The following is a 57,671-nucleotide window of genomic DNA, read 5'->3' as shown; positions in this document are numbered from 1 at the left end:
CCGCGTCAATTGAGCCGCGAACAAATACTGTAGGGTCGTACACAATGTCGTATTCAACACCGGTAGGGAAATCTTTAGATAAGCGCGCCATTGTTTCGCGTACTTGATCGGAAAGCTCAATAGCGTTTGAACCAGGGCGCTGAAATATTGGCATTGCAAGAGCTGGTTGGTTATCAAGCTCTGCACGTAGTGAGTAAGTATCTTGACCTAAATCAACACGGGCTATATCAGATAAACGCGTTAACTGACCTTCGTCGCCTACTTTAATAATAACTTGTTCAAATTCTTCAATACTGTTTAAACGACCTTTAACGTTTAACAATATTTGAAATTGACTGTCGTTTGAAATTGGTTGCGCACCTAAGCTACCGGCAGCAACTTGCTGGTTTTGCGAGCGAAGTGCTGTTACTACATCTGTTGCTGTTAATTCGCGTGCAGCAAGTGCATCTGGGTTTAGCCATACTCGCATTGAGTATTTGCCAGCACCAAACATGCGAATATCACCTACACCCGGTAAACGCGCAATTTCATCTTTAATGTTTAAATCGGCATAGTTAGATAAGTACGCTGTGTCGTGCGTTTTTTCAGGTGAATATAAATGCACTACCATGGTTAAATCTGGCGATGATTTTTCGGCTACAACACCTAAACGTTGTACTTCTTCTGGCAAACGCGGAAGTGCACTGTTTACACGGTTTTGTACTTGTACTTGAGCACGATCTAAATCGGTACCTAACGCAAAGGTCACCGTTAATGTCATACGGCCATCGCTTGTACCTTGCGAAAACATATACAACATGTTTTCAGTACCGTTAATTTCTTGCTCCAGCGGTGTTGCCACTGTTTGCGCAATAACGGTTGGGTTAGCACCCGGGTAGTTAGCGGTAACAACAACAGTTGGAGGAACTACTTCTGGATATTCACTTACTGGTAATTGGAATAGTGATATACCACCAGCAATTAAAATAACCAATGACAGCATGGCCGCAAATATTGGGCGCTGTATAAAGAAATGCGAAAATTTCATCAATAAACCTTATTGCTTAGCCACAAATTGTGCGTTGTCGTTTGACAATGTAAATGCTACACCGCTGGTATCAATTGTTACGGTTTGCGGAGAGATTGGCATACCAGGGCCTACGCGAGCAGGGCCATTTACGGCAATAACATCACCTTCATTAAGGCCTGATGTAACCGCACGTAATGCACCGTAACGCTCACCTGTAGTGATAAGCTTGTATTCAAGTACGTTGTTTTCGCCAACCGTTAATACAAAACGATTTTTTAAGTCGGTACCAATTGCACGTTCTGGGATAATAATCGCGTCGCTAATAGAATTTGCAGCCAGCTTTATACGTGCAAACGAGCCTGCGCGTAATTGGTTGCTGCTTTCATTAAATACCGCACGTACACGTAATGTACCTGTCGATGAATTAATTTGGTTATCAATAAAGTTAATGTAGCCTTTGTATGCAAAATCGCTTTGACCGACCTTTTGCATTACAACAGTTTGATGGCTCGCAGCAGTAACATCACTGAAAGAGCTATTCCAGGTGCGTTCATCAACATCAAAATAAGCGTACATAGCTTGGTTTGAAACAATTGACGTTAATACGCTTTGACCCGCAAGTATGTTGTTACCTTTAGTGATATTTGCGCGAGAAATAATGCCATCAATTGGTGATACAACTGACGTAAATTCTAAATCAAGCTCTGCTGAGGTAAGTTGTGCTTGAAGTGCAGAAAGCTGTGCTTCGCGTTGACGTAGTGTTGAAGTACGCGCTTGTGCTTGCTCAGTAGAGATTGCCTTACGGTCTAATAAGCGTACCGCACGTTTGTCTTCACTTTTAGCTTGCTCTAAGGCAGCTTCTGCGCTGTTGATTTGCGCTTTTAAACTAGCAACCACAGCAGCAAATGGACGAGCATCTAATTGAAATAAAACATCGCCTTCTTTAACCACATCGCCTTCTTTAAATTCAATGCTATCGATGATTCCTGATACACGCGGCATTAAGGCAACTTCTTGTGGAGACTCTAAACGCGTTGTATATGTGTGCCAGCTTTGTACCGGCTTAACAAGCACCTGTGCTACATCAATTGGTTGAAGTTGCTGTGCAGGTGCTGATTGAGCTGTGCTCTCATCAGCACAACCTGCTAGTGTTAAAGATGCCGCAGTAAGTGCAGCAGCAATTAGATGTTTGTTCATGAAGACGCTCCATTGTTGATTAGCCTCGCATAATACGGATTAAACCCGTGTGTAAAAACCATAGATTTTTAAATTCATTAATGCCAAAATGGCATCAATAGGTTAATTAAGGTGTAATAATGGATACAACAAGTCGACTTTTAATGTTACTTGAAGTGGTTGAGCAAGGCTCTTTTGCAAAAGCTGCAGAAATACGCAACATAGATCGCTCTGTTATATCCAAGCAAATTAGCCGTTTAGAGGATGAGCTAGGCGTTAGGTTACTTAACCGCACAACGCGTTCGTTTTCGCTCACAGCGGCAGGCGCCGAAATGATCAAAAAAGCCGCAGAGCTTAGAGAGCTGCTTGGCGAAACCGTACGCATGGCCGAAAACTACCATTTAGAACCGCGCGGCGTGTTAAAAATCACGTCATCAACATTGATTGGCAGGCGTTATTTACAACCTGTACTTAATGATTTTCAAAAACGCTTTCCTCAAGTAGAAGTTGAACTGCGTTTAGACGATAGATTAGTAGATATAGTCTCTGAAGGATTTGATTTGGCTTTTCGTGTAGGTGAGCCTAAAGATTCGTCACTTATTGCACGTAAAATAGCGCGTAACCGGTTATTAATTTTAGCTGCGCCACAGTTTATTGAAACTTATGGTATGCCAAAAACAATGGAAGAGTTAGCGCAATTACCAGCAGCAAGCTATGCCAGTAACTCTATTCGAGTAGAAACCATAGATTACTACGATAGTAAGGGTGAACGCTGCGAACAAAAAATAAAAAGTGTGTTTCGTGCAAACGATGCAGAGTCATTGTTAATGAAAACATTATCGGGCACAACTTACTTTGTTGCTCCTGCATTTATTATTGGTGATGAAATAATACAAGGTAAGCTAGTGCCTTTATTAACAGATGTGAAACTCATGGAGTTTAGTGCGATGTATGCCGTATATCCGCATCGAGATTTACCAGTAAGGACCCGGTTGTTTTTTGATGCTGTGCGCGAGCATTTAGGAAAAGACAAACCGATTTGGGAAAATGGGATCCCCAACTTTGAGCAAATGTACTAAGTGACCCGACTTAAGCAACTACCGCCTCACGGTCGTGTTCTTGTTTAAACTTACAATACACTTTATTGCGGCCAAACTGTTTTGCTTTGTATAACTGCTTATCCGCTTGGTTTACAAAGCTTTCCAATGAATTAGTACTTTTAAATTTTGCGACACCAATACTTGTTGTCACATTAATAGCAAGGCCGTCAATGTCAAATGTTGTATTTTCAAAACGTGCCCTTATTTGTTCAGCGGTATTAAGTGCGGCCTCTTCATTTGCAAAAGCGCTAAATAAAGCAAACTCCTCACCGCCTACTCTAAATACATACCCTCTAGGAAGCTCAACTCTTAGTAAAGTGGCCACTTCGATAAGTACTTGGTCACCGACACCATGACCATGCTCATCATTTATCTGCTTAAAAAAGTCTAAATCGAGTAAAAACAAATATAGCTGTGATTTATCTTGTAGTTCAACTTCAAAGTAGTGGTTCATTGAAAGGCGATTACCTGCACCCGTTAGCGGATCAAGTAATGCTAAATTTTTAAGGCGCTTTGAAAAATGTGAGCGGCTCCCTTCAAAAACATGAGAAATCGCCCAAATACTAAAATAAGCACAGATTAAATTAAGAGATAGGTTAAAATTTTCAAAAGGGGCAAGAGTAGACTTACTCCCTAAAATAAACACTTGGATAACTAATAAATTTGCAGAGAAAATTACACCGTATTGTTTACCTAATAACAGGTAGTACAAAATAGGTAATGCAAACGACCATACAAACACAGCATTACGAGGCGATGCTAAAGATGTACCCAAAATAACAATTAGCGTTATGAGCACACACATTATCAAGGATTGCCAAAACTGTAGTGGACGGCGTATAAGTGAAATGTAAGTAAATATACAATAAATAGAAAAACAGATTTCGATATAGCCAAGCAATGGAAAGTTATTTACGGTTAAATTAAAACCCGCAAATCCTACCGATAAAGAACCAAAACAAAGACACATTCCTCGCAGAACGTCTTTTCTTAATGATTTAGTGCTATTAAGGGCGGCGATATCCATTCTAATCACTTAATAAAAATAAAAGTAAGTTTAACGTGAAAATACAATTTAACAAGCTTTGTTGATATAAAACCATTTAGATACAACCAGTTATTTACCTTTTAGGGATAATGTAGTGTATTTTAGGAACACGTTTAGTGCTTTTACTTTTCTAGGTAGCTTTAAAAGCTAGCCACCTAGCATTGATAAATTAGTCGTAATACCTGTATTGCCTTGGTGTAAAAGGTGAGTTGGCTTTTTGGTTTTAATATAACGAGATAGCAATGCCATTAATTTACTGTTTGAACTGTCGTTCATATATTCTCTTAGCGAAATACCCTCTTCAGAAAACAAACACAAGTGCAGGTTCCCTTTTGCTGTAACCCTTAATCGGTTACAGGTACTACAAAAGTCGTTGCTGTAAGGCATGATCAAACCAATTCTGCCTTGATAATCAGGATGAGCAAACTCTTGAGCAGGACCTGCTGATGCACTACGCGCAACTTGCTGCCAACCCGTTTGCAATAGCTGAGTTTTTAAAACTTGCCCAGATACATGGTTAGCATCAAAAAAGGCTTTGTTGTCGTTTGTTTGCATCAACTCAATAAAACGAATAGTAACGGGACGGTGTTTAACCCAATTTAAAAATGTATCAAACTCTTTCGCGTTATATTGCTTCATCAGCACACTGTTTATTTTTACCGAATCAATACCCGTTTCAAGCGCAGTATCAATACCTTTCATTACTGAGGTAAATTTGTCATGCCCAGTAATGGTGTTAAACATGCGCGGATCTAAGCTATCAATACTTACATTAATGGCGTTTAAGCCCGCATCTACCCAGTCGTGGATATTCTTATGAAGAGAAAAACCATTGGTAGTCATTGCAATTTTTTTTATGCCCGCGACATCTTTTGCCGCGCGAACAACATCTATAAAGTCTTTTCTAAGAGTTGGCTCTCCGCCAGTGATCCTTACTTTTTCAATACCATGGTGCGCAAACGCTTTAAGCGTATTGCTAATTTCATCAATTGTGAGAAAACCACGGTCTGGCCCCCCCTGATAACCATCTGGTAAACAATAAACACACTTAAAATTACATACATCAGTAATAGACAAACGTAAGTAACTAAACTCTCGCCCTGTTGGGTCGATTAGCATAAATAAACCTTAACTAATATCAACAAGTAATAATAACCTAATACCAATTTGCAATAATACTTAATCATTTAATTAAGCGAATTGGTATAAACAACGCTACTTATTGATACATAAATAATAATTACATAAATATATTTAATAACTAAAAAGGGCTGCATAAAGCACACCCCTTTAGTTATTTTTGTTTTACGCTTCTAAGCCTTTTTTAAGTTCGCTTGGCTTCATTGGTAGGTCACGTAAACGCACGCCTACTGCATTAAATACAGCATTACCAATCGCAGGAGCCACCCCTATAACGCCAGGTTCGCCTAAACCAACTGGAAATTCATCGCTTTGTAAAAATTCAATGTCAATATCTGGTACGTCTTGCATTCTTAGCGGTAAATAAGTATTAAAGTTAGTCGCTGATACCTGTCCATCTTTATACGTATTTGATTCATGCAATGCAAGGCTGCTGCCCCATAGTAACGACCCTTCAATTTGCGCTAGTGCGCCATCTGGATGAACTATTAAGCCCGCATCTACAACAACATAAAGCTTTTTAAGCGTTATTTTACCACTATCACGGTTAACATGAACATGCGCTGCGGTTGCAAGCCATGCTGGCATGGTACGCTCTTGCCCTGAGCTTACAGAAAAGCCAATGCCTTCATCTTTAGCTAATTTAACAGAAGCTACTTTGTCTGACACTGTTTTAAGCACATTACGTAAGCGCAGTGCTCCACCTACACTCTCAGGTGCTTTTCCTGCTTGCTTGCCTTTACCGTCTAACATTTCAATTCTAAATTGAACTGGATCTTTGCCTTGCTTATGGGCAATCTCATCAATAAACGACTCAAGACTCCATGCAATCCAACCTGGTCCTACTGAACGTAACCAACCTGGAGTAAAGGTGCTTTGTGCAACTTCGTTATTAATAGCGCGTGCACGATGACTGCTCATGCTGTACCAATGATCAGCGCCCGATGCCGAAAATGCATCAAATTTACCTTTGCCATCAACACCCGGTGATAAAAACCCTGGTGCCATAGCTTTAGTAGGCCAACCTGCAGCAAATGCATGCTCTAAACCAGTAAAAGTACCGTTTTTATCAAACGACGCCGTCATTTTTGCAGCAGATGCAGAACGAGACTGATCGAATAAACTATCGTCTGCTCGTGTAAATACCAGTTTTACTGGTTTACCTACTGCTTTTGCGGTTAGAGCTGCAGGTACAGTCCAGTCACCAAATAATCGACGGCCAAAACCACCACCTAAATAATAAGGACGAATAATTACTTTGTTTTTTTCTATTTCAAGTGCTTTGGCAAGCGCAGGTAACGTAAGTGACTGCCATTGGTTACCAGTATGAATAATCCAATTACCGTCTTTAAACTCTGCAACCGCATTGAGTGGCTCTAGCTGATAATGACTCGCTGTCGCTGTGGTATACATTGATTCTAACGACTCACTGGCGTCTGCTTGTGTTTTCTTTATATCACCTTCATCAACAAATAAAGTACCCGAGTCGCGCTGCTCGCATAATCGCTTACCTTCTTTTTGAATATCATCTTCAGATATATTTGCTGACTCACCCTTTTTATAACTCACCTTTAAAGCATCTACTGCTTTAATGGCGCTTGGGTAACTGTCAGCTAATACAACAACCCAGCCTTGCACTGTGTTACTAGGATCATTTAAAATTTCATAGCCTTTGTAACCTTTAATAGCTTTTGCTGCACTATCGTCAACGTTTGTTACTGTACTGCCATAGCGGGTTGGCGGTATTACTGGTCGCGCGTACAGCATGCCTTCAACTTCTACATCTATACCATATACCGCAGTGCCATTTGTTTTGGCTGGTATATCAAGCGCTTTAAAGTCTTGTTTAAGCCCTGTTAAATGACGCTTATTAGCAGGTTTTAGTGGGAGGTTTGCAACTTCATCACTGGTAAATGTACGATTAAACTCGCCTTTTTTGACTATGTCAGCGTAACTAACCGATTTTTCGCCTGAAATAATATAGCCCTTTTCAGCACGACATTTATCTGCAGGTACGCCGAGCATTTTAGCTCCTGCGTCTATTAATGCAATTCGACCTGCAGCACCGGCTTGAGATAATGGCTTAAAGCTTTGAAATACAGACCACGAACCACCCGTTACCATAAAGCCCCATTTTTCATGAGTATCTACGTAGGTAATTGATACTTTATCCCAATCACATTCAAGCTCATCAGCCACAATACGCGCAAGAGCAGTACCAATATGTTGGCCCATTTCAGCTTTAGCAATACTTACTTCTACGGCGCCGTCGGTGCTCATAGTCCACCAAATTGTTGGTGAAAAAGCCTGTTGCGCAATTGACTCTTTTGCACTTACCGAACCCGAAAATAACGCAGGGGCAAACGCCATGACTAAACCTGCGCTAGCAGTGCCAATCATAAACGAGCGACGATTTAAATTAACGGTTTCGCTATTTTTTTGAAATAATTTTTTCATTATCGGCTCCAGTTAAGCGTCTTGTGCATTTGGATCAAATATATTTACTACACTTTGTGACTCATCTGCAGCGCGTTGAATAGCAGTTTTAATACGTTTATAAGCCATACAGCGACAGTAGTTACCATTCATATGGCTTACTATTTCTTCATCTGAAGGACTTGGGTTAGCTGCCAGTAATGTGGCCGCTTGCATTATTTGCCCCGACTGACAGTAACCGCACTGTGGTACTTGCTCTTCAACCCATGCTTTTTGCAGTGGGTGTTCGTTATTAAGCCCTTCAATTGTGGTAATGTTTTTTCCTGCAATTGCGCCAATTGGTAAAACACATGAGCGGGTTGCTTGCCCATCTAAATGCACTGTACACGCACCACACATTGCAATACCGCAACCAAACTTCGTACCTTTTAATCCAATTTCATCACGAATAACCCATAACAATGGTGTATCTTCACTTGCGTGTGATTCGACCACCTTGCCATTAATTGTAAACGTCACCATAGCTTGCCCCTTAATTACGATTTCTATAGTCACTTTTAAACTATACGAACAGCTTCAAAAGTGACTATAGCTATTAAAAATATAACTACTGACCCTACTCGTTATATTTTTTCATTAAAATTTTTATATTCTGTTTTACTTAAAAACTCACTTAATTGCTCTTGCGTATCTATATCTAAACTCGCACTACTTAAACTAATTGTGTTAACAACTTCACGACTAGAGCGCAATAATTGCTGTGCACCTCTATCCGAAGTTAAGCTTGCAAGCTGAGATAAATCAACCGCTGGGAATATAGCGGGTACACCTAAACGCTCGCCATAGTTTGCGCACCAGCGCGATGGATTACGTGTAAAACCAGTAACTAGCTCACTTAAGTGCGCTACTTTTAGCTCAACCTGATCCGCAAGCATAAATAAAATCCCATCGAAGGACTTATTTTTAAACACAGTTTGAGACGCTATCGCGATTGAATTACCTAAACCTTGGCTCCATTGCTTGTTCTCAATTAGCTCTATGTTTTTATAACCGGCTAGTACTTGTGCTACTTCTTTATGCCATGCCCCGGTAACTACATACACGGGCGTGTCATCAAGTGCTTGCAGTGTATTTACAGCATGCTCAATCATTGTTTTGCCAAAGCCAATATCAGCTGTTAATTTACAGCCGTTAAAGCGAGATGATTGCCCTGCGGCTAAAACAACTTTTGCAATTAGCACGGCTCTTGCCCCCAATGACTTAGTGATTGGGCATCTTTATCACACAGCACTGCATGTATTTCGCTGATCAGCGATAGTGCAATACTCTCTGGCGAGTCGCCGCCTAAATTTAAACCGACAGGCCCAAAAACAGGAGACTTAATTTGTGAAACATGCGTATTTGCGTGCTCTAAAACTTGTTTACGTCTGTGCTTAGGACCCAATAGCCCTATATATTTAAACGGAACATCTTTAAATTGAGCCAATGTACTGGCGTCAAGTTCAACGCTGTGAGCCATTAAAATAGCCGCATCAACTTTATGGGTTATGCAATATTCTTTTAACTCACTCGGTGTGATGCGCAAAATAGCATCTGCATTTTTAAAATACTGTCTTTTTGCATTGGCAGCGCGCGTATCCCATACAGTTACACTCCAACCAAGTTGTTTGGCAAATGTATAAACCGGAACTGCATCAGCGCCACCACCTACTATTAATAGATGGGGCGGTGGATAAATAGAGGTTTGCAAACTCGTAGCGCCTTGTAATTCTACCAACTGCGCTTTGCGGTTCATTGATAAACCATGTAACTCATCATTTTGCGTAAATACACCACTACCGGCTGGAAAAATGGGGCTTACCTGTTGAAGGTATCGCCCTGGTTTATTCTCATTAAGTGCTTTAGATACAAGCTCTAACTGTAAATAGTCATTAGCTTTGTGAATGGGCTGCAGTAAAATGTGTACTATGCCCCCACAACCAATACCAAGTTGAAATGTTAAATCGTCTTCATCGGTGGCATCATAACTGATGGTTTTACTTGTTAAAGTACTCATTACTTGTTTAGCATGGCGCTGTATGTCAGCTTCTAAACAGCCACCCGAAAGCATCCCCAAGCGCTCGCCCAGGCTAGATATAAGCATCATAGCCCCTAGTTTTCTGTAGCTAGAGCCTTCAATTTTGTACAAAGTAGCTAAAACCCATTCTTGGTTGTCCCTATTCGGATACCAAGTGTTTAAGATACTTTTTAAATCTGTAACCATATATTGCCCTTTAAAAGCATTTTTTGCGTTTAAAAACAAACCAGCCTAAACAGCTAATCTAAAACTTAATAATTCACGCACAATTTAGTTTTCTATTATATCGTTTAAGGTCTCAATTAACTCATCAAATTGATCATTAACGCTTTGGCGTTGTTTATCAATTAAAGTTGAGTTTAATTCGTAGAGTAAATTTATATATAAATTTAAGTTTGCTTCATTGGTTTTCAATAGTGCGTCGCTCATATAAAGTTCGCGCTCTTTAATAACCGTACTTAACTGATTTATAAATTCTTTTTTCGTAATTTCAGCATTTGTAAATACCTGCTTGGCTGCATTCAAACGGTTTTGCTTGTACTCTAACCACAGCGTTCCTGAGTCTTGATGTTGCTCATTAGTTGATTTAATCAGCGCTTTTTGTTGTTTATTAAGCTTGCCTATCCACTGCTCGTAGTATTCAAATTGCTCTTCCAGGCGCTCACTTTTTCGCTCAAGTGGAGTTTGTTCGTTAAACTCTTCGCGTTCGTCGTTAATTTTTATTTGGATATTGTTTAAAAGTTCTTCTCTTTGCTCACTTGATAAGGTTGCACCCAGTTCGGCTAAAGGCATGTGCGCGTATTCAAGTAGGTTCTGCCAATGCTTTTTAGCAAAAACCACCTGCTCTTTTAACTTCTCAATGCTTAGTGTGTTGTTAAAAAGTGCCTTAATATTTTGAATGTCTTGTTTATAAGCTGGTAGCTGCGTACTTCTATGCCACGCTTGGGTCGTGTTAATGATCTTTTTAAGTTGCTTATTTTGTGTTTTATTTAAATCAATATAATCATCTACCCAAAATGACGAAAGCCAACTCAAATTATTGTAAGTAAAAGATGCCGAACAACTACATAAAAACAACATACTTACAGCAAGGCATATCTGTTTTAGTTTTTTTGCTTTGAAATTTTTAAGCATAACCTTCTCTATTATTTAGATTGTGGCAAAGCTCAAAACTCATTTGATAATAATTATCATTTAAGTGTTGACTTGTATTTAGATCTAACTGATAATCGTTCGTACAAACACAGTGTAACGACCTCAGTGCCTACGGAAGAATATTCAGCAAGGATGCTGACACATTAAAAGAAGAGCGTGCCGCTTCGTGTTATTACTTACTCGACCCAAGTAATAACATCAAATATCACATTTACTTGCTACATTGCTCATATTAGTGACGGTTAATATGATTCAAAAAAGCCCTAACGGGCTTTTTTTATTTCTTTAAATTTTCTATAAAATCTGTATCTTACACTTCTAAACTCGTTTACTTACCTTAAAAGTCCACCGTGCTGTTATTTACATTTTATACACACGATCTGATAAGGTATCGCCTTGCGTTTACGCTAAAGCTGGCGTAAAACATAACAGTAGACACCCTTTTTTGCATCTATTTATAGTAACCGATTTAGTCTCTACTTAAATGCATTGAGTATTAAACGTTTAAAATGCGCAAATAGTGCAAAAATTTAATAATTTAGCATTCAACTATGGCCTGTTGACCTTTTAGTATTAAAATTTGTTCTATCTAGGCGCTATTTATACCAATTTGCTTATATATGGGGTCTATTTAACGTTAAGAAAATTACGCTAGAACTAGGCAAAAGTTTTTGTATCTAGTTGTTCTAAATGAAAAATTTTTAACGACGTTATAGTGCAATTTAATTCGTTAAATTGATCAAAGATTTATGCAGGTTGGTATTAATCGCCGCACGAAGTTTGTAACCTAGTAGGCTCATTAAAAACCGAGCAACAAAGAGCAAACCGTCCCTAGAGCGAACCTAAATAGCAGCACAAATTTAAACTAGAAAGATAAACAGGCGTTAATACCTATTGTAACTATTACTAATTGGAGACATTAATATGTCACAGTTTAATTTGAAATCACTCGTTCTAGCTGGCGTTTTACTTACCAGCCCCTTTGCTCATGCAACATTAGAAGATGGCATAAAAGCAGCAAACGAAGGTGAATTTGCAGTCGCCCTAAAAGAATTTCAATACCTTGCCGATAAAGGCTTTGCACCAGGAATTTACGAACTAGCTAAATTATATGAAGGTGGATACGGTGTAACGCGCGATTACCGCAAAGCAGCTGCGCTTTATCAACAAGGCGTAAAAAAGAACCACCCGGATTCAATGTTTGCTCTAGCGGTTTTATACGACGAAGGCAAAGGTGTTAAACTTGATCACCAAATGGCTGTTACCTTATTTGAACAAGCAGCCAATAAAAACCTGCCTGCGGCTCAGTTTAATTTAGGGGTAATGTACTCCAACGGCGTAGGTGTGACTCGAGATTATAAAGCTGCGCGTAATTGGTACGAAAAAGCGGCCGCTAATAATTACTCTTTGGCTCAATTTAATTTAGCGCTAATGTATTTTGAAGGTCTAGGCATGCCAAAGGATCTAGAAAAGTCATACATTTGGAATACTATTGCCGAGTACAATGGCAACATGCAAGCAAGTCATAGCCGCAAACTTGATGAGCGTAAAATGCTACCTAAAGAAATTGAAGAAGCTAAAGAAAAAGCCGATGCCATTTATGCAAAAATACAAGTGGGTACTTATGCTGGTGAAGGTCGCTTATTTTAAATCTTTAGAGTTTGATGATTAGGTTTTAACTCTATCTAAAAAGGCTGAATTACATAACGTAATTCAGCCTTTTTAATATATCTTGATTAGCAAAATAAAATCTATTCAACTTTACAAAATCAACACCCTATCATTTTATATAAAGCCATTTTAATAGCTTAATAATAAGTTTACTTTGTTTAAGTAACAGATTAATACGAGGATTAAATGAGCCTGATACTAAGGTGTTTTTAGCGTGGCTGAACGTTAAAAAACCTTCAATACCATGATAGTGCCCCATTCCTGAATGCCCTACACCACCAAAAGGGGCTTCGTCAGCAGTTACTTGCACTAACGTATCGTTTATTGCCACAGTGCCACTGATTGTTTGCTTCATAATGTATTCTTGAGCGCGCTTATCTTGCCCTAAAATATAAAGCGCTAATGGGTGGTGATGCGCTTTAATATAATCAATTGCGCTGTCGAGCTTTTCGTAACTCATTATTGGTAATATTGGACCAAATAACTCATCTTGCATTAGGCTCATCTCGTCAGTCACTTGAGTCACTAAATGCAACCCCATACGATGTTTTTGCTCATCTTGCTGGTTTTGCTCAAGTGGCTTAATAATGTTTGCGCCAAGCTCTTGTGCTTGCTCTAAATAGGTTGCTAAACGTTTATAGTGTGCATCGCTAATAATAGAAGTTAAGTTTTTACCTTCAACACCGTCTTTAAAATGCTTTTTATACAGCTCACACAATTGCTGAACCAGCTGATGCTCAAGCGCTTTGGGTACAAATACATAGTCGGGAGCAACGCATATTTGCCCTGCATTAGCCATTTTTCCAAACAGTATGGCTTGCGCCGCTTTTTTAATATCGGCATTTTGCGTAATAATAACTGGCGATTTACCACCGAGTTCGAGCGTTACCGGTGTTAAATTACGACTCGCCGAAGCCATTACTAACTTACCTACTGCCGTTGAGCCCGTAAATAATAAATGAGCAAATGGGAGCGATGAAAATTGCGCGGCTACATCGCTGCCGCCTTGTATTATTTTACAATGCGCTTGCATATCGTCTTTAAATATTTTTTCGATAACGACGTTTGTGTGAGGTGTAAACTCGCTTAATTTGAGCATGACTCTATTACCGGCAGCTATAGCAGTAAACACAGGTACTAACGCTAACTGAATCGGATAATTCCACGGTGCAATAATACCAACCACACCTTTGGGCTGGTAATTAACACTTACTTTTGAAGGCCACAAGCTTAAACCAACAGAGCGATTACTTGGCTTTGCCCATTTTGGGAGCTTTTTAATAATGTGTGCGAGCGTTTGCACCGTAGGTAATATATCGCCAAGTAAAGTATCGAAAGCAGTTCTATAACCAAAGTCTTTTGAAGCAGCATCCACTAGCTCTTGCTCAAGTTCAACAATACGTACACGGAGCTTTTTTAATAAAACGAGACGTTTATCAATTGGCAAGTAAGGCGTTTCGAGAAAGCTTTTTTGCAATTCATCAAATTGGGGAATTAAAGGCATTGCCTGTGATGTCTCAGTGCTCAAAATAGGTTACTCAATTTTTAAAGTTACCGCAGACTATAACCTTGTTCTGTTTTTCGAGCAATAACACTAATTAATGTGAAGAAATAGCAGCCTAAATTAAATTTTAGGCTGCTCATAGGGTTGGTTGGAACTCATTTAGAGGATACTTAAAAGCCAAATACTTGCGCTGCAATAGTCATTGTTACTAGCGTAATTAATACAATAGCGACAATATTGAGTACAAAACCTGCGCGGATCATATCGCGCATTTGTATTTGCCCAGAGCCAAACACAATGGCATTGGGTGGTGTAGCAACTGGCATCATAAACGCGCAGCTACATGCAATAGCGGCAGGAATAACCCATACAAGTGGCGAACCTGTGATAGATTCTGCAACGGGTCCTAACAAAGGAAGAAAGCCAGCTGCAGTTGCTGTATTACTCGTGATCTCCGTTAAAAACGTAATTAATGCCACAACAACAAGTACGCTCATAACAAGTGGAATAGTACTTACACCCTCTATCATTTGGGCAATAAAATCAGCAAGGCCTGATGATTTTATTTGGGACGCTAATGTTAATCCGCCTCCAAACAAAAGTAGTACGCCCCACGGTACCTCTGATGCGTGATGCCAATCAAGAATACGCTCATTTTTGCCTTTATTCGCTGGCATTACAAACAACAGCAATGCCGCAGCAATTGCAATTGTAGTATCTGAAATATTAAGACCTGTAATATCGCCTAATAAAGGTCTAAATATCCAACAAAGTGCAGCAAGTACAAATACAAACAACACGCCTTTTTCTGCACGTTGCATTATTCCAAGATTTTTTAGCTGAGTTGTAAACACCGCTTTTGTATCAATTTTCTGATCGCTTTTAACATTAGCATCTACTTTATACGCAAACTTAGTAAGCCAAACCCAGCTAATAACTAGCATGCTTAAAGACAGAGGTACACCTACAATCATCCATTGCGCAAAGCCAATTTCTATTTGATAACTGTCTGATAAGTAAGCAGCCATTAAAGCGTTAGGCGGAGTGCCAATTAAAGTAGCAATACCACCAATACTTGCACCATAAGCGATTGATAACAGTAAAGCCTTACCAAAACCTTCATTTTCAGGGTCTGATTGTTTAACTAAACTGGTAATCGAAAGTGCAATAGGCAGCATCATTACGGCTGTAGCCGTATTAGACATCCACATTGACAAAAATGCGGTAACCAACATCATAGCTAAAATTTGTAAGCTTGGTTTTTTACCTGCGTATAGCATAGTGCTAAGCGCAATACGTTTATGTAAACCCCAGCGCTCCATAGCAATGGAAATTAAAAAACCACCTAAAAATAAAAAGATTAGCGGGTGTGCATACGGTGCCGCCACACTTTTTATTGCTGCTATATCAGCTAGTGGTGATATTACCAGTGGTAGCAATGCAGTTGCCGGAATTGGTACAACTTCGCTCACCCACCACGATGCCATCCAAAATGCTAAGCCTGCAGTTTTAAATGCCGCAACCGACATACCTGTTGGCGGATCGAATAAACAGGTTAATAGCATTACTAAAGGCCCTAGTATTAAAAAAAGCCATTGAAAATGTTTTTTCTTATCGGGTTCTTGCGTCAGTATGTTGTCTGTCATGATAAGCCTCTAAAACTTATATTTAAGACCAAGCGCAACACTGTTGTCGTCTTGTTCTTCTAGATTAAGATCGGTGTATAAAAGGTAAGCTGTTGTCTGCTTATCAAATACATAGTCAAGGCCTGTGCTCCATTGCGTTGCCTCAGAAACTTGACGAAGTGTAGAGTCATCTTTAGCAAATTGAATCTTTGGTACCCACTTGTCAAGCGTGTAACTTGCACTCAATACATAACCATTACCAGATTTAGTGCCATCCACTGATTCAGAATGCTGGTATAAGCCACCTAACTGTAATTGCTTAAACTTATAAACGCCTGCAAGTCTACTTGCTGTAATATTATTAAGTGAATCAACATGACTTAGTGACACATAATACGGGGTGTTATTTAAATTACGATCGCCATAAATAAGCGTAGCAGCAAAACCGGCTTCATTATCTTTATTATCGTCTTTAGGCGCGTAAGTAAACGAAAACTGTGTATTATGCCAATAGCTTGAAGTGTAGGTTATGGTGTCTCCGAGGCGATCTTGCCCTGCAATAACTTGTGCCATGTCGGCTTGAGTTTCATTAAAGTTATCAACTTTTCCTTCAGAGTATTTAAAGCGTGTATCGTTTCTTCCTACTACAACTTCACCAAACGCACCTTTTAAACCCAAGTAAGTATTACGTGCAGTAAAAGGCTCATCAGTGTCGTCTTCCTCAAACCCTTTAACTTGTACTTCGTATTTAAAAACAACGCTTAGGTATTCGTTAAGTTTGTGGTCGCCTTTAATACCAATACGCGAGAACGGCGCGTCTATTTGCGTACCCTCATCTGCGTATCGCATAGTGCCTGTATCAGTATTTGCAATTTGTACTTCAGCTTTACCATAAACGGTATAATCAACCGCTAAAACAGTATGCGAAAATGTAGCTAAGCAACTCAGTGAAGCTAGATAAATAGTAGTGTGTTTGAACCTTATCATTGTGTGTCCTAATTATTAGAATCTACTTATTGTCGACTCTAACTAAGCAAACACATTGCCAATGATGTAAATGGTATATATTTCATAATCTTGACACTAGCTGTGGTTTTTATCTATACAAGATTGTGCGGATTACCGCACATTAAAAACCAGGGAATGTCACTTTATCCACACATTTAATCGATGAACATATCGCGGTTGAGCCCATATTTACTCATTTTATCGTAAAGCGTTTTTCGGGCAATTTGTAATGCTTCCATGGTATTTTTAATACTTCCATGGTTTATCTCAAGTGCATGTTCAATTAGTGATTGTTCGTAAAATGATACTTTCTCTGACAAACTTAAATCGGGCGAAAGCTCACCCTGACCTTGTGTTTTTGTGACCGAAAACGCCAGTTCAACGCCTAATAGCACAGCACGCTCAGCTTGGTTTCTAAGTTCTCTCACATTCCCGGGCCAGTCGTAAGCTAATAAACGCTGTTGTAATTCACTGTTTAAGGGCGCTGGTGCTTTGTGATAGCGAGTAGCTGCAATTGAGCTAAAATGCTTAAACAATAAAAGTATATCTGCTTTTCGCTCTCGTAGAGGCGGTATATTTACTTTAACTAAGCTGAGTCTGTAGTATAAATCTGCTCTAAATTCACCTTTTTCAACTAAAGAAAGTAAGTCTACTTTAGTCGCTGCAACAATTCTGATGTCTAAATCAATTGCTTTGTTATCGCCTACAGGTGTTACTTTTCGCTCTTCTAATACGCGTAGTAACTTAACCTGCAGCGACATTGGGGTACTTTCTATTTCATCTAAAAATACCGTACCGCCCTGAGCAAATTCAAACTTACCCTTTCGACTTTGCGTAGCACCGGTGTATGCCCCACTTGCTGCACCAAACAATTCGCTTTCTATTAATTGCTCTGGTACTGCGCCACAGTTAATAGCAACAAAATTACAGCTAGATCGATTACTTTGATCGTGTAGATAACGCGCTACCAGCTCTTTACCTGTGCCCGTTTCACCTTCAATCATCACATCGGTTGGGGTATCTATAATTGTATTTAACAAGTGCATCATGTGTTGCATTTTAGGTGTATCACCTAGTATGCGTACACCTGGGGCTGAGGTTTTCTGTACAGCCACTTTTAATGCGCGGTTCTCCATAACAAGGCTTCGTTTGTCGCACGCTCGTGCTATGCAATCAAGAAGATGTTCGTTAACCGGTTTTTCAAATAAATCATACGCACCTAGTTGCATCGCTTTAACTGCTATCGATACATCAGCGTAACCAGTTAAAAATATTACAGGGAGCTCACTATCAAAAGCCGTTATTTGCTCTAAAAGCGTTAAGCCATCCATGTTCGGCATATTTATATCGCTCAGCACAACTCCAGCAAAGCGCCTATTGAGTTTGCTAAGAGCGGTAGTTGCGTCATTAAAGCACTCAACGGTGTATCCTTCGAGGTTAAGCAGTTGCTTTAAAGAGTCTCTGATCATTGCTTCATCATCAATGACTATTATGTGATTACAAGGTAGGCTGTCAATCATCTGTATTTTCCTGCCTGTTAGAAAGGCTAATTATAAATTCAGCCCCTCCCTCTAGTCGGTTGTGTGCGCTCAAACATCCATTAAACGAATCAATTATTTGTTTTGATATGGATAAACCAAGGCCTAGACCATTACTTGATTTAGTACTGTAAAAAGGTTCAAATAAATGACTAAATGCATGTTGCTCAATACCAGAGCCTGTATCTAAAATCGACAGTTTTACACGCTCTTCAAAACACTCCAACTGAAAACTTAAGTTACGAATAATTGCGCCGTTCATAGCTTGGCTAGCATTCGTAATTAAATTAACAAGTACTTGTTCAAACTTGAGCGAATCGACCCATACAACGACTGTTTCATCAAATTGAGGTGGCTCTACTTGTACGTTATCTTGCTTTAGTTGCGCGCTAGAAATCATTAAGGCGTTATTAACAAGCCCTGCAAGCGGGTAAGGTCTGAGCTGCATTTTTGAAGGTTTACTGAAATGCTTTAGTTGACCTACAATTTGATGCACTCGATCAACTAATCCCTCAATCACCACTAAGCTTTCAGCTAATGCTGAAGTATTTCCTTTCGCTAATAAACGCTTTGCCGAAGCTAAATAAGTATTAATAGCACTGAGCGGCTGGTTTATTTCGTGGTTAATTCCTGCACTTAACTGTCCTATTGTCGCAAGCTTTGCAGATTGCACTAAGGCTGTTTGTACTTTTTCCAAAGCTTGAGTGCGCTCAAGTACTTCAAGTTCAAGGCTATGTCTGGAGTACACCAGCTTTTTATAGCCCGCAAACCGAGTTAATAAAATATAACTAATAATAATTATCAAGCTACAGATAATAAATACCCAAAATAAGCGAGGCAGTTGGGCAGAATTAACTTTTGTTATATCAACGAGTACGTTCATTGTGGCATTAAAATATCGTAAAGGTCTTTGCGATATTACGTAAAGTTTTTTATCTATTTTAAAATGTTTAATACCTTCATTAGAAAATTGAAACTGCTTTATATACAAAGGTTGATGATCTAAATAAGCCCGACGAGATTTAATATCTCTGCGCATAGTTATATCAAGATCAGTGAAGCTGTTTAATCGCCACGTTTGCATATCTGACATTGCAATTACGTCATCTGCAAGCTGTAAGAAAAAGTGGCTGCCCTTTGACGTATTTAAAAGCTCTCTGTCGTCCTCAAATTTGCTTACATTGACTTTTAGCACAACAACACCAATGGCTTTATTATCGCGATATACAGCCTGTGAAAAGTAGATACCACGCTCTTTAGAGCGCATACCTAGTGCAAAATACGCTACTTTTTCGCCTGCAAACGCACGTTTGAAATAAGGTCTAAATGCAAAGTTACTACCTAAAAAAGTGTAATCTGCTTGCCAATTACTACTGGCAATAACTTCGCCTTGAGTATTTAGTACAAAAATATCTGATGCACCGCTGGCTTGTTGAATATCAGCAAGGTAGTTATTAATAGCGTTATAGTGCTGTGGCTGCGCATCAACAAAGTCTATCATTAACGAGTTATAGGTAAGTAACTGTGGAATAGCAGAAAAACGAGCAAGTTCAGTATCAATATAGTTATTTAATTGCGTAACTTGGCGTTCAGCCTGGTAAGTTGCTTGATCAACATCATGAGCTCTACCAAGCCAAAACGTAACAACTAATATAAGTACGAGTAACACAAAAATAGTAATAATTTTTTTAGAAAAGGAAAACATGGATAGCTCGCAAAAAAATAGCCAAGAAAATTTTAGGGCGCTAGTGTAACGGCTAATCTCTAGCAGAGATATAAACTTTTTGTTAACAACAGTTTTAAAGTGCTTAAAAACAAAAATCGCCGTAAACAACTATGTTTACAGCGATCTGTTTAGCATTAAATTAAAAAACAATTAATTTGTAGCTAATGCTGATCTATTTTTAACATATTTATATAAGCCAATTAACGACGCCGCAATCCAAAATATTTCGATTACAAAGCTCGCTAAATTAAAATTATAACAAAGACTAATTAATAGTAAAATTGCCCCTGTTAAATTCATCATATTATACGTTAAGCTAGCTGGAGATGTTTTACCTAGCTGCAGTAAAAAAAATGAACCAACTACTAAAAAAGTACCTGTCATACCTATGATGTCAAATAAGAGTGCTATCACGAAACTATCCTTTATCCATTTTTAAATAACCCAATAAACTGGCCCGATCCATGGGGAGGGTATTTTTTCATTCATTGAAACAGCAAACCGGGCGATTCTATCAATATGGTAAATTCTAACAAGGCCATATGTCCGTATGGAGAAAGCTTTATTTAAACGTTACTTTGCCGCCGATGATTTTATAGGCTGGTGCACCCCGAATAATAGCCTCTCGGGCAAATGGGCGGCTACAGTTAGGGCAAATACATGGCTCACTTGTAAAGTCTTGACTAATACGCTCTTTAAAACACTTAACTAATGCTCCCTTCCCTCCTTTTCGATATTTAAATAAGGAAGCTTTACAGGCTGAGCAAAAAATATCGACCGTTTTAGTTGGGCCTTTTTTATTAGGTTTTGCCATTAGGTTCTGCTGTATTATATGAAGAGTTATTGACTATGATATCAGTTTCGATAGGTAAAGGTGACAACTGGGTTTTAGAATTTTTGTGCAATATGTTCGTTCAAGCTAGCTCATAATAAATTATTGATTATGAGAAATATAACCTAATCCCTAAAAAAGAAGCGGTTTAATTGAGATGATAATACATTCATATTAAAAGGTTTGATTATAAACCCCGATACTTTAGCTGCGATAACTTGCTTAACTTTATCCGTACTGTCTTCACAAGTAACCATTAAAACGGGAATATCAGTGAGTGCTTTATCCTGTCGAATATTAGTGAGTAAATCAACACCATCCATTTTTGGCATATGAAGATCTGTAATAACCAAATCGAAATGCTGGTGACGTAATAAAGCCAAAGCTTGCAATCCATCAGTTGCTTCAACGATATTGCTATACTCTAGTTTTCTCAACATATTAATTAATACATGTCGCATAAGCGGCATATCATCAACAACTAATATTTTCATTAGTACGTTTACCAAGTCATGTAAATGGGGATTATATAAAACTACTCTACTCGAAGATAAGGAGCAAATTTGGTTTTACTAATTATTAGAACTTACGGCCATATTCCTAAAATGAGCCCCATTAACGAAAACTGTAAAACATGATAACCCCCGTTAATTAAAAAAAGCTTTAAAGGACGTTGCTCAAATATATAACTTAATCCTAATGAACTACTGATCCAAAAAAAGCCGATCACAAAGCCTGCCCCTATACTTTCACCTACGCTTGCCTCCTTACCTAAAAAAAGAGACAGCATTAAAGCCGCTATAAAAACTAAAAAAAAGCTGCCACCAAATATCAACTTAGGGTTAGCCGATTGTAAGTCCAGATCAGTTAAGCCACTACTTTCTAGCCAAGCATTTTTAAAGAAAGCTTTTGAGTACCATATGCCGCCAAGCATAAAAGAAGACAGCGCAGCCACTAGTATCGCAAAATAATTAACATCTAAAAGATTCATACAAACAGCCGTATACAAAATGTGTGATACCGTTTGGATAAAATATTAACGGTATAAAGATACTCCCAATGTAGTTATAAATAAGGTATTGAGCAAATTGCTTAACTTGAATTAATTGTTTGTATAGAAGGTAATTATTAAAATATAGTTTATAAATCGCCAAATTTTGCATTGGTTAATAAGGCTAAATCAGTTGGTGAGAGTGCTATTTCTAAGCCTCGTTTTCCGGCGCTTACAAAAATAGTATCAAAGAGTAAAGCACTGCTATGAATAAACGTAGCTAGACGCTTTTTTTGTCCAAGCGGACTCACCCCTCCTAAAATATAACCGGTACTAACTTGTACTTTTTGTGGGGCAGCCATAACTACTTTTTTAGCACCACATAATTTGGCTAACTGCTTTAAGTTAACTTGTTGGGATACAGGCGTTACGGCAACAATCAGTTGCCGTTCATGTGTTTCAAGTACTAGGGTTTTAAAGACTTTGTCACTATTGAGGTTAAGTTTTTCAACAGCCTCAGACCCATAATGGCTATTATTCTTATCATGCTCATAACTGAGTACTTCAAAGGGGATTTTTTGCTTTTTAAGTAGATCTATTGCTGGAGTCATGCTGTTTCATCTTTTTTGTTCACAGTAACAAAAATTAAGTTTAAAGCAAAAAAAACGACGCTAAAAGCGTCGTTTTTTTGTTCATAATAATTTAAATTTATTTAGTTAAATCATCAAAAAACTTTTTAACACCATCAAAAAAGCCTTGCTCTTTAGGACGGTTTTTCGAGCTATCTGTGCCCATGCTTTCATCTAACTCTTGAAGTAGTTCTCGTTGACGCTCGTTAAGATTAACTGGCGTTTCGATTACCACTTTACAAATTAGATCGCCTTGTGCACCACTGCGAACAGACTTAACACCTTTGCCACGCATACGGAACATTTTGCCCGTTTGAGTTTCAGAAGGTATTTTAAGCTTTGCTCGACCATCAAGTGTTGGCACCTGAATTTCGCCACCAAGGCCTGCTGTAGTAAAGCTAATTGGTACTTCACAGTATAAATTGTTCGCTTCACGTACAAATATTTCATGCTCGCGAACCGATACTTGCACGTACAAGTCGCCCGATGGCGCGCCATGCATTCCGGCTTCGCCTTCACCCGTTAAACGGATACGGTCGCCTGTATCAACGCCAGCTGGAATTTTAACTGAAAGCGTTTTAGTTTTTTCTACGCGGCCTTGTCCATGACAACTGTTACAAGGATCTGAAATAATCTGACCTTGTCCCTGACATGTAGGACACGTTTGCTGTACGGCAAAGAAACCCTGGCGCATTTGTACTTGGCCAGCACCATGACAAGTAGTACATGTTTTAGGTTTAGAACCCGCTTTAGCACCACTGCCATCACACGGCTCACAACCAACCCATGTAGGTACTTTAATTTCAACTTCTTTGCCACGAACAGCTTCTTCTAAGCTTAAGTCCATGTTGTAACGTAAATCAGATCCACGTTGTTGACGAGATTGACGTCGACCACCGCCGCCACCAAAAATATCGCCAAATACGTCGCCAAATACATCACCAAAGTCGCCATGTCCGCCACCAAAACCACCGTGACCGCCACCGCCGCCTTGTTCAAACGCTGCGTGACCATGTTGGTCATACATTTGACGTTTTTGACCGTCAGTTAAAATTTCGTAAGCTTCTTTAACTTCTTTAAACTTAGTTTCAAGCTCTTTATCACCTGCGGTACGATCTGGATGATATTTCATCGCTAAGCGTTTATACGCTTTTTTTATGTCTCGCTCACTCGCATCTTTGCTTACGCCGAGGACTTCGTAATAATCGCGTTTTGACATATCTATCACACTACTCTTTTCTGTTTGCAGCGTGAGCTGCTGGATAAACCGATAAATCGCATCGATTTATCATTGAATTTTTAAACCTTAAATACATGCAAAAGGCGCGACAAGCTATTGCTCGCGCGCCTCAATTGTTCATCCTAACCTAAACACCTAACTGAGTTAAGTACTTTTGGTCAGCGAGAAGCGTTAGCAACAATTACTTGTCGTCTTTCACTTCTTCGAACTCTGCATCAACAACGTCGTCGTCTTGCTTAGTTGACTGTTGTTGCTCGCCTGCATCTGCTGAACCTTGCTGAGCTTTCGCTTGAGCAATTTCCATTAGTTTTTGAGACTTTTCAGCAAGAGCTTGAGTTTTAGCTTCAATCTCTTCTTTATTGTCGCTCTTAATTGCAGCTTCTAAATCTACAACAGCAGCTTCAATCGCTTCTTTGTCTTCGCTTGGTAATGCATCGCCAGCTTCTTCAATTTGCTTGCGAGTACCGTGAACTAGAGCATCAGCTTGGTTACGAGCAGCTACAAGTTCTTCAAACTTTTTATCGTCTTCAGCATGTGCTTCTGCGTCACGAACCATTTTTTCAACTTCTTCATCGCTTAAGCCTGAAGATGCTTGAATTGTAATTTTTTGCTCTTTACCTGTATCTTTATCTTTCGCAGATACATGTAAGATACCATCGGCATCAACATCGAATGTTACTTCGATTTGCGGTGTACCGCGTTGCGCTGGACGAATACCTTCTAGGTTAAATTGGCCTAGTGATTTATTGTCGCTTGAACGTTTACGCTCACCTTGTAACACGTGAATTGTTACAGCAGATTGGTTATCTTCAGCTGTTGAGAATGTTTGCGATTTCTTAGTAGGAATCGTCGTGTTTTTCTCAATTAATGCAGTCATTACTGAACCCATTGTCTCAATACCTAGAGATAATGGAGAAACATCTAGTAATAGTACATCTTTAACGTCACCAGCAAGTACACCACCTTGAATCGCTGCGCCTACTGCAACTGCTTCATCAGGGTTAACGTCTTTACGTGGCTCTTTGCCAAAGAAATCAGCAACAGTTTTTTGTACTAGAGGCATACGTGTTTGGCCACCAACAAGAATAATGTCGTTGATGTCGCTTACTGATAAATCAGCATCAGCAAGTGCACGTTTTAATGGCTCTAGAGACTTCATTACTAAATCTTCAACTAGTGACTCAAGCTTAGCACGTGTTAGTTTCACGTTCATGTGCTTAGGACCAGATGCATCAGCAGTTACATACGGAAGATTTACTTCTGTAGACTGTGCAGATGAAAGTTCGATTTTTGCTTTTTCTGCAGCTTCTTTAACACGTTGCATTGCAAGAGGATCAGTTTTTAAGTCTAAACCTTGATCTTTCTTGAATTCAGCTACTAGGTAGTTGATTACGCGGTTATCGAAATCTTCACCACCTAAGTGAGTGTCACCGTTTGTAGCTAGTACTTCAAAAGTGTGCTCGCCTTCAACTTCATCAATTTCAATGATTGATAAATCGAAAGTACCGCCACCTAAGTCATATACTGCAACTACGTTTTCGCCACGGTTTTTATCCATACCGTAAGCAAGTGCCGCAGCAGTTGGCTCGTTAATAATACGTTTAACTTCAAGACCCGCAATACGACCAGCATCTTTAGTAGCTTGGCGTTGAGAATCGTTAAAGTATGCAGGTACTGTGATTACGGCTTCAGTTACTTCTTCACCTAAGAAGTCTTCAGCTGTTTTCTTCATTTTTTTCAGTACTTCAGCAGAAATTTGTGGTGCAGCGCGTTTTTCGCCACCCGCTTCTACCCATGCATCGCCGTTATCAGCTTTAATAATTTTGAACGGCATGATGCCGATATCACGTTGAACTTCTTCGTCTTCAAAACGACGACCAATTAAACGCTTAATTGCAAATAATGTATTTGTCGGGTTAGTAACCGCTTGACGTTTAGCAGATTGACCTACTAAAGTTTCTCCGTCTTGCGTATAAGCAATAATAGACGGGGTTGTGCGATCGCCTTCCGCGTTTTCAATAACACGTGCTTTGCCACCATCAAGTACTGCAACACAAGAGTTTGTAGTACCTAAATCGATTCCGATAATTTTACCCATGAAACTTCTCCAACTTCAATATTCGTTAATACGTTCGATGACTTAGTTAATAGGGATGCTGCAAACTTAATTCAACTGTAAAAATGAAAAAAATTTCATTTTTTGTGATTTATTTACAAAATAGCCCTAATAATTGTAAGGAATGGTGATTTTTACACCGCCAGAGAGGTTTTTAATTACTAGTCTGACCAGTTGAGTTGTGTTATAAATTTATTAAATCGCACTTTAAAAGGACATCCACATGCATTTTGAGCAACTACTTCAACAAGCGGAAAAAATTGGTCAAACCGAAAATACAGAACAATTAAATAATACAATGCAATTTCCAGAAAACTGGTGCCAAGGCAGAACTGCTTTTGGTGGGCTTTCAGCCGCACTGCTGTATCAAGCAATCAGAGGTAAGGTAACGAATGATCGTCGCTTACTTTCGCTTAGTACTAATTTTGTAGGACCATTAATTGCCGATACTCCTTTTTCTTTGTCCGTTGAAATATTGCGCCAAGGTAAAAGCAGTACACAGGTACTCGCCAAAGCAATTCAAAATGAACAAGTGTGCGTAATTGTACAAGCGTGTTTTGCTAAAAGTAGAGAATCGGGTATTAATGTACCTGTTTCAAAATCTTTGGGTTTAAAGCCGGTAGACGAGCGCCATACACTACCTTTTATAAAAGGTCAGATGCCTGAATTTTTCCAACATGTTGATTTATGCCCGCAGCAAGGCGCGATGCCATTTAGTAGTGCAGAAACGTCTCACCTGGGTGGCTGGATGCGCTTTAAGCAAATCCCAGAACACATAACTGAGGCTCATGTTATTGCATTAACAGATGCTTGGCCGCCAACACTTTTACAAATGTTTAAACAACCCGCTCCTGCAAGTAGCATGTCGTGGTATTTAGAATTTGTGCAAGAGCCAAACTTAACACCTGGAGAATGGCTTGGCTTTGAAGCAATTACTCATCATTCTAAAGATGGGTACGGTTTAGAAGATGGCTGTATATGGTCGCAGTCGGGTGAACTCATTGCGCTTACACGCCAAACCGTGGCTTTATTTGATTGATGAATAGGTTTGGCCTTCATCAACAATACTTTTATAAATACCATTTTGCTTGATGAGCGCCAAACCAATGTCAAACTCAGTAGCTAAAGCGAGGTTATTAAAATAAGCAGGTCGATCGGCTTTTGGAAATATAGTATAAATTTGAACAGCGTCAGGGGATTTATGTTGATTGTAGTAATAGTAAAAAATACGCTTATCTAGCACAATTACATCAACCCAACCTTTTAACAGCTTATCTACCTGCGCTTTTTGATTAATAACCTCTTGATATGAGCTAAAGTGTTTAACATTCCTTTTAAATATAGGAGGCAGATATGCTGTTGCATTTTGAAAAGCAAGAACGTTTTTATTAAACATGCCTTCTATTTTATCAATGTTATATTTATTTCGCTTGAGTGTAATAGCTACATTTTCATAACTAAGTACCGTCTTACTTGGATAAATACCAGCACTAATTCCTCCAGCATAATTTAAAAGTATATCTACTCCTTTATTATGTAATTGATGCTCAGCGCGTTTATTCGACATATATTGCACATTAATATTGGCAAATCCATTGGCCTTTAACGCGGCTTTTATTAAATTTAGGTGTATACCCGAGTCCGTTTTTACAAAAACATAGGGTGGAATTGATGCGCTCGCAGCGATGATTATCTCTCGCTCTTTATTAATAGCCACAGCATTTTGCGAGCAAACAAAGAGCCACATTAATATGTAGTAAAAATAATATTTCACACGCTTCCTTTATATAACGAACAGCTTGATGGCAGAACGCGTTGTATTAATGTATTAAATATAGCAAACTTGAAGAAATATTCTTCTTGCTTGGTATTAAATTGCAAACTGTATGCCCCTGCTGCGATCTGATCATAGATATACCTCGCATAATCGCAAAACAAATGGCGATATGCCCACATTGTCACCATAAACTTTGCGAAGCGGATGTTAATCACGACAGCCGTATAGTTGCACTAAGCTTTAGCGCACTATTAATGCTGCTGAGCAGTATGTTTTATCCTTTCATTTCATTTAGTAGTAGCGGTATTACTCAAACTATTACACTGCCCGACGCGGCTCGAATTTTGTTTAATTACGATAGTGAGCTACTTGGCTTATTTATTGATTTGAGCATTATTGCCCTACCTATGGGTTTGCTTCTTATTTTAATTCCTTTGCATCTTGGGGTTTTAAGAGCATTACCAGAGGGCATTGCAAGGCGACTACTAAAATTCACGCTTGCGCTAGAGCCTTGGATTATGTCTGAAATATTTTTAATTGGTGTACTTGTTAGTATGGTTAAAATCATGTCGCTGGCTGATATTAGCTTCGGCACGAGTTTTTGGGCTTATGTGGGGTTTGTTATTTTATACATAGCTGCGCTCGTTCACTTAAATCGCCCGCGCTTATGGGCTCAAATAAAGCCTGTAAAAATACTCGAAGGCGCTGAGCATGCTAAACGTGCAATAGATGAAAATATTAAAGCCTGTCATGTTTGCCATCAACTATGTACCGGTAATATTTGTCAGCGTTGCCATACAAAAACGCATGTGCGAAACCCTTACAGCGTACAAAAAGCAGCAGCTTGGTTAATTACTTCTGTCGTTTGTTATATTCCAGCTAATATTTTACCGATTATGCATACCACGAGCTTGGGAGATGAATCGCCTTCGACTTTAATTGGTGGCGTAATTACACTTTGGAAAAGTGGCTCCTACCCTATTGCCGCTATTATATTTTTAGCAAGCGTTGTGGTGCCACTTGCTAAAGCTTTTGTACTCAGCTTTTTATGCTTTATGGTAACAAGGCCTGCCAATAGGCATACTAAAAGTTACACCCGGATTTATCAACTTACTGAATTTATTGGAAAGTGGTCGATGATAGATGTATTTGTGGTTGCTATTTTAGTTGCCTTAGTTCAGCTGGGTAATTTAATGTCAGTAACGCCAGGATTAGGCATTGTATTTTTTACAATTATGGTAATATGCCAAATGATGGCTGCCCATGCCTTTGACCCACGCTTATTGTGGGATTCCCCTAAAAACAAAAAATCAGAGAACAAAGCATGACCGAAACTGCCGAAATAACAAAAGAACCGAAAATTTCCGCTATCTGGATCATTCCGGCAATTGCGCTTTTAGTGGGCATGTGGATGTTATACCAATACCAAGCTAATAAAGGCCCTACAATTTTTATCGAGATGCCACAAGCCGAAGGCATTATTGCAGGTAAAACTGAAATAAAAGTGCGCAGTGTAAAAATAGGTCAAATTGACCATGTTCGACTATCAGACACCCAAGACAGCGTTATTGCCCGCGCGCAAATAGATAAAAATTATAACGAGCTACTGACTGAAGATGCCAAAATTTGGGTCGTTAAACCACGCATTGATGAAACAGGTATTAGCGGAATGAGCACGCTATTGTCTGGTGTATATTTAGAGTTTTCACCAGGTGAAAGTAAAGAGCTAAAAGAGCGTTTTAAATTACAAGACGAACCCGCCCTCATTGGTAAAGATGTGAAAGGTGGCCGTTTCAAATTAATGAGTTACAACGCTGAAGTGCTTGATGTGAGTACCGGTATATTTTTCAAAAATTACAAAATAGGTCAAATAGAAACCGCCACTTTTGATTGGGAAAACCAGGCAATGAAGTACGGCGTATTTATTAAAGAACCATATCAAAACCTGATCACCATGAACTCTATTTTTTGGGTGAACGCAGGGATTGAAATTGACCTATCTGCCGATGGCATCAATATTAATACGGGCTCTTTGAGTAAGCTTTTAAAGGGCGGCATTTCGGTTGGCTTACCTGAGCAGCAGGCACCAGGTGAAATAGCACAAGATGGCCATAGCTTCTCATTAAGCCAAAGCTATAAAGAAGCGCTAGAAGAGCGTTTTTACGACTTTGATTACTACCTAATTGAATTTGAACAATCAGTTCGAGGACTACGCACTGGTGCGCCTGTAGAATATAGAGGAATGCGTGTAGGTACTGTTGTTGAAACTCCTGCCAATGTAATTATTGACGGTAAACCTGCCCACTTTAGAAACCATAATACGGCGGTTCCGGTGCTTATAAAAGTAGAGTACGGACGCTTGTATCACGACAGTGCTTCAGCTAAAGAATATTGGCAAGGTAGTTTAAAAGGCTGGATTGAGAGTGGTATGCGCGCTTCATTAAAACCGGGCAATTTATTAACGGGTGCAGTGTACGTTGATTTTGATATATACCCAGATGCACCAGAAGCCCACCTAGGTAAACTTGTGCAATATGATGTTTTTCCGAGTATTTCTAGCGGCATAACCGTATTAGCAGACCAAGTCTCTGACGTACTTAATAAAGTAAATAACTTAAAAGTTGAAGATAGCTTAGAACAAATGCAAGCCACATTTACCGATTACCGAGCGCTTGCTAATGAAATGCGAGAGCTGCTAAGCCAAAAAGATACGCAAAACTTACCAGGCGACTTTAACCGTAACTTCGAAAAGATGACAAAAAGTATGGAACAATTTGAAGTAACTATGCGCCAATTTGATAAAACCATGGCCAGTTACCAAGCAGGCTCTGAGCTTCATCATCAAATACAGCAAACGTTAAAAGAATTTAAACGTTTAAGTGAGGGCCTACAGCCTTTAACTCGCGGATTAAACGAGCAACCTAATATGCTAATTTTTGATAAATCACTACCAGCAGATCCAAAACCAAGGAAGCAATAATGAAATCGTTATTTTTAACTGCAAGTTTATTATTACTATTGGCAGGTTGTAGTTCATCAATACAAACTGCCACACAGTATTATCAGTTTGAGCAGCCTATTGGTGCATCGTCTCGAAATGTAACAGATACAGACGCACAACTAAGAATACAAACCGTTGTACTCAGAGGTGCTTTAAATAATTTAGGTATTGCTATGAAAATAGACAGTAACCAAATACATGCTGCTAATTACAACTTGTGGGGCGAATCGCCGGATGTAATGCTCACTGCAACAGCCCAGCAAGCGCTTTTTAATGCTATGCCAAATTGGATGGTAATAAAGGGCTTACCGGTCATTACTGAACTCGATCAACAAACGTTTTATGAACTTGAATACGAAATTCACCACTTTAATGGCGATATGCAAGGTAACGCTGATATTTCAGGACTTTGGCGTTTATATTACACACACCCTGAAACAGGCCGACGTCTTATAAGTATTCATAATTTTTCGCAATTGGTCCCTATTGATGATGACGGTTATGACGGTTTGGTTTCGACACTTGAAGCAACATGGCTAAATATAAACCTAAATGTTGCAAAACAAATAGAACAAGCAAGACTTTAATCATTAAGTGAAAATATAATAACGGCGGTTTTATCATTATTGATAACCGCCTTGCCCTCAATTTTAAAGCCCAATTTTAGCAACACAGTCTGCGAAGCCCTATTATCTGGTGATGCTATTGCACACAGCTTTGTAATTCCAAATTTATGCTTATGTTGCAAAAGTGCGGTAGCCGCCTCAAAAATATAGCCCTTTTTTTCAAAATCGCTTACAAGTGCAAAACCTAAATCAGGTTGTTGTAACGCTGCTCGTTTATAAAACCCAACAACGCCAACCACTACACCATTATGCAAAGTAATAACGTAAGGCCCAAAGCCTTGGTATTTATGAGAAGCAATAAATGACTAGGGCCTGTTGACCTTTCAGGATTAAAATTTGTTCAATCTAGGGGCGATTTAATCGCGGCGTGAGGTTTGTAACCTAGTGGGCTAAGTAAAAACCGAGCAACAAAGAGTTAATTGCCCCTAGGTAGAACCCTTCGGGCAGCGCATGTTTGGCATTTATGCTGCGTTATCGCCTATTTATGGGGAATAACCACACTACATAGGCTCTGCCTTGCCTAAATACCAAACATACTGCTGCAAATTTAACCTCGAAAGATAAACAGGCCCTATAATATACGACGTGGCATCATCAAGAGTATAAATTGCTTTATCGCCAACGTGCTTTATAAAACTAGCTTGATTAACTAATTTTAGCAGCACAGCTGCATCACTTGCATTTGCATGGCGCAACAACAGTCGATTTGTTTTAAATACTGCGTTCAATATAAGTTCCTCTAAAAAACTTTGTTTAGCATGTAACTTTTTGTTGACTGGAATTAAAAAGCAGATTATTTTTGCGCCGATGTTTTTACAGGCACAACAATAGCGGTTTGCACTCCTTGCACCGTCTGGCGCCAAAGCCAACGCGTTTCACTTAAGCTGCTATTTAACATAACTGTTTATGTGTCCCTCCCACGCGTACAAAAGCAGTGACTTGGAAAATGATTTAACAACAAACTTATCATCTTCTTTGTTTTTGTATAAGCAGCTTGAAAATTAATTTAATTTTTATGCATGCTTTTAATTTTGTGAATACTTAAATGCTTGAACCTTCTGCGTTGAGTTTACTACCACCGTTAGTGGTGGTTGTATTGGCTGTTGTATTACGCCGCCCTATTTTATCTTTACTTATTGGTGCTTTAGTTGGTTTAGTCTTAGCCGACCCTGCACAAGTACTTACTAACTTTGCGAGTACATCGCTAAAAGTGATGACAGACGAAACCATCGGCTGGCTAATACTTGTATGTGGTGGTTTTGGCGCTCTTATCGCGCTATTAGTGCGTACAGGTGGCGCATCAGCTTTTGGTAAGTTAGCTCTTAAGTACACCAAAGGTAAGCGTTCATCTTTGTTTATGACCTTTTGCTTAGGTGTGGTTATTTTTATTGATGACTACTTAAATGCCCTTACTGTGGGTGAAACAATGAAACGCATTACCGATAAATTTAAAGTTAGCCGTGAAATGCTAGCTTACGTTGTTGACTCAACAGCTGCACCAATTTGTGTGCTTGTTCCTTTATCTACCTGGGCGGTATTTTTTGGTGGTTTACTCGTAGATAACGGTATTGCTGAAGAAGGCAAAGGGATTGCTGTTTATATTCAAGCTATTCCGTACATGTTTTACGCGTGGTTTGCAGTGCTTGTTGTTTTACTTGTTGTGTTGGGTGTTATTCCTGCGATTGGTCCAATGAAAAAAGCAGAACAAATGGCGCAAATTGAGCAAGCTCAAGTCGATCCAGCTCAATATAATAACGTTCAAACAGCAGATGAGTACGCAGTAAAAGCAGCTGAAGAAAACTTTGAAGATGCCGACCCTAAAGGTAAATTACGTAACTTTTTAGTACCTATTATTTTACTAGTCGCATTTACTGTTTACTTTGAAATAGACGTATACAAAGGCTTATTAGCAACAATGGCGGTCACTCTCCCATTTTATGCGCTACAAAAATTAATGAGCGTAAGTGAAATGATTGAACGCATGCTTGATGGCTTTAAAAGTATGATCCCCGCGATTGGTACTGTTATAGCTGCGTTTATATTTAAAGATGTATGCGACTTAATTGGTTTGCCTCAGTTTGTTATTGGTAGCTTAAGCCCTTATATGACCGCAGCATATTTACCAGCCGTGGTATTTATTTCAATGGCTATTTTAGCGTTTGCAACTGGGTCTAGCTGGGGTATTTTTGCTGTATCAATTCCGATTGTTATGCCACTGGCAAATGCAGTTGATGCAAACATACCGCTGGTCATTGGTGCGCTATTATCGGCTTCTTCTTTTGGTAGTCAAGCGTGTTTTTACTCAGATTCAACGGTGCTCGCAGCGCAAGGTTCTGGTTGTAATTTAATGAGCCATGCCGTTACACAATTGCCTTACACGCTAATTGCTGCGGCATTAGCTGTTATAGGCTTTATTGTTATGGCATAAATATTATATAGATATAGTGAGATAAATAATAAACCCCAATGTAGCAATACATTGGGGTTTATTTTTAGCTGTATAAATAAAGCTTATTTTTGTAGTTTAATACCATTGTAATAGGCATCAAGCGTTGTGATTTTAGTTTGATTTGGTAAATCGGCAAAGTCACTTTCTATAAACTTAGTACCGCGTAATTGCACATTTAGACGTGCGGCATTAGGATTAAGCATTGTTTGTTTATAGTAGTCTTTTATATCTGCAAGCGTTACTTTTTCAACTTCATCAATCAGCTTTTGCTTAGAATCAAAGGTAAAGTTTTCACGGTACCAATCGTTTATAAGTGGGCTCATTTCGTCACTTAAGTTTTTAGGTTGCTCTTTAAGTGATACTAGGGTTGAATTTTTAAGCTGCTCAAAAGTCTCTTCGCTCATGTTATCAAGTTCAACTGCGTATTCTTTTTTAAACTTATCAAAACGAGCTTGTATTTCTTTAGGACCTTTAACCGGTGTTTGAATATACAAACCAATTGCAGAGTAACCCTCGATTGGGCGCGCTAATGCACCTACTGCATACGCAAGTTGCTCCTCAGTACGCATTTTATCAAACGCAACTGTTCTAAAGTGACTTTGTAATACAGCCGCTTCTGCTTTTTGTCTGTAACCCGCAACTGGATGAACGGTCATATCAACTACAGCTACATCAGCTACATCAATATCTTTTTGCAGTACCAGCGTTTCGCCAGGTTGAGGTAACCAAGCTTTGCTGCGCGCAAATTCACTGCGTTTATGGTTACTTGGTAGTGTTGCGCTTAATTCTTCTGCAATCGCGTCTATATCTTGCTGATTGTAGTTACCGTAACTAAATACGCGTAAATCGTTTTGTGCAAACGTAGCTGTTTTTAATTGTGCTAAGTCGGCAACACTCAGTGAGTCAGCGGCTTTAATAAGCGCCTCTGTATCAAATCCACCTGTACGAGTTAGTTTTGAGTACTCGCCAAATGCTTGTGCATACGGAAACTGCTTTTGTTGGTTTAGTAAATTACGTTTAAAGCGATCTACTGCTTGGCTAAATGCTTGCGCTGTTCCATCGGCTTTTAATCCGGTTAAAGCTTGTTTAAGTAATACATCTTGTTTATCTGTAAAACCACTCATAGATAAAACAAGACCATTACTCGGCGCGAGGCTTACACTCATACCAGCGATTGCTGCTTCGGTACTTAACTGACTTTGTTGAATATTGTATAAATCAGCCCAAACAGAATAAAGTACTTCTGCTTTAATATCGTTTAAACCTGGTTGAGTATTTATATAAACTTCAACAAGCCCTTTTGGCTGCTCTGCAAATTTTTGACTTGCTTGGCGCCATACTTTTACACCATTTTTATCGTATGCAAGCTCAGGGTGTTTTTGCTCTTTAAAGGCTTGAGTTTTTATTGCAAAATTTTCAGGTAATAAATTATTTACAGTGGGTAGTGCTAGCTTAAACTCGCTTGGTTTTTTCCAGCTGGCAATTTCATCATCGCTAATATCACTAATGCGGTATTTGCCGTCGTAAAAATGTAATTGCGAGTCTGTCTCTTCTTGCTGCGATACATACCAAATACGAAGGGTATCGGCATTTAACTGCTCTAGTACCTTATTTACAGCGTCAGCGTCAAACTTTGCATAATAATATGGCGCATTAATAGCGTGATTTAACGGATAATCTTGCATGCTTTGTGTAAGCGAGCTTACATAATTAAACTCATCACCTTTTTCTAAAAACTTAAACTGGTTGTTTAGTGATGTACGAATTTCGTTGAAGTATTTGCTATCAACGCCTTCGTTTTTAATTAAATCGATGTACTGCATGATAGTTGCGACTATTTCATCACGATTTTTCATGCCTTCATCTGTAAGCTCTACATTTACGTTTAACGAACCGTAGTTACCATATTGATTTGGTGCAGCTGAAGCTGACAACTGAGATACCCACCCTTTGTCACGAAGTAGTTGCGCTGGGCTGCCTGGCATTTCATTACTTAGTAGATACGCTACAAATCGGTTTGGTTTAAGCGCAAATTCGCTATTATTATTAGCAATGGTGAAATCAAGTTGTAGCTGTTTTACATCTTCATTTGGTGCATAAAACACGCGTTTTCCGCCAGCTTTATCAAAATCAAGTTTTGCAGTTACTGCTGGCTTTTCGATATTTTTATTTTTTATATCTGCAAAGTATTTTTGCGCTTTTTGCTCCATTTCAGCAATAGGTAAATTAGAAATAAGCGCAACTTTCATAATATTTGAAGAGTAATATTTATTATAAAAATCAACCGTTTCTTTATGAAGTGAACTGTTTTCCTTATCGCCAAGCGTTTCTAGGTTACCAATTAAAAAGCGATTAGCTGGGTGATCGCCCATCATTTTACGCGCGAGTTTAAATTGACCAAAAAAGTCCATTTCGCGGCGCATTGACCACTCTGCGTTTACTGCATTTTTTTCTTTGTCTGTGTATTCTGGGTATAACTTAGGTGCTTTGAAAAAGTCAGAAAAACGGTCTAGCCCTTCATCAAACGCGTCGTTATTAATTTTAAACATGTAATTAGTAATATCGAGCCACGTATACGCATTGTGCGCGCCACCATTTTTGGTCATAAAATCAGAATACCCTTTTGTGTCTGGGTAGCGATCTGTGCCTAAAAACAACATGTGCTCTAAATAATGCGCCATACCTTGTTGCGACATCGGGTCGTGCAGTAAACCAACACCGACGCTTAATGCCGCTGCTGATTTTTCAGCACCTGGATCTGACACTAAAATAACTTCAATGTCGTTTGCCAGCTTAAGTGTTTTATATTCGCGGTTATCGTTAGGGCTTACAACTAACGTATCTGATAATAAAGAGGCCTGAGGCGCCACAGAAACCGAAGCTGTATTTGAACAACCACTTAAAACTGCAAGTGCAATAGCACTAAAACCAATAATCTTTTTCATTTTTGTTTTCCATTAAAAAGTATTGCGCAAAATAGCGTGCGCCAATTCAAAGCAATATAGTTAAGCTAAACTAACATTTTCAATTAATAACTTTCTACAAAATAACGCTATTTTGTGTAACACATTGTGAAAAATGCCTTCATAATCGAATATTAGTTGCGAGTATGCCAATCTTCGAGATTAAAAATCATTCAATATAAAAAGATACACAAACTCTAAATAGTAATAAGGAAAAACAATGGAAAAAATCATCATACTTGCCATGTTTGCACAAGTTACGCTTTCACTGGTTGTAATGCTCATTATGGGTAAAAGGCGCTTTGCAGCAGCTAAAAACAAACAGCTAGATTTAAGCGATTTTAAAACAATGCAGTTAGATAAGGCTGGCGACACTATTAGGGTTGCAGATAGAAACTTTTCAAATCAGTTTGAAATACCTGTACTTTTTTACGCGGGATGTTTACTTGCACTACAACTAAATAGCGCCAGTACACTTGTGGCTATACTGGCCTGTTTATTTGTAGCAACACGCATTGTGCATAGTGTTATTCATTTAGGTGAAAATAACGTACGCGCACGTTTTAAAGTATTTTTACTAGGTTGTATTTGTGTATTTTCAATTTGGCTAGCTATGGTTTGGCGAGTATTACTTTAAATAGCAAAGTTTAATAATAGTAATGTTAAAGGTAATTTACGTCTGCCACATTACTATTACATAAGATTTAATTATTTAGCGCGTTTTAAACGAGGAAACACAAGTAAAAAAGCGCCTAAAAGCCACCCTAGCCCACCGCCAGAACTACTATCTGAGCTTATTGGTGCACCTGAATCAATTAACGTGTTTTCAGTTACAGTAAGACCAGCAGAAGAATTAGGATCATCATCCATAACGGTTACACTTTGAATAGTTACCAAATTAGCACTACTAATTGTTACATCAGTGCTTGCACATTGCTCAGCAGTTATATCAACAACGGGAGTTTCACCACAATGCACTAAAGCAGCAATTTTATCTAAAGTTGATTGGCTCGCGGCAGTAATTTGTCCAAACACTGTAAAACCGCCATTTTGCGTATCTAGCGCTGCACTTCCTGCGCTGTTATTAGCCATATTAAAAAACCACTGACTTGTAGCGCTATTTTCATTGCCTGATAATTTAGCCATTGCAATGGTGCCTTTAACGTTTGAAAAAACAGGCTCATTTTCTACAGCTGGCTTTGTAGTAATCGCATCTAATGAATCAGAGTATGTAAATCCACCACCTTGAATAACAAAGTTACTAACAGAGCGATGAATTACTGTTTCGTTATATGAATCGTCTTGAACGTAACTTAAAAAATTGGCGACTGTTTTAGGTGTTTGTTGATCAAACAAGTTAATTTCTATGACACCTTGGCTCGTGTTCATTTCGACAATAGTGGCAGCACTTGTAAAGCTTACTGCAGCGAGTACTGAGCCAAGTAAAAGTTTTTTCATGTTATATTCCCGTTGTTATATTTTTTAGTTAATTGTTAATGTGTTAACACATTAATACCATAGGCGATTAAAATCGATTCTAAAGTGTGAGTTGATACAAATTAGACCGCGTTGATAACAAATTAATTACATATAGTGTTACTTATATTCTTTTTAGCTATATAAATCTAATCATTTAAAATTAAATCATCTTAAAAGCATACCTACTTTTTGTTACCTTTAAAAAACACAAAACAATAGGAACTGACAATGCAACATACTGAACACACAATTTGCGACTTTGGTTTACACCGAGGCGAAGCTTACACAAAACTACCCGCTAGCTTTTTAACGTGGATGATTGCAACAAACCATGAAAAATCTAAATATGCGAGTGAAGAGTTAAAGCGTAGAGAAACAGCTGCAACAAGCCGTAATTAAGGTAAAATGTAAATAAGTACGTTTTTTTCGCATAAAACTAGTTTAAACTAGCCGCTCAATAAATTAAGTGGGCCTTAATAGACAGGTATTTTATGCGAATAATTATTTTATTTTCAGTTTTTTTAAGCGTACTTGGGTGCACATCGGCAACTTCCGACCCAAGTGCAAGCAACTCTCCTGCAACTCAATATCTAACTGTACTTCATACGAATGATAACCATGGGCGCTTTTGGCAAAACGAAAAAGGCGAATACGGTATGGCCGCTCGCAAAACGTTAATTGACACATTACGCAATGAAGCTCAAAAGCAAGGTCATGCAGTATTACTTCTCTCTGGTGGTGATATAAATACAGGCATTCCTGAATCAGATTTACAAAAAGCAGAACCTGACTTTAAAGGTATGTCGCTGATTGGTTACGATGCGATGGCATTGGGTAATCATGAATTCGACAATCCTATTGATGTACTGAATCAACAACAAGAATGGGTAAATTTCCCTTTTCTATCAGCTAATATATTTGAAAAAGAATCAGGCGAACACGCGTTTGATAGCTACAAAATATTCAAAAAGAATGGCTTAACTATTGCTGTTATTGGTTTAACAACAACCGACACAGCTAAAATTGGTAACCCTCAATATATTGGGCACTTGGAGTTTAAAGACCCTGTTGATGTTACAGCAAAACTAGCTAAAGAAATAAAAGCTAAGTACAACCCAGACATTACAATCGCCCTGACTCATATGGGTCATTATGTTGATGCTAGCTTTGGTATTAACGCACCCGGCGATGTAACACTTGCTCGCTCACTTCCTGCGAACACGCTTGATATGATCATTGGTGGCCACTCTCAAGAACCTGTTTGTATGAGCGATAAAAATGTAAATGACGATAACTTTAAACCAGGTCTTGCCTGTAAACCGGACCAACAAAACGGTACTTACATTATGCAAGCCCATGAATGGGGTAAGTATGTTGGTAAAGCTGAGTTTAAGCTTGAAAACGGAAAATTAACGTTACTAGACTACAAACTGATGCCAGTTAATTTGTATGTAGATAAAGTACAAGCTGATGGCTCAACTAAAGAAGTGTTAGCAAACGAGTACATTAAACCAGACTCAAAACTTGAATCTTATTTAGCGGTATACCAAGCAAAAGGCGCTAAACAAATTGAAGGTACCATTGGTGAAGTGGATGCTCGCTTAGAAGGTGACAGAAACAAAGTTCGTTACCAACAAACAAATCTTGCTCGCGTGATTATTCAAGCCCAAATGGACGTAGTAGGTGCTGATTTTGGACTAATAAGTGGTGGTGGTATTCGCAGCTCAATAGAAGCTGGTGAAGTAAGCTATAAAGATATTTTAAAAGTACATCCTTTTAAAAACCGTATTACTTATATGGATTGGCAAGGCAGCGATTTATGGGATTATTTAAATACAGTAACGAGCTTCCCACCAGATGCTGGCGCTTATTTGCAATACCATAAACTATCGTTTGAGCGTAAAAATAATCAGTTAGTTAATGTTGTTATTAACGGCCAACCTTTGAACAAAAATAAAACGTATAGAATGAGCTTAAATAGCTATAACGCGTCAGGCGGTGATGGCTATCCTGCGCTTACAAATAAAAAAGGCTTTGTTAGTACAGACGAAACAGATGCCCAAGCACTTCAAGATTTCATATCAAAAAACAGCCCTCTTAAAACGGCTGAATTTACTCCTAAATAGCCTCTAATAATAGGAAAGTAACCTTGTTACTTTCCTATTATTTCAATATTGCCCTTTCTAATATTGACCAGACCATAACTATGCAGACGAGAGCGAGACCCCTCCCCGTATGCTTTAGGTGGATAATATAACTCTTTTTCTTCAGGATACTCGCTGAGTACTTCATCTAATGCAGCACGTACTTCGCTCAGGGTTTTTTCTAGGCTATTATTAAAGTTAGGCCTTTTTCTAACCGTATGGCCGAGTTCGACCAACCTATAAAAATACTTGTTAGCAAGCTCTAGCAGCTCCTCTGGCACATCTTTATTATGACTAAGCGCTACATCATCGTTATTTGTACAATACTCTACAAGTGCTAAATAAAAGCACAATGGCTTATTGGCTAAACACATTTTTTGTTCTGTATTACAACTACTTGAGAATGTCTTATCGTTAAGATCAACAATAAGTACAAGCGGCGTAGGCTCAGTAATTAGTTGATGCTGTGTATTATTAAACTGCTTATTGCTTTGTTTAATAAACGCAAACTTTACCCAAAAACTAATCAGCACACTTAATACTAAAAATATAAAATAGTAAATAAAATGGCTTAATGTAAAGTGGGTTTGTTGTACGTTAAATACAACTAATACGAGTCCGTTATTAGTGCTTAAACTACGTATTATTTGGTCTGAGTTTACAGGCGTTACTACTTCACTTTTTGGTGCAATAGCAACAACTTTAAGCTCGTTCGAATTAATGTAGCTATTTAAAGTTTTAATGTAGCTGTTAACAGCATCTTTATTACCTGAATGCTTTAGCAGCTCATTTGATAAATCGAGTAATGGTAAGTCGAGTGCTATTTGCCTTTCTATCTGCGTTATTTTTTGTTTAACTACTTGCTGGCCTTTCTGAGTTACAGAAATATAAAAGACTGACGATAAAATAAAAAATAAGCTTATAATAACAATTAGTTGCTTATACTTACTCATCACCACCCCCCTCTTTTAAGCTTACTAAGTTGGCACCGCAACGCCAAAATGGCTGTACGTTTTGATAGTAATGCAAACTTTGATCTTTAGACATATCAAGCAAGTTCTCCTGCACTGCGCATAATAAATCAGTGTTGTTTTGCTGCATTTTTAAATACCACCTTGTTCCAGAAATATTATTACTCAAAGGCGTAATATAGTTTTTTGAAAAACGCTTTTCGTCGCTCTCTTTCCAAAACGAAGCAATAATATCTACTTTTCCATTAGCGAGTAAATCACGTAATTCGTTATGAGAACTCGCATAAGTGATTTTCAAATTGGCTATATTAATATCCAACTCTTTAAACGTTTGCTTTGGTAAAATATGCCCTGATCGGCTGGTCGGATAATCAAGTAAACCTATGCGCTTATCTAAAAAGTATTGTTTGGTGAGTCGAGGCTTTTCTTTAGAAGATATAAAAAAAGCCGTGTAGTCAGAAAAACCAACAACGGGCTGGTAGTTATATGTCGACTCTGCCTTAAAGGCTGCCATAATATTGTTTTTAGCCAAAATTAAGTCAGCAATTCCTTTACCAACAAACTCAAAGCTGTCTGCCGTTCTATATCCCCAATACCCTTTTACAGAGCCATATTGCTTAGCCACTACGTTATCAGAGCATAACTTTTGTGTTAATAACTTAGCTATTTTTTTTGATTGTGTAAAAACAATTAATTGGCCTTTATTACTTGTTGCAGTTGTTTGACACTCAGTTGAGGTTTCTATCATAACTGGAAAGTGTAATTCATCATTGTATACACTAACTTGACCGCAAACCCACGTAACGACCAACAACAGAAACAAAAATGTAACAATTAACATTTTGTGCAACACAATATTTTTAAAATTCAAAGCAATGCCACTCAAAAATAGACGATATAGTGTATTTGAACAATTTCGCTTACTTATTACAATAAGTAATTTTACCTGTTAAATATAAACTATTGATTTAAAAGTAATGTTAATAAGAAACTATGAATTTTAATAAGTCCTTCCTATCAACATTAAAAATGAGGACAATTGTCCGCATTAGCTTATAGCAACCCCATGAAATATTCATTTAGGAAGTTTTAATGCATAACAATATAAAGTACTCGATATCTTCTGCGCTTTTGATTAGTGCAATATTTACAAGCACTGACTCACATGCTTGGGGTCAAAATGGCCACCGTATTGTAGGGCAGATCGCACAATCTCATATAAGCGAAACAACTAAAGCAGCAATACAACCCTACCTTGATGGCGAATCACTTGCACAAATATCAACCTGGCCTGATGAAATGCGCTCAGCTCCTGGCGAGTTTTGGCAAAAGCAATCATCTCGTTGGCATTATATTAATGCAGCACCAGGAAAATCTTTCAGCTTCAATCACGATCACACTAAAAACAAAGAATCTGTAAGTAATATCCTAGAAGGCATTCACTATTCAATGCAAACACTTACTGATACCAACAGCACGTTAGATGCTAAACAGTTCAGTTTACGTTTTTTAGTACATTTGGTGGGCGACAGTCACCAACCATTTCATGCTGGTAGAGGTGAAGACAGAGGTGGTAACCGTATTAAGGTTTCATTTTTTAACGAAGAAACAAATCTTCACAGCCTTTGGGATACAAAGTTAGTTGAGAACGAGAATTTGTCGTTTACTGAGTACGCACAATTTATTGATACAAATAACAGCGAGTTAATTGCTGAGTATTTACAAAGCTCACCTATGACATGGGTTGAAGAATCTCATAATTTAGCCACAAAAATTTATAAATATACCAACGACGAAGTTGGGTACAGCTACATTTATAACAACACTCCAATTGTAAAAACACGCCTACAACAAGCGGGTATCCGATTAGCTGGACTATTAAACGCCTTATTTGACCCTTCTGCAAAAGAGTTAGAAACGGCATTAAAAATGACGACTGACAAATAAACAGTATTAAATTTATATAACCTACACACGGGAAATCAACATTATGACTAAGCTTCGCCTTTCGAAATTAACTGGAGCGGTAATTTTAGCTCTAGGTGTTTCTACAAGCGCAATGGCTGCTGATACTTCATCTGCAATGCGTGGTAAAATTACAACGCCATCAGGTGGCAATGCTGCAAACGTTAAAATCAAAGTAGTTCACCAACCAACGGGAACTATTAGCGAACTAACTACAAACGAAAGTGGTACGTTTATCGCTAATGGTTTACGTGTAGGTGGTCCTTACATGGTTATCATCGACTCTGATACGTTTAACGATACGACTGTTGAAAATATCTACTTGAACCTTGGTGAAACTTACCGCTTAAGCTCGCAGCTTGCTCCGCTAAACATCGAAAAGATTGAAGTGTCTGGTTATAAAATTGTTCAGCAATCTGGTGGCTCAAGCAGCTCATTTGGTTCTGATACTATTGAGAACATGCCAACCTTTAACCGCGACATTAAAGATATTGCGCGCTTAAACCCACTTGCCAGTATTAATGGTAATGGCGAGCTAACGTTTGCAGGTAGTAACCCTCGTACCAACGGTTTAACTGTTGACGGTATTGGCCAAAATGATGACTTTGGCTTGAACTTTGGTGGCTACCCTACTTCTCAGCCTCCTGTAGCACTTGATGCTATTGAACAAGTTTCTGTTGATGTATCTCCTTTCTCAGCTTCTAAAGGTAACTTTGGTGGCGGTACTATTAACGCAGTAACAAAATCTGGTACAAATGAGTTTAAGTTCTCTGGCTTTTATGAAATCTCTACTCCAGAGATTGCAGGCGATGTCGATAGCATTGTTCAAGAAGATGACCTTGATGAGCTAGGTCATAAAACTTATTCTACAAATAAAGTAGAGCCGATTAAAACTGAAGAAAGATTTGGTTTTAACGTTGGTGGCGCAATTGTTAAAGACGAACTGTTTTATTTCGTTAACTATTCAGAATGGTCAAGCGAATTAGATCTTGATTACGGCTTTGACGGCTCTGGTGCAGCCAACGAATTTAATACTTCTGAAGCTAACTATAACCGTTTCATTTCTATTTTAAATAATGAATATGGCTTGACTGATTCATTAGCAGGTGCGCCAGAAGATACAAATAAAAACCTGTTAGTTAAGCTAAGCTGGAACGCAAGTGATGACCATCGTTTAGATTTTACTTACCAATGGCAAGACGATCAAGATGAGCGTAACACTAGCACCGGTGGCGATAATATTGTACTAACATCGAACACCTACGCCTACGTAACGAAGTTCAATAACTTTTCAACAAAGCTTTACTCTGATTGGACTGAAGATTTTTCTACTGAAATTGGTGTGTCGTATAAAGATGTTACCTCTGATAGCGCAACTCGCTCAAATCTAGGTAGTATTTCAGTTGATGAAGATGGTCGAAATGGCCCTTCTTACAACTTTGGTACAGATCAATATCGTCATGCTAACCGCTCTGAAACGCAAAATTTAACTTTTACACTCGATGCTACCTATTTAATGGATGAGCATGAAATAAACTTTGGTGCTCAATATGAGTCACTTCGTTTATATAACTTATTTGCTGAAAACTCTCTTGGCACGTGGAAGTTTGATAGCTTAGAAAATTTTGAAAACCGTGAAATTGGTTCTTATGATTTCTCTTATCAAAATGCTTACACTAATGATTCAGCTGATACAGCATATGATGTAAGACGTAACCAACTAGCACTCTACATTGAAGACACTTTTTATGTAGGTGACGATTTAGAAGTCACAGCAGGTGTTCGTTATGAGCGTTTATCATCAGACGATAAACCAACTCTAAATGAAAATTTTGCGAATACGTATGGCTTTACTAACCAAGAAAATCTAGATGGTCTAGACATTATACTTCCTCGCGTTGGCTTTAAATACTACGTAACAGAAGCCCTTACTATTAACGGTGGTATTGGTCGCTTCCAAGGTGGTATTCCAAATGTTTGGTATAACAACTCATTCCAAAGCGATGGTATTACATTAGTATCTGCTCCTAACGATGTAATTAACGACTACTATGCAAATAACACTGCTGATATTACTCAGGTGCCTGATGAAATTAAAAACTCATTAGAACAAGGTGCTGGTAGCGTTGCTTATATCGACCCTGATTTTAAATTGCCTTCAAGCATTCGCACCCAAATAGGTTTTGAATATGAGTTTGATTCTGAACTATTAGGTGATGGCTTTAAATGGCAAGCAGAGATTGCTTATCATAAAAAAGAGAATGAGGCGGTATGGCATAATACATCTATTAACCCAATTGGTATTGCAGCTGATGGTGAACGCGTTATAAATGAAACTATTTATAGTGGCTCTTTAGCTGATAACGCTGACATAGAAATGACGAATTCATCTGATGATGGACGTTCAATTATTATTTCAACAGGTATTGCTAAACAGTGGGATAATGGCCTGTTTGTATCGGCAAGCTATGCACACCAGGATGTTACCGAGTCATCAGCCGGTTCAGCTTCTCAAGCGGAAGGCAACTACAAGCATAATATTACAGTAAATCGTAATGAAGATATTGCAGCACGTGGTTTTTACGAAGTTGAGCACAGCTTTAAAATCAACTTAGCATATAACACAGAGTTTTTTGAAGGGTATGCGACTAAGTTTAACGTGTATTTTGAACGTCGTTCAGGTCGTCCATTTAGTTATACAATGAACATGTATAAAGACAGTGATTTGGGTGATACGAGTAGTTTCTTCAGTAATGGTGCTTACTTACCATATATACCTACAGGTGCTGATGATCCAAATGTAAACTGGGATGAATCAGGTATGACTTGGGCTGAGTTAGAACCATTACTAGAGCGTGCTGGTATATCTCAGCGTGGTGGTATTTTAGGTAAAAATACAGCAACTCAACCTTGGGTTACTACGATGGACGTTAGCATTAAGCAAGAAATACCAGGCTTTGCTGAAGGTCACACTGGTGAGGTTTATCTAATGATTGATAATTTCGCAAACCTTCTAAACAGCGACTGGGGTGTAGAAAAACGCTTAGGTTACTCTAACCAAACTATTTATGACTTTGGTGGCCTTGATGACCAAGGCAGATATAAAATAGACAACAGCTTTGGCGGTGCAGATGTGCGTAATTACTCACAAATCAATTCATCGTCATCAGCTTGGCAGGCTAAAGTTGGTATTAGCTACAAGTTTTAAGTCTTAATAGGTAAGTAATAACACATTTAGTTATTTGTTAACAAAACCCATTGCAAATTTGTAATGGGTTTTTTTATTTTACCCCTACAATTTCACATGTTTGTCATAAAGCCCACGTAATATATACCCCGATATAGAGTTATTGCTCAAAAAAACACTCAAATAGACAAATATATTACTATTTATTAAAAATATATTGCAGTTGTATTTTATTTGTAACGAATAAATAAGGTACACTAGTAACGGATTTTGAATAAATGAACTTCAACTGTTTATTTTACAAAATTTTAAAATAAAAATATAAAAATTTAATTAATAACTACACGGGAAAATTAAATGAAAACTCAATTACGCAAAACAGCTCTTTCACTTGCTATTGCAGCATGTGTTGGTGTAAGTGGCGCTGCAATGGCTAACGAAACGACCTCTGCAATTAAAGGTCAAGTAATGGGGCCTAACGGTAACCCAGCAGCCGGCACTAAAGTAACAATTTTACACGTGCCTTCTGGATCAGTAAAAACAACTGAAGTAAATGACGCTGGTTACTTTACAGCTAAAGGCCTGCGTGTTGGCGGTCCTTATAAAGTAGTTGTTGATTCAGATGTATACGCAGACCAAGAATTTAATAACATTATATTAAACATTGGTAACGACTACCCTGTAAACGTTTCTCTTGAGTCACAATCAAGCATGGAACAAATTGTAGTTTCTGGCGCACCAATTAGCTCTATGTCTGGTGGTACTGGTCCGGCGTCTACATTTACGCTAACAGATCTTGAAAATACTCCAGCTATTAACCGTGATTTAAAAGATATTATTCGTATCGACCCGCGTATCACAATTGATGATAGCCGTGGTTCAATTAACTGTGGTGGTGGTAACCCTCGTTATAACAGCTTAACGCTAGACGGCGTTCGTATGAACGATAACTTCGGCTTAAGCTCAAATGGTTACCCTACTATTCGCGCCCCTTTCTCTTTTGATTCAATTGAACAAGTTTCAGCTGAACTTGCACCTTTTGACGTTCAATACGGTGGTTTTACATCGTGTAACATCAACGCTGTAACCAAATCTGGTGGCAATGATGTTCATGGCGCTGTTTTCTACGATTACACAAGCGACTCGTTCAAGGGTGATAAAATTGAAGGTGATGACGTTGATAACGGTAACTATACTGAAAAACGTTACGGCTTCAACGTAGGTCTTCCACTAATTGAAGATAAACTATTTTTATTCACTTCATATGAAAAACTTGAAGGTGTTCAACAGTTTAACTACGATGGTTTAAGCAGTGGCAGTGTAACTGCTGATGATATCTCGCGTATCACAAGCGTTGCTCAAACTGTATATGGTTACGATGTAGGCGGAATGCCTTCAAGTATGCCTGTTGAAGATGAAAAAATCTTAGTTAAACTAGATTGGAACATCAACGAAGATCACCGTGCAAACTTAATCTATAACTACAACGATGGTAATACTGTTTCACAGTCTGATACTGGCTCTAGCCGTGTATCACTATCTAACCACTTTTATGACCAAAGTGCAGAATTCACTTCAATCATTGCATCTGTTTACTCTGATTGGTCAGATGACTTCTCTACTGAAGTTCGTATTGGTAAGTCTGAGCTTGATGCAACAGTACAATCACTAGATGCAGCAAGCAGTTTTGGTGAAATGCAAATTCGTACCGAAGATGGTGGTACAGTTTATATTGGTCCAGATGACTCACGCCAATCAAACGATTTAGATTACGATACAACTACATTTAAAGTTGCAGGTACTTATTACCTAGATCAACATACAATTACTGCTGGTTACGAGTTTGAAGAGTTAGATGTATTTAACTTATTCGTTCAGCATACTGAAGGTGAGTACCGTTTCAACAATGTTGATGATTTTGAAAATGGTATTGCAAGTGCTGTTTACTACAACAATGCTGCTGGTACAAATGATCCTAACGATGCAGCTGCAAGCTTTTCGTACGCTCAGCATACATTTTACGTGCAAGACGAGTATTCATTCACTGATTTAGATGCAAACATCACGTTTGGTCTACGTTATGACAAATATACAAGTGATGATGTACCTAACTTAAATCAAAACTTTACTGACCGCTATGGCTACAGTAACCAAAGTACATTTGATGGTATTGATTTAATTCAACCACGTGTAGGCTTCCAATGGTACGCTACAGATGCACTTGAAGTACGTGCAGGCGTTGGCTTGTTCTCAGGCGGTAACCCTAATGTTTGGTTATCTAACTCTTACTCAAACGACGGCATTACAAACATTAGCGCAAACCAGTTTGGTTCTATCGACTTGTTCGCAACACCTAATGTAAATAATGGTACTCCAGGATTTGAAGTACCTCAGTCTCAATTTGATGCAGTAGCTGACACAGTAATCGGCTCAGGCGATTCAACTGCAAACGCTGTTGACCCAGACTTTGAAATCCCATCAGAGTGGAAATACTCACTTGGTGCAACGTACACAACTGAAAACGAGTACGTAATCTCTCTTGATTACTTATATTCGAAGAAGAAAGACGCTGCGTTAATGCGTGACATCGCACTTCAAGATTCTGGCGAAACTACATTTGATGGTCGTCCTATATACGAATCAATCGAAGGTCGTGCAAACGAGTACTTACTAACAAATGTGAGCGGTGATAGCGGTGATTCATCTGTTATTTCATTAGCTGTTAGCAAAATGTTTGATAATGGCGTAAGCGTTAACTTTGGTTATGCATATACAGACTCAGACGATGTTAACCCAATGACAAGCTCTGTAGCTGGTTCAAACTACGGTAACATTGCCCTAACTGATCCAGGTAACCCTGGTGTTGCTTCATCTGATTACGAAATTCCACATCGTTTCACTATGACTCTTGGTTATACTCATGAGTTTGTTGATGGTTTTGCTACTCGCTTTAATCTATTCGGTGAAGCATATAAAGGCTTACCATACAGCTACACGTTTGATGGAAGTGATGGTACTTTTGGTGACAACAACTGGAATGGTAACCGCCAACTATTGTATGTTCCACTTGAAAACGATCCAAACGTTGTTTACAACATGAGTGCTGCTGATATCAATGAATTCAATGAATTTATTGCATCAAATGGTTTAGAACGTGGTCAAACGACTAGCCGTAACGCAGAAAACTCTGATTGGTTTGTTAAGTTTAACTTTAAGTTAACACAAGAGCTTCCAGGCTTTATGGAAGGTCACAAAGGTGAAGCATTCTTCGTAATTGATAACCTTACTAACCTGTTAAACGATGATTGGGGCGTACTTAAGAAAGGTCCTTTCGTTGGTGCTAGCATGATTTCAACATCACTTGATGATCAGGGTCGTTACGTTTACTCTGACTTTAATGCGAATAATGCAAATACATCTGTACAATCAGATGCATCTGTATGGCAAATGCGTGTAGGTGTTCGTTACACTTTCTAATTTAGAACTGTAACCTAAAACATTTTTTAAAAGCCCACTTTGTGGGCTTTTTTATGCTTTTAATTTGTTATTTAACTTTTCAAAAATATTCACTAGCACTTCGTATTCTTCGTTGGTTAAAGTGCTCAGTAATTGTTTTTCCCAATTAAGTGCATCGGGTGCAATATTTTCATATAAGTTTTGCCCTGCTTGGCTCAACACAAGTAATGCTACGCGTTTGTCTTGCTTATTTAATTCACTTCTCACTAAGCCTTTGTCTATTAGTACTTTTACCGCGCGCGACACTGTCGATTTATCCATATTTGCTTGTGTGCATAAATCCTTTGCGTTGCTTTGCCCATACTGCGCTAAATTAGCAAGTATTCGCCACTGGGGAATATTTAAACCGTATTTAGTTTGATAAACCTTGGCAAAATCGTTACTTACATGTGTTGCTATATTCGTTAATTGATAAGGTAAAAACGTTGCTAAATCAATTTTCATTTTTGGTTATCCCAGCTTTGTAAGGTTTACTTTGGTGTTCATTAATATTTACACAGATGCGTAGTTGCACATTTGATATTAGTCTCACTTGAGAGTACCTTAACTGAAATAATAAAAATATTAAACCAACCCCCCTCTCACAGGAGTCAGTAATGGCAACACAATTAAGTTATATGACAGGTTTTGGGAATGAATTTGAAACACAAGCGCTACCCGGTGCACTACCAATAGGACAATTTAGCCCACAAAAGGTTAAATACGATTTATACACCGAACAATTTAGTTCGACTGCATTTACGGCTCCACGTGCTTCAAATCGTCGCACTTGGTTTTACCGCCTTCGTCCATCGGTAGTGCAAGGTGATTATCAAACAATTGATAACGGCTTAATAAGAACAGCCCCAATCACTGAAGCCGTAACACCACCAACAATGCTACGTTGGAACCCTATTGATATGCCTTCACAGCCTACTGACTTTATTGATGGCTTGGTAACGATGGCAGCTAATGGCAGTGCCAATGGGCAATCGGGTATTGGCATTCATGTATATGTCGCTAATCAGTCAATGCAAGGGCGTTACTTTTGTAATGCCGATGGCGAAATATTGTTCGTCCCTCAGCAAGGTGAGTTATTAATTCACACCGAGTGCGGTAAGTTAAGCATTAAACCAGGTGAAATTGCTGTAATTCCCAGAGGAATTAAGTTCGCTGTTGATTTAATTGACGATACAGCCCGTGGTTATATTTGTGAAAATTACGGCCATGCGTTAGAGCTTCCAGAGCGAGGACCTGTTGGTGCCAATGGTTATGCCAACGACAGAGACTTTCAATATCCCGTTGCTGCCTTTGAAGATAAAGAAGGTGATTTTGAGTTGGTTTCTAAATTTAACGGTAATTTATTCAGCTGTGAAATAAAACACTCACCTTTTGATGTTGTTGCATGGACGGGTAATAGCTCCCCCTATAAATACGACTTATCGCGTTTTAATGTAATGAATACAGTGAGCTTTGATCACCCCGACCCGTCTATCTTCACTGTGCTAACCTCTCCTTCGGCTACTGAGGGTATGGCAAATGTCGATTTTGTGATATTTCCACCTCGTTGGATGGTAGCCGAAAATACATTCCGCCCGCCGTACTACCACCGCAATATTATGAGCGAATTTATGGGCTTGATTGAGGGTGTATATGATGCAAAAGAGCATGGTTTTGTACCTGGTGGCGCAAGTTTACACAATTGTATGTCGCCACATGGACCTGAAGCCGACGTATTTGAAAAAGCCTCAAACGCTGAGCTTACACCACAAAAATACGAAAACACATTGGCCTTTATGTTTGAGTCGCGCTATATAATTTCACCGACAAAATATGCACTAGAAGGTAAAGAACGCCAACCAAATTACACCGATTGCTGGCGTACTATAAAAAAACAATTTACAGGTGCAGAGGATTAGTTATGAAATTATACAGCTACTTTCGCTCATCAGCGGCTTATAGAGTGCGTATAGCGCTTAACTTAAAAGCAATCGATCATAAACTTGCTATTGTTAACCTTTTAAAATCGGAGCAGCTTGGGGAGGAATACTTAGCAACTAATCCCCAAGGGTTACTACCTGCACTTGAAACCGATGATGGTGTTTTAGCGCAATCGCTTGCAATACTGGAATGGCTTGATGAAACTTATCCGCAATCGCCATTAATTACAGGGACTGCGTGGCAAAAAGCACAAATAAGAAATTTAAGCTTTGCCATTGCCTGCGATATTCATCCTGTTAATAATTTACGCGTGCTGAAGTATTTATCAAGCGAATTAGGTGTTAATGACGAAGCTAAAAATAAGTGGTATCGACATTGGATAGAAGTTGGTTTTGAAAAAATAGAACTGATGCTAAACAAAAATGATGACTACTGTTTTGGTAACCAACCAACACTTGCTGACATTTGTTTAGTGCCGCAAGTATTTAATGCACTTCGTTTTAACGTAAATATGAACGTTTATCCAAAAATTGCAGCCATTTACGAACATTGTAATAAATTAGCTGCATTTAATGATGCTGCACCGCAAAATCAACCCGATGCAAATTAAGCTAGTTTAGTAATTAACTTTGTAGCGCGCTATGAATAACCGTAATATGCTCAATTAAATCTAAGCCCAGATCTGTTAAATATCCGCCATCTGGGCTATCTATAATCCCTTTTTCAAATAAACGTTGCGCTGCACTAAGTAAGCTTGGTTCTGCGTCTGAGTGTAATTTAATACCCTGCATTTTACTCTCGCGAGGAAATTTTGCTAATAGTGTGAATTCTTCGATCATTGTTTGATTAAATTGCATTGTGTGCACCTTTTTATTTGAATCTAACTTGTTCTGTGTGTAACTAAGTTTATAATTAAAATCACTTTGTGTACTTTACACTAGCACGTTTTTTAGCTTAATGTATTATTTTTAACCCACCCTATTTAAAGGCCTCTAATGCGTAATTTTTTAGTTATATGCTTTTGTTTTAGCAGCTTATCGTATTCAATACTCAGTGAAGCAACAACTCTTAAAACCCATTCAATTATTGATGCAAACCAGCTTGTAAGCGAAGGGTCTAGTTGCTGGTACGACAACAAACGCTATAGCGAAGGGGCATTAATACAAATTCACTCATTTACACTTTTGTGCGGTGCTAAAACACCCCAGCACAGTAACAGCCAACTCATTTGGCTTAAAATAGATAAACAAGGTAACGCTATTTACCCAACAGCTCCTAAAACAATCACTGTGAATTAGCGCTAAAAGCTGATTTGAGCTACAATGCACGCAGTTTAAATAAGTAGTATGGCTATGAATAATCAACCTAAAAACCCTTTACATGGGGTCACGTTAGAACAAATACTTGTTGAGTTAGAACAGCGACTTGGCTGGAGAACACTTGGCGAACAAGTAAAAATTAAATGTTTTACTGATCAACCGAGCATTAAATCGAGTTTAAAGTTTTTGCGTAAAACGCCTTGGGCTCGCGATAAAGTGGAAGCACTTTATATTCACACTATAAATAATAAACCTATTCGTAGACCAAAAAGTGCACCGAGAGAAACATCTTCTCAAGCACCTGATACAACAGGGTTTGTTTGGCCATCAATTAAAAAATGATGTAAAAAAGGAGCTAATTTAGCTCCTTTTTTGATTGTAACAAGCGCGATTTATTGCTCTTTGCAAATCACTTTTAATGAGGCCGGCTCAATAGTAATAACGAGTTTGTGAGCAGTTTTAATTTCACCATCAAGTACGTATTTAAGCTCACCTTCGCCTGTAACCTCGACTCTTTTAGCATTTGTATGGTGTGAGTTTATAGCTAAATGTGTTTGCGTTAAGCTGCTGTACATCAGCTCAGCAATACTTAAAATGGTTGTTGAGTTTTCATTATTGGGTGTTAGCCAATTTACATCAAGAAGCCCGTCACTATGATCTGGCTGCCCACCACCTTGAGCCAATAATGTTGTAAAAGGCGCAGCGTTAGCCACAATAAAGCTATTTGTACATATTTCTTTGGGCTCATTATCGTCGAGTTTTACATTAAGTAGCTGTGATTTTTGCTCGCCAAAAGCTTCAAAAAAACCATTTAGATAGGCAAGTTGCCCCGATTTATTTTTCGACTCTCTATCTGCTTTTTCAATCATTGATTGCTCAAAACCAATACCCGCTAATAAAAGTACTAATTCATTATTGCAATAAGCCGTATCTATTGTGCTTGTTTGACCATCTATAATTAGGTCACAGGCTTGTTCTACTGGAATAAACTTAGAGCTTATACCCATCAATACATGCGCAAGTGCGTTTGCAGTCCCCATTGGGATGATTCCTAGCTTACATTGTGTATTTACAAGTACGCTTGCAACTTCGGCCACTGTACCATCGCCTCCACACGCAATTATAATGTCTGGCTTTTGCGCAATTGCTTGTTTAGCAAGCTCAATACCGTTAACGTATTGTGAAGTAGTCAATACTGTTAAATCGTAATAGGCGGATAACCGCGCAACAATTAAATGCTCTTTTTCTTTCCACAATCGCGTACCCGAAATAGGGTTTGCAATTAAAACAGCTTTGTTTTTAATCAGCAACTCGCCTTTTTTATGACGCTTAGCTAAACGACGAAGTTGATGCTTATTTAAGTTTGCGGTTTCGCGGGTTTCTTTTATTTGCGCAAGTACTTCATGTACATCTGCATTTTTGTTTTGACTCAATAAATAAGCCGCCATTACAAAAACAGACCGCCCACGGCCTAAGGCGCAATGTACAACTACGCGACGATTTTCTTTTATATGGTGATGTATCCAATTAATAGCCTGATTTAGCTGCGAGTGTGTAGGGACACTATGATCAAGCACCGGAATATTTAAGTAATTAAAGTTCTCTTGCGTTGAACTCCACTCTAGACCGTCAAACTCGCACGTTACATCCAGAATCGCCGTAATTCCGTTATCTTTTAATGTGTCTATGTCTGAGGGAAATAATCGGCAAGCTAAAAATAGATTTTCGTTTATTTGTTGAATGGGCGGTACTTTGTCATGCTTACGCGACCAGGCATTATATATTTGCACACCAAATAAAAACGGTACAAATGCCCAGCGTATATAAAATGGGATCACCCCATTTTCACGTTTTCTAAATATTTTTGCTATATTAAAAATATATGCGGTACTCACTAATAAAAGTGACAGCGCAGTCCAATAAAAAACAATAGCAAAGTAAACAGAGTTTACTTCCCAACCAATAAAAATAAGTAGTAATGCTAAAAGTGAATAACCAATTGCAGCCCACATAGTCTCTCCTTTGTGTAAATAATTCCGATTTATTAATCTTAATTTAAGCGGCTTTATGCATTCTTTTGCAAATATCACGCCATATAAATGGTATTTTAAATTCAAATTAAAACCATAAGCTATTGATATATAAAGTTAATAACAAAGCAATTTTAAGTGCGTTCTGCCCTTCATGCATTTTTTACAAACATGTGAATAAATTATACCTACACGTTTATATTTCAAACACTGATCGGTTATTGCTTGTACTAACGTATAAAACAGCTAGTCTAAAAAGCAATTAAAGTTTTTTGCATCCAAATCACACCCTCAACCGTTTACTCAATGATAATAAGAAAAACAGGAACCCTATGGATAATGATAATTTACTCCCTCTTTTGTGCGCCACAGCGCAAGGAGACAAAAACGCTTTCTCGAGTTTATATCAACAAACCAGCGGCAAACTTTTTGCTATTAGTTTGAACATGCTCTCTAACAGAGCTCATGCGGAAGAAGTACTACAAGACGCTTTTATAAAAATTTGGCATAACGCATCTGAATATAACGCCTCTAAAGGCACAGTTATTAGCTGGATGATAAGTATTGTTAGGTATAGAAGTCTTGATTCGATGCGCTATCACAAAGTTCGGAAAGAGCAGTCGCTAGGCGATGATGAATATGAGAATGAAAGCATTGACATTAATTACGATGAAGAAACAAAACTCGTTAATTGTATAGAACAACTTGAGCCGCAACAAAAGCAGGCTATTCACTTAGCTTATTACAAAGGGCTGAGTCATAGCGAGTTAGTGGATCATATAGAAACGCCATTAGGTACAGTTAAAAGCTGGATCAGGCGTGGGCTTATGCAGCTACAAAGGTGTTTAACATTATGAATTATAATAAACCCGAACTATTAGACGCACTTGCTGGGCAGTATGTGCTTGGCACGCTTAGAGGGCTTGCACGTAAGCGCTTTCAGCGTCTGTTGCTTAGTTCGAACCAAGCACGTGAAGCAACAAGTATGTGGGAGCAAAACCTAAACAACTTAGCCAGTGCTATTACACCACAAACACCACGTGACGATGTATGGGTAAATATTCTACAGCGCATTGAAAACAGGCCACGAACAAGTAAAACGGTTATACATACTAAGCCATCTATTTGGCGTACATGGTCTTTTGTTGCAACAGCCGCGTGTATTGTTTTAGCCTTTTTGATTATTCAACCTTCTAATAATGTTGTTCAAACGCAACAAATTGCCTTGGTCCAAAATCAAGATAAGCAATCATTATGGTTTATTGATGTTAACGATCAAGGGCTTTCTATCAAAGCCAGTAGCCAATTGGTTGCTCAAACAAATAAAGATTATGAGCTTTGGATGATTTTAAAAGGCCAAGATGCGCCTATTTCATTAGGTTTACTTCCCAAGCAAGGAAGTAAAATATTATTAAAAGATAACCGCTTCAACGCAAGTGATATTGCATTGCTAGCAGTAAGTTTAGAACCTATTGGTGGCTCGCCAAATGGATCACCGACCGAGGTGTTATACACAACAGAGCTGGTACTTTTATAACCTTACTATTACGACTAATATTGGCTGCTTGTATAAAGCAGCCAATCCTCAATTTAAGTTTTTAACAAAATATAAAATTAATTTAACTTTTTTGCATCCAATTTAAATCCTGCCCCGTTATTAGCTATGACTTCAATCAAAACTAAAGGACAAAGTCATGAAAGCTTTAACTCCATCAATACTCGCAGTAGTAATATGTAGTACGTTTGTAAGTGCACCAAGTGAAGCATCTAGCCACAGAGAAGCGCCAAATATAAGCCGTTTCCCGACTTTAGATTCAACCGATTTTTATGTATTTAATAGTTACGAGCAAGGTCGTGGTGATTTTGTAACACTAATAGCTAACTATATCCCGCTGCAAGATGCATACGGCGGTCCTAATTACTTTGCAATGGACCCAGATGCTACCTACAGCATTCATATAGATAACGACGGCGATGCTGTTGAAGATATTACATTTGCGTTTAACTTTAAAAGCATGCTCCCTAACGACAATCAAGGCGTGCAATTAACAGTTGGACCTGAAGGTAATCAACGCACAGTTTCGGTACCACTTAAAAATGTTGGCGGCGTGGCTGCAGGTGATGACAGCGCAGCAAATTTTAGTGAATCATACACAATGACCATGATTAGCGGCGCGCAGCGTACTGGCGAAACAACGGTATTAAATAACACTGCATCAAACTCAAGCTCATTTTCTAAACCGCTTGATTATGTAGGTGATAAAACATTTGGATCGATGAGTGATTATCAAACTTATGCAGAT

Annotated in this window: 50 protein-coding genes and 1 pseudogene (2 of these 51 cut by a window edge); 20 read left to right on the top strand and 31 right to left on the bottom strand. The window is 38.5% G+C overall.

Features of this window, described 5'->3' with window-relative positions; translation table 11 throughout:
• Nucleotides 1-1,027 carry the 5' portion of a multidrug efflux RND transporter permease subunit gene (locus WNY98_RS13970; protein ID WP_197184900.1) on the bottom strand. 2,126 nt of this gene lie to the left of the window's left edge, so only the first 1,027 of its 3,153 coding nucleotides appear in the window; it begins with the start codon at nucleotides 1,025-1,027; its stop codon lies beyond the left edge, outside the window.
• 9 nt (nucleotides 1,028-1,036) lie between these two features.
• The gene (locus tag WNY98_RS13965) at nucleotides 1,037-2,206 is read right to left on the bottom strand and encodes an efflux RND transporter periplasmic adaptor subunit (RefSeq protein ID WP_342878182.1); all 1,170 of its coding nucleotides are present in this window, start codon (nucleotides 2,204-2,206) and stop codon (nucleotides 1,037-1,039) included.
• 119 nt (nucleotides 2,207-2,325) lie between these two features.
• Between WNY98_RS13965 and WNY98_RS13960 the strand changes: the two genes are divergently transcribed.
• Nucleotides 2,326-3,264 carry a LysR family transcriptional regulator gene (locus WNY98_RS13960; RefSeq protein WP_342878181.1) on the top strand — a complete coding sequence of 313 codons (939 nt, stop codon included), beginning with the start codon at nucleotides 2,326-2,328 and terminating at the stop codon, nucleotides 3,262-3,264.
• Nucleotides 3,265-3,274: 10 nt separating this feature from the next.
• On the opposite strand, the gene WNY98_RS13955 is transcribed toward WNY98_RS13960, so the two are convergent.
• The 7 genes from WNY98_RS13955 to WNY98_RS13925 form a co-directional block, all read right to left on the bottom strand.
• A complete protein-coding gene (locus WNY98_RS13955) occupies nucleotides 3,275-4,312 on the bottom strand; it encodes a GGDEF domain-containing protein (RefSeq protein WP_170071386.1) in 1,038 nt (345 codons plus the stop codon).
• A 168-nt stretch (nucleotides 4,313-4,480) separates the two neighbouring features.
• On the bottom strand, nucleotides 4,481-5,452 hold the full coding sequence (moaA, locus tag WNY98_RS13950; protein WP_170071385.1) for a GTP 3',8-cyclase MoaA: 972 nt from the start codon (nucleotides 5,450-5,452) through the stop codon (nucleotides 4,481-4,483).
• Nucleotides 5,453-5,638: 186 nt separating this feature from the next.
• Nucleotides 5,639-7,930, bottom strand: a complete 2,292-nt coding sequence (locus WNY98_RS13945) for a molybdopterin cofactor-binding domain-containing protein (RefSeq protein WP_342878180.1) — start codon at nucleotides 7,928-7,930, stop codon at nucleotides 5,639-5,641.
• Between the two features lie 12 nt (nucleotides 7,931-7,942).
• Nucleotides 7,943-8,431, bottom strand: coding sequence for a (2Fe-2S)-binding protein (locus tag WNY98_RS13940; RefSeq protein ID WP_007582016.1), 489 nt, complete (start codon nucleotides 8,429-8,431; stop codon nucleotides 7,943-7,945).
• A gap of 101 nt (nucleotides 8,432-8,532) precedes the next feature.
• Nucleotides 8,533-9,150, bottom strand: a complete 618-nt coding sequence (locus WNY98_RS13935) for a nucleotidyltransferase family protein (protein ID WP_342878179.1) — start codon at nucleotides 9,148-9,150, stop codon at nucleotides 8,533-8,535.
• Nucleotides 9,144-10,172 (bottom strand): XdhC family protein, encoded by a 1,029-nt coding sequence (locus tag WNY98_RS13930; RefSeq protein WP_342878178.1) that lies wholly within the window; start codon nucleotides 10,170-10,172, stop codon nucleotides 9,144-9,146. Before WNY98_RS13930 ends, WNY98_RS13935 begins: the two co-directional genes overlap by 7 nt.
• A gap of 84 nt (nucleotides 10,173-10,256) precedes the next feature.
• Nucleotides 10,257-11,120 (bottom strand): DUF6279 family lipoprotein, encoded by an 864-nt coding sequence (locus WNY98_RS13925; RefSeq protein ID WP_342878177.1) that lies wholly within the window; start codon nucleotides 11,118-11,120, stop codon nucleotides 10,257-10,259.
• 945 nt (nucleotides 11,121-12,065) lie between these two features.
• Here WNY98_RS13925 and WNY98_RS13920 point away from each other — a divergent pair.
• Nucleotides 12,066-12,791, top strand: a complete 726-nt coding sequence (locus WNY98_RS13920; protein ID WP_304180815.1) for a tetratricopeptide repeat protein — start codon at nucleotides 12,066-12,068, stop codon at nucleotides 12,789-12,791.
• A 130-nt stretch (nucleotides 12,792-12,921) separates the two neighbouring features.
• Here the strand turns inward: WNY98_RS13920 and WNY98_RS13915 are convergent, their stop codons facing one another.
• From WNY98_RS13915 to dnaK, 12 genes are all read right to left on the bottom strand, one after another.
• Entirely contained in the window at nucleotides 12,922-14,340 is a 1,419-nt protein-coding gene (locus WNY98_RS13915; protein WP_342878176.1) for a coniferyl aldehyde dehydrogenase, read from the bottom strand.
• A gap of 146 nt (nucleotides 14,341-14,486) precedes the next feature.
• Nucleotides 14,487-15,962: a DASS family sodium-coupled anion symporter gene (locus WNY98_RS13910; protein ID WP_342878175.1), complete on the bottom strand. Its 1,476-nt coding sequence runs from the start codon at nucleotides 15,960-15,962 to the stop codon at nucleotides 14,487-14,489.
• A 9-nt stretch (nucleotides 15,963-15,971) separates the two neighbouring features.
• Nucleotides 15,972-16,928 carry a porin gene (locus tag WNY98_RS13905; protein WP_197184892.1) on the bottom strand — a complete coding sequence of 319 codons (957 nt, stop codon included), beginning with the start codon at nucleotides 16,926-16,928 and terminating at the stop codon, nucleotides 15,972-15,974.
• A 176-nt stretch (nucleotides 16,929-17,104) separates the two neighbouring features.
• Nucleotides 17,105-18,469 (bottom strand): sigma-54 dependent transcriptional regulator, encoded by a 1,365-nt coding sequence (locus WNY98_RS13900; protein ID WP_076925620.1) that lies wholly within the window; start codon nucleotides 18,467-18,469, stop codon nucleotides 17,105-17,107.
• The gene (locus tag WNY98_RS13895) at nucleotides 18,462-20,192 is read right to left on the bottom strand and encodes a cache domain-containing protein (RefSeq protein ID WP_342878174.1); all 1,731 of its coding nucleotides are present in this window, start codon (nucleotides 20,190-20,192) and stop codon (nucleotides 18,462-18,464) included. The genes WNY98_RS13900 and WNY98_RS13895 overlap by 8 nt, the downstream gene beginning before the upstream one ends.
• A gap of 171 nt (nucleotides 20,193-20,363) precedes the next feature.
• On the bottom strand, nucleotides 20,364-20,627 hold the full coding sequence (locus tag WNY98_RS13890; RefSeq protein WP_024598561.1) for a hypothetical protein: 264 nt from the start codon (nucleotides 20,625-20,627) through the stop codon (nucleotides 20,364-20,366).
• A 148-nt stretch (nucleotides 20,628-20,775) separates the two neighbouring features.
• On the bottom strand, nucleotides 20,776-21,027 hold the full coding sequence (locus WNY98_RS13885; protein WP_024598562.1) for a hypothetical protein: 252 nt from the start codon (nucleotides 21,025-21,027) through the stop codon (nucleotides 20,776-20,778).
• 143 nt (nucleotides 21,028-21,170) lie between these two features.
• Entirely contained in the window at nucleotides 21,171-21,539 is a 369-nt protein-coding gene (locus WNY98_RS13880) for a response regulator (protein WP_024598563.1), read from the bottom strand.
• Nucleotides 21,540-21,631: 92 nt separating this feature from the next.
• Nucleotides 21,632-22,036, bottom strand: a complete 405-nt coding sequence (locus WNY98_RS13875) for a DUF1761 domain-containing protein (protein WP_197184891.1) — start codon at nucleotides 22,034-22,036, stop codon at nucleotides 21,632-21,634.
• 149 nt (nucleotides 22,037-22,185) lie between these two features.
• Nucleotides 22,186-22,647, bottom strand: a complete 462-nt coding sequence (gene ybaK, locus WNY98_RS13870; protein ID WP_342878173.1) for a Cys-tRNA(Pro) deacylase — start codon at nucleotides 22,645-22,647, stop codon at nucleotides 22,186-22,188.
• A 97-nt stretch (nucleotides 22,648-22,744) separates the two neighbouring features.
• A complete protein-coding gene (dnaJ, locus tag WNY98_RS13865; RefSeq protein ID WP_024598566.1) occupies nucleotides 22,745-23,884 on the bottom strand; it encodes a molecular chaperone DnaJ in 1,140 nt (379 codons plus the stop codon).
• Between the two features lie 202 nt (nucleotides 23,885-24,086).
• The gene (gene dnaK, locus WNY98_RS13860; RefSeq protein ID WP_024598567.1) at nucleotides 24,087-26,003 is read right to left on the bottom strand and encodes a molecular chaperone DnaK; all 1,917 of its coding nucleotides are present in this window, start codon (nucleotides 26,001-26,003) and stop codon (nucleotides 24,087-24,089) included.
• Nucleotides 26,004-26,244: 241 nt separating this feature from the next.
• On the opposite strand from dnaK, the gene WNY98_RS13855 reads away from it, so the two are divergent.
• The gene (locus WNY98_RS13855; RefSeq protein ID WP_170071378.1) at nucleotides 26,245-27,060 is read left to right on the top strand and encodes a thioesterase family protein; all 816 of its coding nucleotides are present in this window, start codon (nucleotides 26,245-26,247) and stop codon (nucleotides 27,058-27,060) included.
• On the opposite strand, the gene WNY98_RS13850 is transcribed toward WNY98_RS13855, so the two are convergent.
• On the bottom strand, nucleotides 27,049-27,795 hold the full coding sequence (locus WNY98_RS13850; protein WP_342878172.1) for a transporter substrate-binding domain-containing protein: 747 nt from the start codon (nucleotides 27,793-27,795) through the stop codon (nucleotides 27,049-27,051). The genes WNY98_RS13855 and WNY98_RS13850 overlap by 12 nt on opposite strands.
• 164 nt (nucleotides 27,796-27,959) lie before the next feature.
• Between WNY98_RS13850 and WNY98_RS13845 the strand changes: the two genes are divergently transcribed.
• Genes WNY98_RS13845 through WNY98_RS13835 form a run of 3 tightly spaced genes read left to right on the top strand, consistent with a single transcriptional unit; the run spans nucleotide 27,960 to nucleotide 31,386 of the window.
• Nucleotides 27,960-29,126, top strand: a complete 1,167-nt coding sequence (locus tag WNY98_RS13845) for a paraquat-inducible protein A (RefSeq protein ID WP_342878171.1) — start codon at nucleotides 27,960-27,962, stop codon at nucleotides 29,124-29,126.
• Nucleotides 29,123-30,778, top strand: coding sequence for an intermembrane transport protein PqiB (gene pqiB / locus WNY98_RS13840; RefSeq protein ID WP_342878170.1), 1,656 nt, complete (start codon nucleotides 29,123-29,125; stop codon nucleotides 30,776-30,778). Before WNY98_RS13845 ends, pqiB begins: the two co-directional genes overlap by 4 nt.
• Nucleotides 30,778-31,386, top strand: a complete 609-nt coding sequence (locus WNY98_RS13835; protein WP_342878169.1) for a PqiC family protein — start codon at nucleotides 30,778-30,780, stop codon at nucleotides 31,384-31,386. The genes pqiB and WNY98_RS13835 overlap by 1 nt, the downstream gene beginning before the upstream one ends.
• Here WNY98_RS13835 and WNY98_RS13830 read toward each other — a convergent pair.
• Both WNY98_RS13830 and WNY98_RS13825 read right to left on the bottom strand, forming a co-directional pair.
• On the bottom strand, nucleotides 31,383-31,724 hold the full coding sequence (locus WNY98_RS13830) for a GNAT family N-acetyltransferase (protein WP_342878188.1): 342 nt from the start codon (nucleotides 31,722-31,724) through the stop codon (nucleotides 31,383-31,385). The two genes, WNY98_RS13835 and WNY98_RS13830, sit on opposite strands and share 4 nt — an antisense overlap.
• A 276-nt stretch (nucleotides 31,725-32,000) precedes the next feature.
• A pseudogene (locus WNY98_RS13825) lies at nucleotides 32,001-32,207 on the bottom strand (N-acetyltransferase); the annotation flags it as partial.
• A 263-nt stretch (nucleotides 32,208-32,470) separates the two neighbouring features.
• On the opposite strand from WNY98_RS13825, the gene WNY98_RS13820 reads away from it, so the two are divergent.
• Complete coding sequence (locus WNY98_RS13820; RefSeq protein WP_342878168.1) at nucleotides 32,471-33,853, top strand: Na+/H+ antiporter NhaC family protein; 1,383 nt, start codon at nucleotides 32,471-32,473, stop codon at nucleotides 33,851-33,853.
• An 83-nt stretch (nucleotides 33,854-33,936) separates the two neighbouring features.
• On the opposite strand, the gene WNY98_RS13815 is transcribed toward WNY98_RS13820, so the two are convergent.
• Nucleotides 33,937-36,819, bottom strand: coding sequence for an insulinase family protein (locus WNY98_RS13815; protein WP_342878167.1), 2,883 nt, complete (start codon nucleotides 36,817-36,819; stop codon nucleotides 33,937-33,939).
• Nucleotides 36,820-37,057: 238 nt separating this feature from the next.
• On the opposite strand from WNY98_RS13815, the gene WNY98_RS13810 reads away from it, so the two are divergent.
• Entirely contained in the window at nucleotides 37,058-37,474 is a 417-nt protein-coding gene (locus WNY98_RS13810; RefSeq protein ID WP_076925639.1) for an MAPEG family protein, read from the top strand.
• Between the two features lie 71 nt (nucleotides 37,475-37,545).
• On the opposite strand, the gene WNY98_RS13805 is transcribed toward WNY98_RS13810, so the two are convergent.
• Nucleotides 37,546-38,295, bottom strand: a complete 750-nt coding sequence (locus WNY98_RS13805; protein WP_197184882.1) for a peptidylprolyl isomerase — start codon at nucleotides 38,293-38,295, stop codon at nucleotides 37,546-37,548.
• Between the two features lie 249 nt (nucleotides 38,296-38,544).
• Here WNY98_RS13805 and WNY98_RS13800 point away from each other — a divergent pair, with 249 nt between their 5' ends.
• Together WNY98_RS13800 and ushA are read left to right on the top strand one after the other, a co-directional pair.
• Entirely contained in the window at nucleotides 38,545-38,715 is a 171-nt protein-coding gene (locus WNY98_RS13800) for a hypothetical protein (RefSeq protein WP_182720648.1), read from the top strand.
• 92 nt (nucleotides 38,716-38,807) lie between these two features.
• The gene (gene ushA / locus WNY98_RS13795) at nucleotides 38,808-40,442 is read left to right on the top strand and encodes a bifunctional UDP-sugar hydrolase/5'-nucleotidase UshA (RefSeq protein WP_342874871.1); all 1,635 of its coding nucleotides are present in this window, start codon (nucleotides 38,808-38,810) and stop codon (nucleotides 40,440-40,442) included.
• A 26-nt stretch (nucleotides 40,443-40,468) separates the two neighbouring features.
• Here the strand turns inward: ushA and WNY98_RS13790 are convergent, their stop codons facing one another.
• Complete coding sequence (locus tag WNY98_RS13790; RefSeq protein WP_342878166.1) at nucleotides 40,469-41,413, bottom strand: hypothetical protein; 945 nt, start codon at nucleotides 41,411-41,413, stop codon at nucleotides 40,469-40,471.
• Nucleotides 41,406-42,272, bottom strand: coding sequence for a hypothetical protein (locus WNY98_RS13785; protein WP_083707599.1), 867 nt, complete (start codon nucleotides 42,270-42,272; stop codon nucleotides 41,406-41,408). The genes WNY98_RS13790 and WNY98_RS13785 overlap by 8 nt, the downstream gene beginning before the upstream one ends.
• Nucleotides 42,273-42,523: 251 nt before the next feature.
• On the opposite strand from WNY98_RS13785, the gene WNY98_RS13780 reads away from it, so the two are divergent.
• The 3 genes from WNY98_RS13780 (at nucleotide 42,524) to WNY98_RS13770 (ending at nucleotide 50,060) form a co-directional block, all read left to right on the top strand.
• Nucleotides 42,524-43,378 carry a S1/P1 nuclease gene (locus WNY98_RS13780; protein WP_342878165.1) on the top strand — a complete coding sequence of 285 codons (855 nt, stop codon included), beginning with the start codon at nucleotides 42,524-42,526 and terminating at the stop codon, nucleotides 43,376-43,378.
• Nucleotides 43,379-43,421: 43 nt separating this feature from the next.
• The gene (locus tag WNY98_RS13775) at nucleotides 43,422-46,604 is read left to right on the top strand and encodes a TonB-dependent receptor (RefSeq protein ID WP_342878164.1); all 3,183 of its coding nucleotides are present in this window, start codon (nucleotides 43,422-43,424) and stop codon (nucleotides 46,602-46,604) included.
• 336 nt (nucleotides 46,605-46,940) lie between these two features.
• Complete coding sequence (locus WNY98_RS13770) at nucleotides 46,941-50,060, top strand: TonB-dependent receptor (protein ID WP_342878163.1); 3,120 nt, start codon at nucleotides 46,941-46,943, stop codon at nucleotides 50,058-50,060.
• A 51-nt stretch (nucleotides 50,061-50,111) separates the two neighbouring features.
• Here WNY98_RS13770 and WNY98_RS13765 read toward each other — a convergent pair whose 3' ends face one another.
• Entirely contained in the window at nucleotides 50,112-50,543 is a 432-nt protein-coding gene (locus WNY98_RS13765; RefSeq protein WP_342878162.1) for a MarR family transcriptional regulator, read from the bottom strand.
• Nucleotides 50,544-50,695: 152 nt separating this feature from the next.
• Here WNY98_RS13765 and hmgA point away from each other — a divergent pair, with 152 nt between their 5' ends.
• Together hmgA and maiA are read left to right on the top strand one after the other, a co-directional pair.
• Entirely contained in the window at nucleotides 50,696-51,997 is a 1,302-nt protein-coding gene (gene hmgA, locus WNY98_RS13760) for a homogentisate 1,2-dioxygenase (protein ID WP_342878161.1), read from the top strand.
• A gap of 2 nt (nucleotides 51,998-51,999) precedes the next feature.
• A complete protein-coding gene (gene maiA / locus WNY98_RS13755; RefSeq protein WP_076925654.1) occupies nucleotides 52,000-52,629 on the top strand; it encodes a maleylacetoacetate isomerase in 630 nt (209 codons plus the stop codon).
• A 13-nt stretch (nucleotides 52,630-52,642) separates the two neighbouring features.
• On the opposite strand, the gene WNY98_RS13750 is transcribed toward maiA, so the two are convergent.
• Nucleotides 52,643-52,876, bottom strand: a complete 234-nt coding sequence (locus WNY98_RS13750; protein WP_342878160.1) for a TIGR02647 family protein — start codon at nucleotides 52,874-52,876, stop codon at nucleotides 52,643-52,645.
• 138 nt (nucleotides 52,877-53,014) lie between these two features.
• On the opposite strand from WNY98_RS13750, the gene WNY98_RS13745 reads away from it, so the two are divergent.
• Together WNY98_RS13745 and WNY98_RS13740 are read left to right on the top strand one after the other, a co-directional pair.
• On the top strand, nucleotides 53,015-53,317 hold the full coding sequence (locus tag WNY98_RS13745) for a DUF1496 domain-containing protein (protein ID WP_076925657.1): 303 nt from the start codon (nucleotides 53,015-53,017) through the stop codon (nucleotides 53,315-53,317).
• A 54-nt stretch (nucleotides 53,318-53,371) separates the two neighbouring features.
• Nucleotides 53,372-53,680, top strand: coding sequence for a VF530 family protein (locus tag WNY98_RS13740; protein ID WP_024591820.1), 309 nt, complete (start codon nucleotides 53,372-53,374; stop codon nucleotides 53,678-53,680).
• 50 nt (nucleotides 53,681-53,730) lie between these two features.
• Here the strand turns inward: WNY98_RS13740 and WNY98_RS13735 are convergent, their stop codons facing one another.
• Nucleotides 53,731-55,350 (bottom strand): diacylglycerol kinase family protein, encoded by a 1,620-nt coding sequence (locus WNY98_RS13735; protein WP_342878159.1) that lies wholly within the window; start codon nucleotides 55,348-55,350, stop codon nucleotides 53,731-53,733.
• 350 nt (nucleotides 55,351-55,700) lie between these two features.
• Here WNY98_RS13735 and WNY98_RS13730 point away from each other — a divergent pair, with 350 nt between their 5' ends.
• The 3 genes from WNY98_RS13730 to WNY98_RS13720 all read left to right on the top strand — a co-directional run.
• Nucleotides 55,701-56,225: a sigma-70 family RNA polymerase sigma factor gene (locus tag WNY98_RS13730; protein WP_342878158.1), complete on the top strand. Its 525-nt coding sequence runs from the start codon at nucleotides 55,701-55,703 to the stop codon at nucleotides 56,223-56,225.
• Nucleotides 56,222-56,905: an anti-sigma factor gene (locus WNY98_RS13725; protein WP_342878157.1), complete on the top strand. Its 684-nt coding sequence runs from the start codon at nucleotides 56,222-56,224 to the stop codon at nucleotides 56,903-56,905. Before WNY98_RS13730 ends, WNY98_RS13725 begins: the two co-directional genes overlap by 4 nt.
• A gap of 157 nt (nucleotides 56,906-57,062) precedes the next feature.
• Nucleotides 57,063-57,671 carry the start of a DUF4331 domain-containing protein gene (locus tag WNY98_RS13720; protein ID WP_024600512.1) on the top strand. 984 nt of this gene lie beyond the right edge of the window, so the window shows 609 of its 1,593 coding nt (coding positions 1-609); the start codon lies at nucleotides 57,063-57,065; the stop codon falls past the right edge of the window.

The organism is Pseudoalteromonas sp. AS71 (assembly GCF_038900275.1).
GTDB lineage: Bacteria > Pseudomonadota > Gammaproteobacteria > Enterobacterales > Alteromonadaceae > Pseudoalteromonas.
This window is presented reverse-complemented; position numbering and strand designations above follow the sequence as displayed.

What these genes read in the sequence shown, in the direction of transcription:
- WNY98_RS13965 (WP_342878182.1), bottom strand. Translation starts at nt 2,206, where the DNA reads ATGAACAAACATCTAATTGCTGCTGCACTTACTGCGGCATCTTTAACA.
- WNY98_RS13960 (WP_342878181.1), top strand. Translation starts at nt 2,326, where the DNA reads ATGGATACAACAAGTCGACTTTTAATGTTACTTGAAGTGGTTGAGCAA.
- WNY98_RS13955 (WP_170071386.1), bottom strand. Translation starts at nt 4,312, where the DNA reads ATGGATATCGCCGCCCTTAATAGCACTAAATCATTAAGAAAAGACGTT.
- moaA (WP_170071385.1), bottom strand. Translation starts at nt 5,452, where the DNA reads ATGCTAATCGACCCAACAGGGCGAGAGTTTAGTTACTTACGTTTGTCT.
- WNY98_RS13945 (WP_342878180.1), bottom strand. Translation starts at nt 7,930, where the DNA reads ATGAAAAAATTATTTCAAAAAAATAGCGAAACCGTTAATTTAAATCGT.
- WNY98_RS13940 (WP_007582016.1), bottom strand. Translation starts at nt 8,431, where the DNA reads ATGGTGACGTTTACAATTAATGGCAAGGTGGTCGAATCACACGCAAGT.
- WNY98_RS13930 (WP_342878178.1), bottom strand. Translation starts at nt 10,172, where the DNA reads ATGGTTACAGATTTAAAAAGTATCTTAAACACTTGGTATCCGAATAGG.
- WNY98_RS13925 (WP_342878177.1), bottom strand. Translation starts at nt 11,120, where the DNA reads ATGCTTAAAAATTTCAAAGCAAAAAAACTAAAACAGATATGCCTTGCT.
- WNY98_RS13920 (WP_304180815.1), top strand. Translation starts at nt 12,066, where the DNA reads ATGTCACAGTTTAATTTGAAATCACTCGTTCTAGCTGGCGTTTTACTT.
- WNY98_RS13910 (WP_342878175.1), bottom strand. Translation starts at nt 15,962, where the DNA reads ATGACAGACAACATACTGACGCAAGAACCCGATAAGAAAAAACATTTT.
- WNY98_RS13905 (WP_197184892.1), bottom strand. Translation starts at nt 16,928, where the DNA reads ATGATAAGGTTCAAACACACTACTATTTATCTAGCTTCACTGAGTTGC.
- WNY98_RS13900 (WP_076925620.1), bottom strand. Translation starts at nt 18,469, where the DNA reads ATGATTGACAGCCTACCTTGTAATCACATAATAGTCATTGATGATGAA.
- WNY98_RS13895 (WP_342878174.1), bottom strand. Translation starts at nt 20,192, where the DNA reads ATGTTTTCCTTTTCTAAAAAAATTATTACTATTTTTGTGTTACTCGTA.
- WNY98_RS13885 (WP_024598562.1), bottom strand. Translation starts at nt 21,027, where the DNA reads ATGGCAAAACCTAATAAAAAAGGCCCAACTAAAACGGTCGATATTTTT.
- WNY98_RS13880 (WP_024598563.1), bottom strand. Translation starts at nt 21,539, where the DNA reads ATGAAAATATTAGTTGTTGATGATATGCCGCTTATGCGACATGTATTA.
- WNY98_RS13875 (WP_197184891.1), bottom strand. Translation starts at nt 22,036, where the DNA reads ATGAATCTTTTAGATGTTAATTATTTTGCGATACTAGTGGCTGCGCTG.
- ybaK (WP_342878173.1), bottom strand. Translation starts at nt 22,647, where the DNA reads ATGACTCCAGCAATAGATCTACTTAAAAAGCAAAAAATCCCCTTTGAA.
- dnaJ (WP_024598566.1), bottom strand. Translation starts at nt 23,884, where the DNA reads ATGTCAAAACGCGATTATTACGAAGTCCTCGGCGTAAGCAAAGATGCG.
- dnaK (WP_024598567.1), bottom strand. Translation starts at nt 26,003, where the DNA reads ATGGGTAAAATTATCGGAATCGATTTAGGTACTACAAACTCTTGTGTT.
- WNY98_RS13855 (WP_170071378.1), top strand. Translation starts at nt 26,245, where the DNA reads ATGCATTTTGAGCAACTACTTCAACAAGCGGAAAAAATTGGTCAAACC.
- WNY98_RS13845 (WP_342878171.1), top strand. Translation starts at nt 27,960, where the DNA reads ATGGCGATATGCCCACATTGTCACCATAAACTTTGCGAAGCGGATGTT.
- pqiB (WP_342878170.1), top strand. Translation starts at nt 29,123, where the DNA reads ATGACCGAAACTGCCGAAATAACAAAAGAACCGAAAATTTCCGCTATC.
- WNY98_RS13835 (WP_342878169.1), top strand. Translation starts at nt 30,778, where the DNA reads ATGAAATCGTTATTTTTAACTGCAAGTTTATTATTACTATTGGCAGGT.
- WNY98_RS13820 (WP_342878168.1), top strand. Translation starts at nt 32,471, where the DNA reads ATGCTTGAACCTTCTGCGTTGAGTTTACTACCACCGTTAGTGGTGGTT.
- WNY98_RS13815 (WP_342878167.1), bottom strand. Translation starts at nt 36,819, where the DNA reads ATGAAAAAGATTATTGGTTTTAGTGCTATTGCACTTGCAGTTTTAAGT.
- WNY98_RS13810 (WP_076925639.1), top strand. Translation starts at nt 37,058, where the DNA reads ATGGAAAAAATCATCATACTTGCCATGTTTGCACAAGTTACGCTTTCA.
- WNY98_RS13805 (WP_197184882.1), bottom strand. Translation starts at nt 38,295, where the DNA reads ATGAAAAAACTTTTACTTGGCTCAGTACTCGCTGCAGTAAGCTTTACA.
- WNY98_RS13800 (WP_182720648.1), top strand. Translation starts at nt 38,545, where the DNA reads ATGCAACATACTGAACACACAATTTGCGACTTTGGTTTACACCGAGGC.
- ushA (WP_342874871.1), top strand. Translation starts at nt 38,808, where the DNA reads ATGCGAATAATTATTTTATTTTCAGTTTTTTTAAGCGTACTTGGGTGC.
- WNY98_RS13790 (WP_342878166.1), bottom strand. Translation starts at nt 41,413, where the DNA reads ATGAGTAAGTATAAGCAACTAATTGTTATTATAAGCTTATTTTTTATT.
- WNY98_RS13785 (WP_083707599.1), bottom strand. Translation starts at nt 42,272, where the DNA reads ATGTTAATTGTTACATTTTTGTTTCTGTTGTTGGTCGTTACGTGGGTT.
- WNY98_RS13780 (WP_342878165.1), top strand. Translation starts at nt 42,524, where the DNA reads ATGCATAACAATATAAAGTACTCGATATCTTCTGCGCTTTTGATTAGT.
- WNY98_RS13775 (WP_342878164.1), top strand. Translation starts at nt 43,422, where the DNA reads ATGACTAAGCTTCGCCTTTCGAAATTAACTGGAGCGGTAATTTTAGCT.
- WNY98_RS13770 (WP_342878163.1), top strand. Translation starts at nt 46,941, where the DNA reads ATGAAAACTCAATTACGCAAAACAGCTCTTTCACTTGCTATTGCAGCA.
- WNY98_RS13765 (WP_342878162.1), bottom strand. Translation starts at nt 50,543, where the DNA reads ATGAAAATTGATTTAGCAACGTTTTTACCTTATCAATTAACGAATATA.
- hmgA (WP_342878161.1), top strand. Translation starts at nt 50,696, where the DNA reads ATGGCAACACAATTAAGTTATATGACAGGTTTTGGGAATGAATTTGAA.
- maiA (WP_076925654.1), top strand. Translation starts at nt 52,000, where the DNA reads ATGAAATTATACAGCTACTTTCGCTCATCAGCGGCTTATAGAGTGCGT.
- WNY98_RS13750 (WP_342878160.1), bottom strand. Translation starts at nt 52,876, where the DNA reads ATGCAATTTAATCAAACAATGATCGAAGAATTCACACTATTAGCAAAA.
- WNY98_RS13745 (WP_076925657.1), top strand. Translation starts at nt 53,015, where the DNA reads ATGCGTAATTTTTTAGTTATATGCTTTTGTTTTAGCAGCTTATCGTAT.
- WNY98_RS13740 (WP_024591820.1), top strand. Translation starts at nt 53,372, where the DNA reads ATGAATAATCAACCTAAAAACCCTTTACATGGGGTCACGTTAGAACAA.
- WNY98_RS13735 (WP_342878159.1), bottom strand. Translation starts at nt 55,350, where the DNA reads ATGTGGGCTGCAATTGGTTATTCACTTTTAGCATTACTACTTATTTTT.
- WNY98_RS13730 (WP_342878158.1), top strand. Translation starts at nt 55,701, where the DNA reads ATGGATAATGATAATTTACTCCCTCTTTTGTGCGCCACAGCGCAAGGA.
- WNY98_RS13725 (WP_342878157.1), top strand. Translation starts at nt 56,222, where the DNA reads ATGAATTATAATAAACCCGAACTATTAGACGCACTTGCTGGGCAGTAT.